Raw genomic sequence first — 57515 nt, forward strand, 5'->3', positions numbered from 1 at the left:
GTCCAGCTGCTCGCCGCGATCGAGGAAGAGTTGCAGCGCCGCGATGCCGAGGCTGAGCATGCTGAAGCCGAAGACATCGAGCTTGGCCAACCGGTCGACCGTCGTCTCCTTGACGAAAACGACAATCCCCATGAAGGCGAGAAGCCCGATCGGTACATTGATGTAGAAGACCCAGCGCCAGCTGATGTGATCGGTCAGCCAGCCGCCGATGACGGGTCCGAGCACCGGCCCGACCATGACCGAGACGCCGAACAAAGCCATAGCCTTGCCCCGCTCCTCGACGGAATACATGTCGAGCAGGATGCCCTGCGAAAGCGGCACGAGCGCCGCTCCGAACAGCCCCTGCATCAGCCGAAAGCCGACGATCTCGACCAGGGACTGGGCAAAGCCGCAAAGCACCGAGGCGACGACGAAGCCTGCAATCGCTGTCAGAAGGACACGCTTGCGACCGAACTTGGACGCGAGGAACCCAGAGGGCGGCGTCATGATGGCGGCGGCGACGATATAGGAGGTGAGCACCCAGTTGATCTGGTCGGCGCTGGCCGAGACGCTCCCCTGGATATAGGGCAGCGCCACGTTGGCGATCGTCGTGTCCAGCGCCTGCATGATGACGGCAAGGATGACGCAGGCGGTGATGGCGCCGCGATTGGCAACGGCCGCCGTGCTGCCGCTGGCGGCTGCGACGTTACTCATGATCCCCGCCGTCCGACCGGCCAAGCAGCGACGAGACGAAATCGGGCAAGCCGCGGGCATGCCCGGTCTCGACCCCGACCTCGGTGCTCATGCCGACACGCAACGGCGGCTTGCCGGCTAGATCGTCAATGTTGACGCGCATCGGAATACGCTGGACCACCTTCACCCAGTTGCCGGTGGTATTTTGAGCCGGAAGAAGCGAGAAACTCGAGCCGGACGCAGGGCTGATGCTGGCGACGGTCCCGCTCCAGGTTACGCCCGGATAGGCGTCGACCGAGACGGAGACCTTCTGTCCGGGCTTCACATAGGTGAGCTCCGTCTCCTTCGGGCTCGCGGCGACCCACATATTGTTGGAAGACACGAGCGAAAATCCCTGCTGGGCTGCGGCAAGATAGGCGCCGACCTGCAGGCTGTTGACGTTGGTGACGACACCGTCGAAGGAGGCGCGCACCACGCTGTCGTCGAGCTGCCGCTGCGCATCGTCGACAGCAGCTTTGGCCTGCAAATAAGTGGGGTTCTGCTCGAGCGGCTGGCTTATGTCCCCGCCGATCTGCGCCAGCGTGCTGGCCGCCTGCGCCTTGGCGACGGCGACCTTCTGACGCGCCGCGTCAAGGTCGTGCTTTGCCGAATCGAAGGCCGCCTTCGAGCCAGCCGAACTGTTGATCAGGCTCTGCTGGCGATCATAGGACGTCTGGAAGAACGGCAGGTCGGCCTCGGCCTGGGCAATCTCGGCCAGCGACTGCTGGTAGCTGGCCTGCAGATTGAGGATCTGGTTGCGCGCGACGCCAAGCTGCGCCTTCGCGCCGGCCAAGGCGATCTGGAAGGTGTCCGGCTTCAGGCGAAACAGCACCTGCCCCTTCTTCACCAGCTCGTTTTCGTGCACGTCGATCGAGGCCACGAGGCCGCTGACATCCGTCGATACCCCCACCATGTCGGCGCCGACATAGGCATTGTCGGTCGACATCGTCTGTCCACCGGTCACATAGTAATAGCCTCCGACGATGAGGACGATCGGAAGGGCAGCAAAAAGGATGGGGCGCGTCAGGCTACGGCGTTTACGAGGTGCATCGGGGGCGGCATTCTGTGGCACCGGCGCCGCATTCGCCTTACCCGGCGTGCCGGGCGCTTCCGCATATTCCTCCTTCGGCACGACGCTGATAGCGTCCTTTGGACTTGCGGATCTGCGGGTATGCAGTGAATCAGCCATGATCGGTCTCTTGGTCGGCCGCTGAAGTGCGGCAGCTCTTGGCGAGGTTGGGTTTTATCAACGGAAGGGTATGCAGGCGGCTGGCGAACTCTTGCGGGAACCCGAGATGGTCGCCGCTCGTGGTATCGCTAGGCATCCAATATCGGTTGAGATGGCCACCTGTAAGAAGCCTACTATTAATTAGCAACCTTTCTATACCTTTGGATGCAATCTGTCAATTTCGCGAACGCGCCGAAACGCATCCAATCGGACAAAACAAAAAGGCCGCCGGGTCGCCCCGACGGCCTCTCAAATCTTTGAATTTTAACTTCGGATCAGCGGCGGCTGAGAAGGCCGACCACGTAGGCGACGCCCGCAGTCACGGCGAGCGCGAAAAGCGGCTCTTCGCGCACCTTGTCACGGACGCGTGCCGTCACAAGTGCGGCTTCTTCCGTCACGACTGTCTTTGCGCCCTGGCTGATCGCCACGACACTGTCCGACAACTTGCTGAGATCGTCTCTGAGCGCTGCAATCTGCGCGGAAAGGTCCTGTGCTGCAGCCTCGGTTTCGGCACGTGCTGCTGTGGATTGGATAGACGCGGATTTCAGTTCAGCCATAGGTTCAGCTCCTTTTGTTCGTGCCCCAAAAACGCAGTGTTTCGGCAAAAGTTCCGTCTGCCAAGCGATTTCAGCCGGTGGTCTTCAATTCCTGTTCGGTTTGCTCTAAGGAACAGCCAATGCTTCGCCTTTGCTGCGAAGCCGTGTTCGTATTGAGGTTTGCATTCAAATGTTTGAACAGCTGAGAAGATTGGCCCGCACCTGGGTCGCCAAGGGCCTGATGCTGTTGCTTGTGGCATCCTTCGGGATCTGGGGCGTGTCGCGCTCGTTGATTGGCGGCGGCAATGCCTCGACGATCATTACCGTCGGCGACCAGCAGATCGGGGCGGCGGAATACCGCCTCGCCTATCGCCGTCAGCTGTCCGCCCTTAGCCAGCAGTTCGGCACACAGCTTTCGCCCGAACAGGCGCGCGCCTTCGGGCTCGAACAGCAGACCAATTCACAGCTGGTCGCCGGCGCATCGCTCGACCAGCTTGCCGCTGACATGAACCTCGGCCTTTCCCAGGATCGCCTTGCAAAACTGATCGGCGAAGACCCTGCCTTCAAGTCGAACACCGGGCAGTTTGATCGCGGGCTTTTCACCAGCCGTCTCGCCAATGCCGGTATCAGCCAGGACGATTATATCAACGAGCGCAGCAAGGTCGCCATTCGCGGCCAGATCGTCGATTCCATCTCGAACGGATTTACCGCGCCGAAGACATTGATCGATGGGCTGAAGCAGTTCCACGATGAAAGCCGGACCATCGACTACCTGATCCTAACCAACGCCAATATCGATCCGGTCAAGGCACCTGCCGAGGACGTGCTGGCCAAATGGTTCGAGGGTGTAAAATCCCGCTACCGGGCGCCGGAATACCGCAAGATCGCCTATGTCAAGCTGCAGTCGGCCGATATAGCCGACCCGACGGCGATTACCGAGGAAGCCGTTCGCGCCGAATTCGAGAAGCGCAAGGAAAGCTTCACGATCCCGGCGACCCGGACGATCGAACAACTGAGCTTCGCCAACAAGGATCTCGCCAACGCCGCTTCCCTGGCGCTGAAAACCGGCACGACCTTCGACCAGCTGGTCGCCGACCAGGGCAAGAAGCCGAGCGACGTGATGCTTGGAACCTTCAACAAGACAACCGTTCCGGACGCGGCGATCGCCGAGCCGGCTTTCGCGGTGACCAAGGATGGCGGCACAACGGGTGTCATCGAAGGCTCGTTCGGGCCTGTTATCCTGCGCGTGACCAACGTGAAGCTGGAAAGCGCCAAGAGCTTCGACGACGTCAAGGAAGACCTGCGCAAGCAGATAGCCATCGCCGCCGCCTCGTCCCAGATCGCCGACCTCCACGACCGCTTCGAGGATGCGCGCGGTTCTGGCGCCACGCTAGCCGAAGCTGCCCAGCAGATGAAGCTGAAGGCCGTCACCATCGATTCCGTCGACGCCACCGGGCTCGACAAGTCCGCCAACGAGGTCAAGGATATTCCGGAACGTCAGAAGCTGCTGACCGAGGCCTTCAAGACCGAAGTGGGCATTCAGGCCCTTCCGATCACCATCGGCAGCGACGGCTACGTCTGGTTCGATGTCCTCGAAGTGACACCGGAGCGCGACCGGCCGCTGGCCGAAGTGCACGACAAGGCCGTGGCCGACTGGACTGCAGAGCAGCAGAAGGTCGCTCTGGCAGCCAAGGCGTCTGCCCTCAAGGAAGAGGCCGCGAAGGGCAAGTCGCTCGCCGACATCGCCGCTCCGCTCGGCATCGCCGTCGAGAACAAGACGAACGTGACCCGCAGCATGGATGATGCCGTTCTCGGACGCTCCGGCGTTTCCGCAGCCTTTACCGGCCCGGTCGACACTGTCGCCAATGCGGTTGGCGGTGACGACACGACGCAGATCCTGCTGAAGGTCACCGAGGTCAACACCACGCCGCCGGCAACCGACATCCTGGCCAACCAGGATCAGCAGATCACGACGATCGCCAACGCTGCCGGCGACGATATCCTTGACCAGATGGTCGCGGAGCTGCAGACGAAATACGGCGTCACCGTCAATCGCGAGGCCGCGGCCCAGGCCGTGCAGCGCTAGGAATAGGGAACCGACATCGATGGCCGATCTGAAGCCACTGCTTGCCAAGGTCGCCGGACACGAAAGCCTGACGCGCGATGAAGCGTGTGAGGCCTTCGACATCCTGATGTCGGGAGAGGCCACGCCATCCCAGATCGGCGGTTTCCTGATGGCGCTTCGCATGCGCGGGGAAACGGTCGATGAGATCGTCGGCGCAGTCACGACCATGCGGGCAAAGATGTTGCCGGTCGATGCGCCCGCCGATGCCATCGACATCGTCGGCACGGGTGGCGACGGAACCGGCACCTACAATATTTCGACCCTCGCCGCGCTGATCGTCGCAGGCTGCGGCGTCCCCGTCGCCAAACACGGCAATCGGGCGCTGAGCTCGAAATCGGGCGCTGCCGACAGCCTTTCCGCGCTCGGCGTCAAGCTGGACATTTCCCCCGAGCATATCGGCCGCTGCATCCGCGAGGCCGGCATCGGCTTCATGTTCGCGCAGATGCACCATTCGGCAATGCGCCATGTCGGCCCCTCCAGGGTCGAGCTTGGGACGCGGACGATCTTCAACCTGCTGGGCCCGCTCTCCAACCCCGCCGGAGCCCGTCGCCAGCTACTGGGCGTCTATGCGCCTCAGTGGGTCGTGCCTCTGGCAGAGGTATTGCGGGATCTTAATGCCGAAAGCGTCTGGGTGGTGCACGGCAACGGCCTCGACGAGATCACAACGACAGGCACGACGCAGGTTGCAGCGCTGGAGAACGGCCAGATCCGGACGTTCGAACTGACCCCCAGCGATTTCGGCGTGCAGCACGCAGCGCTCGCCGACCTTAAGGGCGGCGACGGCGTCGTTAACGCGGCGGCCCTGCGCGCGGTCCTTTCCGGCGCCCAAAATGCCTATCGCGATATTTCCCTGGTGAACGCCGCTGCCTCGCTGGTCATTGCGGGCAAGGCGGAAACGGTGCTGGACGGAATGCGTCTGGCGAAAACTTCGCTCGACAGCGGCGCGACTGCCGCCGCCCTCGACAGGCTTATTGCTGTCTCGAACGACGGCGACTAAAGGAAAGGCTTTTGCCATGACCAATATTTTGAGGAAGATCGAGGCCTACAAGCGCCAGGAAATCGAGGCCGCCAAGGCAACCGTCTCGCTTGCTGACCTCAAGGCGATGCAGGGCGATCAATCGGCGCCACGCGGTTTTCACAGAGCTTTGGTTGAAAAGAAGCAGGCAGCTAAGTTTGGCCTGATCGCCGAGATCAAGAAGGCAAGCCCGTCCAAGGGTCTGATCCGTCCCGACTTCGATCCCCCAGCTCTTGCCAAGGCCTATGAGGCTGGCGGCGCAGCCTGCCTTTCGGTACTCACCGACGCGCCGAGCTTCCAGGGCGCCCCTGCCTTCCTGACTGCCGCCCGCGCCGCATGCTCGTTGCCGGCATTGCGCAAGGATTTCATGTTTGAGACCTATCAGGTTCAGGAAGCCCGGGCCTGGGGCGCCGACTGCATCTTGCTGATTATGGCCTCGCTCTCCGATGACGATGCCGAGCGTCTGCAGGACGAAGCCTTCGGGCTCGGCATGGATGTGCTTGTCGAGGTACACGATGCGCCGGAGATGGAGCGGGCGCTGAAGCTGTCGTCGCCGTTGATCGGCATCAACAATCGCAACCTGCGGACCTTCGAGGTCAGCCTCACCAACAGCGAACAGTTGGCGCCGATGGTTCCGGCCGATCGGTTGATCATTGGCGAGAGCGGTATCTTCACCCATGCGGATTGCCTGAGAATGCAGGCTTGCGGCATCAGCACGTTCCTGGTGGGCGAAAGCCTGATGCGCAAGGACGATGTCGAGGCAGCAGCGCGAGCGCTGCTCACCGGCGAAGGCGCCACTCTGGCTGCCGAATAGATGGCCGGCGCTCAAGGCGGCCTCACCCATATCGACGCCTCAGGCGAGGCGCACATGGTCGATGTCGGCGACAAGGCCGAGACGACGCGGATCGCCACAGCCTCTGGATACGTAAGGATGCAGCCCGAGACGCTCTCGCTGATCCGTGAAGGCAATGCCAAGAAGGGCGACGTCATCGGCACGGCGCGCCTTGCCGGCATCATGGCGGCAAAGCAGACCGCCAACCTCATCCCGCTCTGCCATCCCCTGATGCTGACGAAGATTGCGGTCGAGATCGTGCCGGACGATGCTTTGCCGGGTCTGCGGGTTTCCGCGACGGCGAAGCTGACCGGACGAACCGGCGTCGAGATGGAGGCGCTGACGGCCGTTTCCGTCGCCTGCCTCACGATCTACGACATGGCCAAGGCCGCCGACCGGCTGATGGAAATAGGTGGTATCAGGCTCGAGGAGAAGTCGGGCGGAAAGTCCGGCGATTTCCGTCTCGCGGAGAATGCGAAATGAGCCTGCTGCCAGTTGTCGAAGCGCAGGAGCGATTGCTCCGGAACGCGGTGCCGATCACTGAAAGCCAGAGCTTGCCATTGAGCGAAGCCTCCGGACGCGTGCTTGGCGCCGATCTCGCGGCCCGGCTGACGCAGCCCCCCTTCAACGCATCGGCGATGGACGGATATGCCCTCCGCCAGGCCGACCTGGCGTCGCCTGACGCACGATTGAAGGTCATCGGCGTCTCCGCCGCGGGCCACGCTTTCGAGGGAAAGGTCGGCGCGGGAGAAGCGGTGCGCATCTTCACCGGCGCCCCTGTGCCCGAAGGTGCCGACAGTGTCCTGCTGCAGGAAGATGCCCGGAACGAAGATGGTCATATCCACACGACCTACGCCCTTCGTCCGTCACAGCATGTGCGACCGCGCGGCCAGGATTTCGCCGAGGGTGAAGTGGTGCTCGGCACAGGCACCGTGCTCGATTTCACGCGTCTGACCGTGGCAGCGGCGATGAACCATGCAACGGTCGCCGTGCGCCGCCGTCCCCTGGTGGCGATCCTTGCTACCGGTGACGAACTGGTCGCACCTGGCGCCGTCCCCGGCCCTGCCCAGATTCTCGCCTCCAGCACCTTCGGGATAGCCGCGCTCGCGCGACAGGCCGGCGCCGAGGTCCTCGATCTCGGAATTGCGCCTGATGACAGCGCGGCCATTAGCGCTGCGGTCGCCAGGGCGCGCAATGCGGGCGCCGACGTCATCGTCACGCTCGGTGGCGCCTCGGTCGGCGATCATGACCTCGTTCAGGCAACGCTCATTGCGGCGGGCATGCAATTGGACTTCTGGCGGATCGCCATGCGGCCGGGCAAACCGCTGATGGTCGGCAGTCTGGGCAAGACGCATGTGCTCGGCCTGCCCGGCAATCCCGTTTCAAGCCTTGTCTGCGGCCTCCTGTTCCTGGAGCCACTGATCCGCAAGCTGGCCTCGCTCCCAACGGTGAAGCGCGCGGCGATGGCAGAAGTCGCCACGCCCTTCCCGGCCAACGACCAGCGCCAGGACTACGTCCGAGCAACGCTTGCCAGATCCACCAATGAGCACTGGATTGCTACGCCCTTCGGCAAGCAGGACTCGTCGATGATGAAAATCTTCGCCCAGGCGGACTGCCTGATCGTCCGGCCGCCCCATGCGCCTGCCCTGCCCGCAGGCGCCCTCACGCAGGTCCTGCTGCTGCGGCCGGATCTTTTGGACTGACAAGTTCAGACCTTCAAATTCCCGCAAGCCGGAATCAATTCGGGCGGCTTTCGCCGCCCGAGGAATATGATTGGCTTGCGCCGATTACTTGACCGGCGGCTTTTCGTGGTGGCCACCGAAGCCGGCGCGCATGGCCGACAGGACCTGATTGGCGAAGCCGTCATTGCCGCGCGACGAGAAGCGGCTGAACAGGGCAGCGCTCAACACCGGGGTCGGGACGCCTTCGTCGATGGCAGCCGAGATCGTCCAGCGGCCTTCGCCGGAATCGGACACGCGGCCTGCATATTGCGACAGCGCCGGGTCGGCATGGAGCGCGTCGGCGGTCAGATCGAGCAGCCAGGAGGTGATGACGCTGCCACGACGCCAGACTTCGGCGATTTCCGGGATGTCGAGATTGTACTGGTAGAATTCGGGGTTCGACATCGGTGCCGTTTCGGCGTCCGCCTCGGCCTGCTGCATGCCGATATTGGCGTGACGCAGGATGTTGAAGCCTTCGGCATAGGCGGCCATCAGGCCATATTCGATGCCGTTATGGACCATCTTGACGAAGTGGCCGGCGCCGTGCGGGCCGCAATGCAGGAAGCCCTGCTCGGCCGTGCTCTTGGCGGCGGCGACTTCGCTGCGCTGTGTCGAGGCCTTCACGTCGCCCATGCCCGGTGCCAGCGTCGCGAAGATCGGCGACAGATGCTGGACGGTCGGGGTCTCGCCGCCGATCATCAGGCAATAACCGCGCTGCAGGCCGAAAACTCCGCCGCTGGTGCCGACGTCGACGTAGTGAATGCCCTTCTGCTTCAGCATCGCGGCGCGACGGATGTCGTCGTGGTAATAGGAGTTACCGCCGTCGATGATGATATCGCCGTCCTCGAGAAGCGGCACAAGCTTGGTCAACTCGTTGTCGACAATGGCAGCCGGCAGCATCATCCAGATGGCGCGCGGCTTTTCGAGCTTGGAGACGAAATCTTCGAGGCTGGAGCTGCCGGTTGCACCCATGCCCTGCAGGTCTTCAACACTCTGCGCACGCGCGTCGAAGACGACGGCCGTGTGGCCATTGTTCATCAGCCGCTGCACCATGTTGCTGCCCATGCGGCCGAGGCCGATCATACCAATCTGCATAGTCACGTCTCCTTGGGACGGTTTTGGAGCGGTCGCTCCAGTCGGGTTATAGGTTGATTTTGCGACAGCCCTTAGTGCCCGCAAATTATGGTGCCGAGGATTAGCAGGCAACCATAGCCGCGAAACATCAAGAATATGTGAGCAAACCTAATCGTTTGAATTTCCCTTCCTACCGCCATTGCCGCTGTGGCTCAAGTCTCCAATCCAGGGCCGATATAACGGGCCCGCGGGCGGATCAACCGGCCGCTCACCGCCTGCTCCATGGCATGCGCCAGCCATCCGACAGTACGAGCCAAGGCGAAAATCGTCATCGGCGCATCCCGTGGCAGATCGAAGGCGGCGGCAAGCGCGGACAGGGCGAAGTCGGCATTGGCGCGCTCGCCGACCAACGCTTCCGCCGCCGCCCGCAGATCGGCAAAGACGGGCGGTATCTCGAAATGCGCCAGCAACGCGCAGGCACGCGCATCGCCGTCAGGATAGAGGCGATGCCCGAAAGCCGGGAGCATCCGGTCCTTCTCAAGGCGAAGGCGCACCGCTTCGCGGGCTCCCTTAGTTTGCGCTTGATCGACGAGAAGGTCCACCTGGCGCCAGGCGCCACCGTGCAGCGGACCTGTAAGGGCTGCCAGCCCGGAGAGCGTTGCTGCCGAAAGCGATGCGCCGGAGGAGGTGGTGACCCGGGCGGCAAAGGTCGAGGCATTGAGTTCATGATCGGCAAAGAGAACGAGCGCGCGGCGAATGATGGGTGCGGCCTCCGGCCGGTGCCAACCATCTGCCAGCCGCTGGTGCAATGGAAGGTCGGCCCTCCCCGGTGCCAACGCGGCCGCGACAGTGGCAAAGACCGAGTGCGCCTCTACCTGCAGGTCCGGCAGGCATCGGCCGAGCGACGGCGGATCGCCTGCGATCCGGCAAGCCAGAGCCAAGAGCGCGGCTTGCACCGACCCATCGGAGCCTAGACCTGCGGGCGAAGGCAAGGGCCGGAGCGGGCCGTCGGTGTTCCAGAGGATGGCCGCCGCAGCCTCCAGGCTGGCATGCTCGGCCAAACCGATCGCGTTCACGCCCCTGTAGAACAGGCAGCCGTCCGACACTGTCGAGACTGCCGAAGGCAGCAGAGGATCGCCCCACCGAATCGTCTCGGCGGCCACCGCTTCGCTTTTGCGACGACCGGTCTGCCGCGTCGCCAGACGCCTCACGTCGTCCTGCAGATAGAGGCTGCGGCGCGTATCGGTGGGATCGGCCTTGGCGCGGATGCGACCACGGCTGACATTGGCATAGAGTGTCTGCTGCTTGGTGCCCAGCAGATCCAGAGCCTCTTCCGCCGTCATCCAGGACATGGCGCCTCACATTGATCCAAAGCGTCAAGATTGACGCTCCGGCGAATTGTGCCGATCCTCGCTGGATAGTCAAAGGAGAATACGATGAAGAGTGGATTGGATGATGTCATCGCCGCCGAAACCCAGCTGTCCGATGTCGACGGTCTGGCCGGCAGGCTGATCATTCGCGGCGTCTCGCTGGACGACCTGGTGGCCAAGAGCCGATACGAAGACGTTGCCGCCCTGCTGCTTTCCGGCATGTTCGATGAGGAGATCGATGCCGGCCGGCTGATATCACTGATCGGTGACGCAAGGCTATCGCTGTTCGACCACGTCGCGCAGATTGACCCGGCGTTGCTGGCGCTGCCGCCTGTCGAAGCGATGCGGGCCTTGCTGGCGCGTCTGCCCGACGGAACGGATTTCGCAACCGCTGTCCGGCTGATGGCGGCGCCTGCCGTCTTCCTCCCGGCAGTTCTGCGGTTGCGGGCCGGCGAGCCCGCCATCCGCCCGGACCCCCGCCTTTCGCAGGCAAAGGATATTCTGCGGATGACCAACGGTATCCTGCCAACTGCGGAACAGGCAGCCGGTCTCGATGCCTACCTGGTGACGATCGCCGACCATGGGCTCAACGCCTCGACATTTACCGCCCGGGTCATCGCTTCCACGCATGCCGGGCTCACCTCCTCCGTCCTCGGTGCGCTCGGCGCGTTGATGGGGCCACTGCATGGCGGCGCGCCGGGTCCGGTGCTCGACATGCTGGATGCGGTCGGCACGCCCGAGAATGCCCGCGGCTGGCTGAAAGAGGAACTTGATCGGGGCGAGCGGCTGATGGGCTTCGGACATCGAATCTACCGTGTCCGCGATCCACGCGCCGACGCGCTGAAGGCGGCGCTAAGGCCGATCGTTGCCGCCGGCCAGGTGGACGGCCAGAGGATGGCGCTTGCAGAAGCCGTGGAACAGGCGGCCGTGACGCTGTTGCGCGAGCGCAAACCAGACCGGCCGCTCGAGACCAACGTCGAGTTCTACACTGCGATGCTGCTCGATTCGCTTGGCTTTCCGCGGGAGGCCTTTACCGGTGTCTTCGCGATCGGCCGAACGGTGGGCTGGATCGCCCATGCCCGCGAGCAGGTGTTGAACGGGCGGCTGATCCGCCCGCAATCGCGCTATATCGGACTGGTCCCCAAAGCCGCCTGAAACCAAGCGCAATTGCACACCCTGTCAGTCGGGCATCCGACTCGGCAAGATCGCGCTGTTACAGATGAACCTTGCGAATTCAAGCACCGGCGCGGTCGCGCCGGTGTTCTGCAGGTGCAGATCGATCATCTCGACCGAAGTCTGATGGCACCGCTGTTGATCTCGATATCGTCATATCTCCGCGTCTTGTAGACGAGTGTCGAAATCAGCCAGCTGAGCAGGAAGATGCCGACCACGGCATAACCGAAATTGGCGAGGTTGTCGTTGAGCTCGGCGACAGCGCTCCAGACGCCGCCCTCGAGGCCGAGCTTGTCAGCGACCAGGCCCAATGCTTCCATGCCGCCAATGAAGATGGCAACGACGACGGAGGCAGCGGTGATCGTCAGATTGTACCAGAGCTTGCGAACCGGGTTGACGAAGGCCCAGCCATAGGCGCGGGTCATCAGGACGCTGTCCGTGGTATCGAACAGCGACATTCCGGCCGTGAAGAGCGCCGGGAAAACCAGGATCGTCCAGAACGACATTCCCTGTGCCGCCTGGGTCGCCGAGATGCCGAGGAGACCGATTTCCGTCGCCGTATCGAAGCCCAGTCCGAACAGAAAACCGATTGGATACATGTGCCATGAACGGGTCACGACCTTGAACATCGGGCGGAAGATCCGTGCCAGGAAACCGCTTTTGGCAAGCAGCGTATTGAGGTCTTCCTCGACGACGACCTCACCTCTTTTGACACGGTTGAACGCTGCCCAGATGCCGCGCAGCACGAAGAAGTTGGCAAGCCCGATGATGCATAGAAATAACGCGGAAACGGATGTGCCGACAACACCGCCAAGATCATGAAACGTGCCGAGCTCGACCACCGAGGCCGTGGCGGCGATAGCGATCGACGCCAGGACGACAATGCTGGAATGACCAAGCGAGAAGAAAAAACCAACGGAAAACGGAGCCTTGTCTTCCTGGACCAGTTTGCGGACCACGTTGTCGATCGCGGCGATATGATCAGCATCGAAGGCATGGCGCAGACCGAGCATGTAGGCAAGGAAGGCTGTGGCGAGCAGGGCCGGACGTTCGGAAAATGCCATCCATGCCCAGAACCATGCGCCGACATTGAAAGCGACAATCAGGATATAGGTGGTGGTAATTTTCGTCTTGGCCCGGTCTTTCCGGTCGTCAAACGGATTGGGGATCATAAATCGCTTTCCTCAGGCACGGCAGCGCAAAGTGCCATGGAAAGAAAAGCGGGACCAGAGGCAAACGACGTAGTATCGGCTCGTTTTCCGGCATTCAAACAGCGAACCCGGCTTATCGCCGGGTTCGAAGGATCAGCGGTACAGCACGGAAGTGCTAGACCAACCGGCTCTGCTCAAGTGCGGCTTCGATGAAGCTCGCAAACAATGGATGCGGATCGAGCGGGCGTGACTTCAGTTCGGGATGATACTGCACGCCGATGAACCACGGGTGATCGGGATATTCGACCGTCTCCGGCAGGACGCCATCCGGCGACATTCCCGAGAACACCAACCCGCAGCTTTCAAGCCGATCCTTGTAGTCGACATTGACCTCGTAGCGATGGCGGTGGCGCTCGGATATGTCGGAGGAGCCGTAGATCTCAGCGATCTTGGTGCCCTTCTTCAGCGCTGCCTTGTAGGCACCGAGACGCATCGTGCCGCCGAGATCGCCGGACGCAGCACGCTTTTCGAGCTGGTTGCCCTTGATCCACTCGGTCATCAGGCCGACTACAGGCTCCTGGGTGGCGCCGAATTCGGTCGACGATGCATGCTCGATACCAGCCAGATTGCGGGCCGCTTCGATGACCGCCATCTGCATGCCGAAGCAGATGCCGAAATAGGGAACTGCGCGCTCACGTGCGAATCGCGCCGCATGGATCTTGCCTTCCGAGCCGCGCTCGCCGAAACCGCCGGGCACCAGAATGCCGTGGACCTTCTCGAGATAGGGCGCCGGGTCCTCCTTTTCGAAGACCTCCGACTCGATCCATTCGAGCTTGACCTTCACGTGATTGGCGATGCCGCCGTGATGCAGCGCCTCGATCAGCGACTTGTAGGCGTCTTTCAGGCCGGTGTACTTGCCGACGATGGCAATGGTCACCTCGCCCTCGGGCGTATGGATGCGGTGGCAGACTTCTTCCCAGGCTTCGAGACGCGGCTTTGGAGCCGGTTCGATGCCGAAGGCGGCGAGCACCTCGTTGTCGAGGCCTTCCTTGTGGTAGGCGGTTGGCACGTCGTAGATATTGGCAACGTCGAGCGCCTGGATGACGGCCGACTGGCGGACGTTGCAGAACAGCGACAGCTTGCGGCGTTCGGCTTCCGGAATTTCGCGGTCGGCGCGGACAAGCAGAATGTCGGGATGGATGCCCAGAGCCTGCAGCTCCTTGACGGAATGCTGGGTCGGCTTGGTCTTCAATTCGCCGGCAGCGGGGATGTAAGGCATCAGCGTCAGATGGACGTAGACGGCGGTGCCGCGCGGCAGATCGTTGCCGAGCTGGCGGATCGCTTCCATGAACGGCATCGCCTCGATATCGCCGACCGTGCCGCCGATTTCGCAGATGACGAAGTCGTAGTCGTCATTGCCCTCGGTGACGAAATCCTTGATCTCGTTGGTGACGTGCGGAATGACCTGGACCGTTGCGCCGAGGTAATCCCCACGGCGTTCCTTGTCGATGATGTTCTTGTAGATGCGACCCGTGGTGATGTTGTCGGTCTTGGTCGCCGAGCGGCCTGTGAAGCGCTCGTAGTGGCCGAGATCGAGATCGGTCTCCGCGCCGTCGTCCGTCACGAACACTTCGCCGTGCTGGGTCGGGCTCATGGTGCCCGGATCGACGTTGAGATAGGGGTCCAGTTTGCGCAGGCGGCATCTATAACCGCGGGCCTGCAGGAGTGCTCCGAGAGCTGCGGCCGCTATTCCCTTACCAAGTGAGGAAACCACGCCGCCGGTGATGAATACATATCGCGCCATGGGAGCCACCGGTTACCTTTTCACAAATGATTCCGCCAGCCCAAAAATTCTTTTCCAGAACTTTTGAAGGCCAGGCGGATGATACACAAAAGAAAACCGGCAGGTTTGAGACCTGCCGGAGGATTGTTTCGAGGGTCTCTTACTGACCCGTTGGAACACCGGTCTGAGCCGGTGCCGGCGTGGCCGGAGCAGCAGGCGTCGCCGGAGCGGCCTGGCCAGCAGGTGCTGCCGGAGCAGTGCCAGCGGGCGCGGTTCCCGTTGCGGGCGCGGTGCCGGTTGCGGGCTTTGCGCCGCCCAGCGAATCAAGCACGCCGCCGCTCTTGGTCTGGCCGGCCGGGGTGATCCGGTCGAGAATGTCGGTCGGACGACCTTCGTAACGCGACAGAACGCCGAGACCGAGCGAGGTGATGAAGAACAGCGTCGCAAGGATAGCCGTCGTGCGGGTCAGGGCATTGGCAGCACCACGTGCTGACATGAAGCCCGAACCGCCACCGACGCCAAGGCCGCCGCCTTCCGAGCGCTGAATAAGAACGACACCGACCAGTGCGAGCACGATCATGAGGTGAATGACAATCAATACGGTCTGCATAGGTCCAGTCCCGCCCGCGAACGCAGGCATAAGAAGAAAAGCTCGCGGCTCTTTACATGAGGCTTTCGCCTATTCCAAGCCTTTTCGACGCGGTCCGCTGCCGTGGCCGCAAAACGGCCACGAACTCAGTTTGCCCCCAACGAAATCAGGCCGGCTGTTTCAAGCACGCGCCGTACATGGCGATGAAATCGACGGCTTTCAAGCTGGCGCCGCCGACCAGCAGACCGTTGACGTTTTCGATGCCGACAAGAGCAGCCGCATTCGAAGGATTGGCCGACCCTCCGTAGAGAAGGCGCATGCTCTTGCCCGTCCTGCCGAGCCGCGTCACCAGATCGGACCTTAGGAACGAGTGGGCCTCGGCGATCTCAGAGGGTTGCGGGACCATGCCCGTTCCGATCGCCCAGACAGGCTCATAGGCAATGACAGTGTTCTGAGCCGTCGAGCCCTGAGGCACCGATGCTTCGATCTGCTTCTGCAGGACTGCAATGGTCTGCCCCTGCTGGCGCTCCGCGAGCGTCTCGCCAACACAGATGATCGCGGTGAGGTCAGCTGCATGTGCCGCCTCGGCTTTCGCCCTGACAAGCTCGCTTGTCTCCGCGTGGTCACGGCGGCGCTCGGAGTGACCGACGATGACATAGGTGCCGAAGCAGTCGGCGATCATCTCGGCGGAGATATCGCCGGTATGGGCGCCGCTGCGGTGCTGATGGCAATCCTGCGCGCCGACAGCCAACGGGCTATCCTGGCAGAGCGCTGTCGTGACATAGAGCAGCGTTGCCGGTGGGCAAAGCAAGGCTTCGACCTTCAGCGCCTGTGCTGGCGTGATGGCCTCGGCAATCGCCTTGATCTCCGTCAGGCTGTCCCGCGTTCCATTCATCTTCCAGTTGCCCGCCAGAAGCGGACGTATCTTTTCTGTCATGGTGCTCTCCTCCCTCGTCCTGCGGACCTAGCAAAAGAATGGCGAAAAGGAAAGTTTCGCGCCACCGGCTTTCGGCTGTCGCGCCGCCCGGTTGCCGGAGCCCCTTTAATGCGCCTGTGAAAACACCCAGTCGAGCGTCTTTCGCCAGTCGATCATCCGCAACGGCGTTCCGTGCGAGCCGGTGGCGTAGAGGGTGAAGCGTGCCGGATAGCGGGCCTTGATGAGCTTCTCGAACTGACCCTGCTGATCGGCGGCGGCATAGACCTTATCGGCGCTGCCATGGGCGAACCAAATCGGCAGCCGCGCCTTGTAGAAGGCGCTCTTGCTGAAGGCGGGATCGGTGACGGCGCTCATCATCACCATGCCCGCCAGGCGCTTGACACTCTCGGGCTCGCGGCTGATTCCCCAGCAGATGATGCTCCCCATCGATGCGCAGGAAAGGACGACCGGCTTACCGCCGGATTGCTCGTAGACAGCCTTGATCAGCGCCGCCGTATCTGCCACGCCCTGCGCATCGAATGTCTTGATGGTGGGCGAATAGTAACTCCCGCCATTGTCGACGGCGAGGTTCTTCAATCGGTTGAAGTTGCCGCCAAACATGTAGTCGTTGGCGCCGAGGCGCCGATCGCCGGCGCGCCCGTGGATGAAGATGACCGTGAACGCCTGCGACACAGCAGGTCCCACCCTGGTGACATCAAGCTTTCGCGTCCCGATCGCAAGGGTTTCGTCCACCTGGTCGTGGCGAACGCCCAACGCCAGGTAGGACGGCTTTACCCTTCGCTCCGGGACGACGTCGCGGCCGTTGATGTCACGCATTTCCTGGTAATCGATGGTCTCGAAGGCGCCCTTGTCATGGCTCTCCGTGACCGTCTGGTTGGAAAACAGCTCGTCCTTGAAAGGTTTCAGTTCCAGCGCGGCGACTTGCGTCGCGAAAAATGCGACAAACGCAGCAATTGAAGCAATTTTGATGAAATGAACTGTGGACACTGGCATGCCGATCTGACCCTTTGGAGAAGTGTGGCTTGCCATTCGTCGATGGCGGACGCAAATCTTTTTTCCAATTGGTCCCGAAGATGCGTGCGTCGCAGTTTCGAAAGATTTCTGCCAGAATCCGCGTGAGTCGGGCGTGCAGTGGGCTATTCCATGTCCCATCGCTTTGTCACCACATACGGGATATCCCCTCAGTTTAAGATTTGAACACGCTTATGGATGATAGCAACGATCTCTTCTCAGCCGCCGCCACTGTCGCCGCAGCCCCCAAAGTCGAAAAGAAGCCTGAGGCTCAGAAGAAGCCCGAGGGTGTAGCCGCGCCAAGGCCGGCGCCGCCGAGCCAGTCTTCATCCGACAGCTACGACGCATCGGCCATCCGCGTGCTTGAGGGCCTTGAGCCTGTGCGCATGCGTCCCGGCATGTATATCGGCGGCACGGACGAAAAGGCGCTGCACCACCTGTTCGCCGAAGTCATCGACAACTCCATGGACGAGGCCGTCGCCGGCCACGCCAATTTCATCGAGGTTCATCTCGATGTGCAGGGCTACCTGACGGTCAGCGACAATGGTCGCGGCATCCCGGTCGAAAACCATCCACAGGTGCCGGGCAAGTCGACCCTCGAAGTGATCATGACCAAGCTTCATGCCGGCGGAAAATTCGACGGCAAGGCCTACGAAACATCAGGTGGTCTGCACGGCGTCGGCGTCTCCGTCGTCAACGCACTGTCGGACGACATGGAAGTCGAGGTCGCCCGCAACAAGAAGCTCTACCGTCAGCGCTTTTCGCGCGGCATTCCGCAGGGCGGCCTTGAGGAACTCGGGGATATCCACAATCGGCGCGGCACGCGTGTCCGCTTCCATCCCGATCCGCAGATCTTCGGCGACCATGCCAGGTTCGATCCGGCCCGCGTCTTCCGCATGGCCCGCTCCAAGGCCTACCTGTTCGGCGGCGTCGAGATCCGCTGGAGCTGCGATGCCGGCATGCTGCCTGAGGGTTCAGAGATCCCGGACAAGGCGGTCTTCCACTTTCCGGGCGGCCTGAAGGACTACCTGCAGGCAACGATGGGCAAGGAGTTCACCGTTACCCGCGAGATCTTCGCCGGCAAGTCGGAGAAGGCCAGCGGCCACGGCTCGCTGGAATGGGCGATCAGCTGGTATGGCGGCGATCCGCAGGTGCATTCCTACTGCAACACCATCCCGACGGCGGAGGGCGGCACCCACGAAGCCGGCCTGCGCATCGCCCTCTTGAAAGGACTGAAGAACTACGCGGAACTGACCCAGAACAAGCGTGCGGCCGCGATCACCACCGACGACGTGATGATATCAGCCGTCGGCATGCTGTCCGTCTTCATCCGAGAACCTGAATTCGTCGGCCAGACCAAGGATCGCCTGGCCAGCGTCGAGGCCCAGCGCATCGTCGAGAACGCGTTGCGCGATCCCTTCGACCACTATCTCGCCGACAATCCGGGCGAATCCGAGAAGCTGCTCGACTGGGTTATCGAGCGTGCCGAGGAGCGGCTGCGCCGCCGCAAGGAAAAAGAGGTCAACCGCAAGACAGCCGTGCGCAAGTTGCGGCTGCCGGGCAAACTGTCCGACTGCTCGCAGAACACGGCGGCCGGCGCCGAACTCTTCATCGTCGAAGGCGATTCGGCCGGCGGCTCGGCGAAGCAGGCGCGCAACCGTTCCAATCAGGCGATCCTGCCCTTGCGCGGCAAGATCCTCAATGTCGGCAGCGCGACGCGCGAGAAGCTGTCGGCCAACCAGCAGATCTCCGACCTTATCCAAGCGCTCGGCTGCGCGACGCGGGCGAAATACCGCGACGAGGACCTGCGCTACGAGCGCATCATCATCATGACCGACGCAGACGTCGACGGCGCGCATATTGCGTCTCTGCTGATCACCTTCTTCTATCAGGAGATGCCGGACCTCATCCGCGGCGGCCATCTCTACCTGGCCGTGCCGCCGCTCTACAGGCTGACGCAGGGCGCCAAGACCCTCTACGCCCGTGACGATGCCCATCGCGCCGAGATCATGAACACGGTGTTCAAGGGCAAGAAGGTCGAGATCGGCCGCTTCAAGGGGCTGGGCGAGATGATGCCGGCGCAGCTCAAAGAAACGACGATGGACCCGGCGCAGCGTACGCTTTTGAAGGTCGCCATCGACGACGTGGATTTCGAGGGCACACGCGACGCCGTCGACGCCCTTATGGGCACAAAACCCGATGCCCGCTTCCGATTCATCCAGGAACGGGCTGCCTTCGCGGAGAACCTGGACATCTGACCAAGAATCGACCGCAGCTTTGCTGAAACCAACCTGCGGTCGCATCCTTGTCATGACGATGCACTACAGCCCATTATGGGCCTTACCCTTGAATCAGCCTGGTTCATGCCCCATAACCGAATAATCTGAAATGCTGACAAAAGTCCGGGTGGGTATGTTCGAACGTCAAAAGCCGGGGGAGCCGAGCTGGCTGGGGCCAGCCACGCAGGCACGCATGGCGCTTATCCCGTCGATCTCCGCTGCCCGCTGGTTGCTGCTGCTGATCGCGCTGGCTGCGATCTACTTCTTTTATGGATTCATCGTGCCGGTGCTGGCGGCACTGGTGGTCGGTTTCGCCACCTGGCCGATCTACCGCGACATCCTGCGGCGCACCGGCAATCGCCGCACGATCGCCGCTTCGATCGCGATCGTTCTGATCATCGCGTTCCTCGTCCTGCCAATCGTGTTTGCGGTGATCTACACCTCCGGTGAGGTCAAGGAGTGGTTCACCTGGGCGCTGCATGTCAACCGCTTCGGCGCGCCGACACCGCTCTGGATCGTGGACCTGCCGATTGCCGGTCCCTGGCTCAACGAGCAGTGGTCTCATTATGTCGGCGTGCCCGGCGCTATCGGCGAGATGGCGCAGCTCGTCAGCGGCGCCAATATCGGCAACATCTATCGTGCGGTGCTGGCGGCCGGCGGCGGCGCGTTCCACGTTGTCCTGACCCTGCTGTTCATGATGATTGCTCTGTTTTTCGTCTATCGCGACGGCATCGGCTTCGTCAGGCAGCTCGATCTGATCGGCGAACGCATCTTTCCCAATCGCTGGGAGCGCATTTCCAGGGTCGTGCCGATCACCATCAGTTCCACGGTCATGGGCATGACGGTCATCGCCATCGGCGAGGGAATCGTGCTTGGTGTCGCCTATTGGATCGCCGGCGTCCCCTCGCCCGTGACGCTTGGCGTACTCACCGGCATAATGGCCTTGATCCCCGGCGGCGCACCGCTGTCGTTTACGCTCGTCTCGCTCTATCTGCTCGGCAGCGGGGCGCAGATCGCCGGCGTCTCGCTACTGGTCTGGGGAACGGTGGAGCTCTTCATCGTCGATAAGACCTTGCGCCCGCGTCTCGTCGGGGGACCGATCAAGCTGCCTTTCCTGCCGACATTTTTCGGCCTTGTCGGCGGCGTCAAGACGATGGGCTTCCTGGGGCTATTCATTGGACCCGTGCTGATGGCCATCATCGTGGCCATCTGGCGCGAATGGATCCGCGAGGTCGAACTTTCCGAGGAAGAGCCTGAGCTCACCGAACAGGAACTGCCTGTGCGCATCCACCGCGACACCCCGAAGACAGATGTAGACGTCAGCGCCTCGCGCTAATTGTACCCGGTCATCTCGAGGTAACCGCGTCCCTTCTGGCTACCCTCGAAGCTGATCGGTCCTTCCCAATAGGGAAAGCGCGTTGCCATCCAGGCCTGCGCGTTGAGCGGCGTAGTGGTGACGCTGAAATGGCGAGTGGGAATGTCCAGTTGCCATTGCGTCGGTACCTTGTGGCCGGCCACGTCGGTGGTTTTCAGCGGCGAGATCGTCAGGGCACCGGCAGGCAAGGGCGTCGGCGTGCCATCGGCTGCAATCCACGTGGCCGAGGTGAAGCCTGCGCCGCTGTCGCGCAACCGGAATCCCATCAGTTTCTCGCCATTTTCCAGATGCAGGGAAAACCAGTCCCAGCCAGTCTGGTCGGATGACAGCGGCTGCGATGACCATTCGCGGTCGAGCCACGCCTCGCCGGTGACGGCCACTTCGCCGTCGGGGAGCTTCAGGACACCCTCTGCCGCGTAGAACGGCTGCGAATAGTAATTGCTGGCCTGGCCGCCGGCCGACTTCACGGAGTAACCGCCCTCGCCCTGCGCCACGATCGGGCCTCGCGCGCTAAGCCGCAGATCGTAGCGAAAATTGGATCCCGTGGCGCGAAGGTCGATCAGGGAAAGTGCGTCGGCAGCGCTCCCTGCTTTCAACAGGCTCTTCATCTGCCAGTCATCGATCCAGGCCGCGAACGGCGTGGCGTTGACGCCGGCAGCCCCCGCCCCGTCCCGCGACAGGCGCTCCGACACGTAATGGGCGGTCGGCGTGGTGATCGCGGCATTGCCCATCCAGATCTGCGGACTTGACCAATCTGCCTTGGCGCCCGGCGCCAAAGCGGAGCGGAAGAGCGTCCACTGCACGCCATAGGCTTTGCCATCGGCCCCCTTGAGATCGGCGGTCAGGTACCACCACTCGATCCGGTAGTCGGGATGGGGACCATGGTCGGCCGGAAAGCGAAATGGCACGCCGCGCTGCGGAATGGCGAAACCATCGGCGCTGGTGCCCAATCCGGCAAAACCCTGCGCCTGGGCATCCGCAGTGCAGACCGCGGACGAGAGCAGAAGGCACAACAGCAAAGATTTAACGCTCATTGGCAAAGACTCTCAGAAGATCGGAGGGCGACAGGCTTGCCAGACGGCGTAGCGGAATGAGTGCAGACAGCAGAGCGGCGGCAAGAGCGAAGACCGCCAATCGCAGCCAGTCGGAGGGAAAGAGATGCATCGGCAGGCGCCAACCGAAGGCTTCGACATTGACGATGGCCAGCAACACCCATGCGAGGCCGATGCCGACGGGGATCGCCGCCAGCAGCGTCACTGTGGCAAGCACCATCGTGCGCGCCACCTCGAGCACAACGAGATGGCGGCGCGTCAGGCCCATTGCCCATACCGGCGCGATCTGGGACAGGCGCATGCCGGACAGCGTCATCAGGCTGGCGAACATCGCGACGGCCGCAACACCCAGCGTCAGCACGTTCAAAGCACCGGTAACGGCAAAGGTCTTCTCGAAGATCTCCAGCGACTTCGCCTTGATGCTCGCCTGGTCGACGACATTCTGGGACGGCAGATGGAACTGCGCCTGGAGCGCATCGATGAGTGCCGTCGTCCTTGCTGGATCCAGCCGCAACCCATAGCGTAGCCGCGAGACATCGGGATAATGTGACGTCAATGCATCGATGCCGACAATGGCCTGCCCGATCGGATTTCCGTAATCCGAGTAGACCCCGACGATCGTCGTTTTCCAGCCGCCCGGCAGAATGAGCGGCTCGCCAAGTTGGAGCTTCTCACGCCGTGCCATCTGTTCGTTGACGAGCACCGCATTGCCCCCAGCGACTTTATCCCAGACACCGGGCACGGGTTGCAGAAGGGGCCAGTTGTCGCGGTAGGTGCGGTCGTCGGCCACGCCGAACACCTGCGCCGGTGCGCCTGCGACCGTACCTTCGACGCTCCAGATCGGCAGAGTGGCATCGACACGCGGTGCAAGCCACGTCCGCAAAGCAGTCGCCTCGCCTTCGTTGCGGGCGGTGACATAGAGCTCGGCGGCCAGCCGTTGGTCGAGCCAGCCCGTAAAGGTCAGGCGAAAGCTCGCGACCATGGTGCCGACGCCGACATTGGCGGACAGCGCTAGCAGCAGCGCCATCAAAGCGAGGGAGAGCCCCGGCAGTTGCTGGCGCGTGTCGGCCCAGAACCACTGCGTCAAGGGACCCCGCGCAAGCTGCTGCATGAACGCCAACAATGCAGTTATGATCACCGGCAGGATCAGTGCGGCACCCAGCAGCAGGCCGGCGAGAACGGCGAAGCCGGCGATCAGCCCATTGCCCCATATAGCCAGCGCCAGGGCCATTGCAAAAAGGCAGAGGGCAAAGACAGCCTGCACCCGCCGCGCAGCCTCGGAGGCCCGTGCCCAGGCCCTTGGCTGGGCTGGCGCCAGAAGCGGCAAGGTCCAAACCTGCCAAAGGCTTTGCGCCGCCGAAACCAGGGTTCCGCCCACGGCGATGGCAAGACCGGTCGCCCACCATTGGGGGCGCAGGGTCAGTGCTCCCGGCACCGTCGCACCGTAGAGCCCCTGCAGCGTTGCGGCCACGTCAGGCAGCAGGAAGGAGGCAACGAAATAGCCGAGCACCACGCCGCAGAGCCCCGCGATCAGAGCCAGCAGCAGCAATTCCGCCAGCAGCAGACCGATCAAAGCCCTGGCGGAAAGGCCGAGCGAGCGCAGCGTCCGGAAGGTCGCGCGGCGCTGCTCGAAGGCAAGGCCAATCGCCGAGTAGACGATGAACAGGCCGACGGCAAAGGCCAGGAAACCGAAGGCGGTGAGATTGAGATGAAAGCTGTCCGTCAACCTGACCAGGTCGCCCTGCGGATCCGGCGCGCGGACCGAGAGGCCTGGGACAATCGTCTCGATCGGCGCAAGGCCCGCCGGCTGATGCGCATCGACGATCAGGCGGCTGATCAGACCTTTCTTGTCGAGCAGCGATTGGGCGATGCCGATGTCCACGAGCCCGGTTCCGGGCGGCAGGCCTTGGCCGACTTCAAGCGGAGGTGTGGGCTGCCCGGCAAGCTGGCGCGCTGTCGCGGATGCCACATACATGCGTCCTGGCGGCGTGATGAAACCAAGAAGATCGTCGCCGGCGCTGACGTTCACCTGTTGGGCTTCGGCCGGAAGGCTTACCGGATCGAGGCCGATGACGTGCAGTCGAACGGAACCCAGCCGCAGTTGGCCTTCGAGAACCGGAGAGACCAGCCAGCCGGCACGTCGCAGCGCAACAAAGTCCGCCTGCGGTATGAGTTCACCATCATCGGACACGATCTGCCGGAGCCTGTCCTGGCCCAGCATGGCGGCGGCCCGATCGTAGCTGGCCCGCGCCTCGGCATTGATCGCCTGGACGCCCGACCAGAGGGCGGTGGCAAGCGAAAGTCCGAGCAGGAGCATGGCGAGCTGCATGGGACGGCGGCGCCAGTGGGAGAGAAGCGCCGAGAGGGCAACTGTCAGCATCAGGCGATCCGCCCGGATCTCAGATGAATGCGCCCGTCCAGTCGTTCGGCAAGCCGCTGCGAATGGGTGACCATCAAAAGCGCCGCCCCCGTCTCGACGACCAGCGACAACATCAGGTCGAGCACTGCATCGCCGGTTGCCTCGTCGAGATTACCCGTGGGTTCGTCGGCGAGAACCAGTTTCGGCCGCGCCGCCAGCGTGCGGCCTATGGCGACACGCTGCTGCTGCCCGCCCGAGAGCTGCTCAGGATAGCGTTTGCCCAAATCGACCAATCCGAGCCTCTGCGTCAACTCCGTCTGCCAGGCGGGGTCATGGCGGCCGGCGAGCCGGGCGTGGAAAGCGAGATTGGCCGCGACGTCGAGCGAAGGAATGAGATTGAACTGCTGGAACACCAGGCCGACCACGCTCCTGCGCAAGGCTGCGCGCTCGGCATCGTGAAGCTGCGTGACATCCTGTCCATCGATCTCGATCCGCCCGGCGTCGACCCCGTCCAGACCGGCGGCGAGGTGCAGCAAGGTGCTCTTGCCGCTGCCGGATTCTCCCGTCAGCGCCAGGCTGCGGCCAGCCTCGAGCGTGAGATCGATGTCCTGCAGCACCTGCAGAGGCCCCTCGGCCGTCTGATATGCCTTGCTGACACCCTGCATTGCGAGAACCATGACAATCCTTATAAAGTCGCAGATCCGGCAAGAAGCCTGCGTAGGTATCTTGCCGTTTGGCAACTGACTAATATCTAGACGAGTATTCAGTATAGGCGATTCGATGGCGATCCTGTTCAAGACCGCGATAAGCGAAGACAAAGCGTTGGAGAAAGTCGAGGCGACGATTCTCGACGGCAGCGACCGCGACGGGTATCTCAACGTCATGACCGAGGATATGGAGCGGGCGGAAGCTTCGGAAAGAGGCCGTCACACTGGAGAGTTTCGCGATCAGGTGGATGCTGCGCTGACCGACGCCAAGCGCGACGCGCCGTTCTGGCTTGTCTACCGACGAACCGAAGCCGACAAAGGCATCAGCGCCAACGACATCCGGAATGCCGCGATCCGCCTGACGCGCGGCTACGACGGAACCATCGTTATTGCCCTCAGCCTGCTGGGCCATGATCATGACGACGGTGACCTCGAGTTGATCTTCATCTGTTTTCGCGAGGACTTCCATCGCAGGAATTTTCGCGTCAGATACGAAAACAAATACGTTCCGGATTAAGCTCCCAACCGTCTCTCTGCGAAGTGAGCTTGCCTCCCATGCATTCACTCATCCTCCTTCGACAACGTCCGAACCGCCTGAACGCCTGCTGGCCTTGACAGGCGGGAGCACGGGATTAATGCGGACGCCTGTCATTCGGGAGAGTTTTCGTGAAATCACTTGCATCGTTGTCGGGATTCGTCGGCAGGACGTTTGCCGTCTGGGTCATTCTTTTTGCAGTTCTGGGCTTCCTGTTTCCCAACACCTTCAAGCTGATCGCTCCCTATATCGTCATCCTGCTCGGGATCATCATGTTCGGCATGGGTCTCACCCTGTCTCTGGACGATTTCCAGGCCCTGTTCAGGCGGCCGCTGGAAGTCGCGATCGGCGTATTGGCGCATTTCATCATCATGCCGGCGCTGGCCGTACTCTTGACCCGCATCATCCCGATGCCGCCGGAGGTCGCCGCCGGCGTCATTCTCGTCGGTTGCTGCCCGGGCGGAACGTCCAGCAACGTGATGACCTACCTTGCTAGGGGCGATGTCGCGCTCAGCGTCGCTTGCACCAGCGTGACCACGCTCGCGGCACCGATCGTTACACCCTTCCTGGTCTGGATGTTCGCCAGCCAGTATCTCCCGGTCGATCCCGTTTCGATGTTCCTCAGCATCGTCCAGGTCATCCTGCTACCATTGGCGCTCGGCCTGCTGTTCCAGAAATTCGTGCCCGGCCTCGTGCGCGCGGCAATCCCGGTTCTGCCCTTGGTCAGCGTCATCGGCATCGTGTTGATCGTCAGCGCGGTGGTCGGGGCGAGCAAGGGCGCCATCGCCCAGTCCGGCCTGCTGATCTTCGCGGTCGTCGTCTTGCACAACGGCCTCGGATACCTGTTCGGCTTCTTTACGGCGAAGGCCTTCGGTCTCTCGCTGCCCAAGCGCAAGGCTCTGGCCATCGAAGTCGGCATGCAGAACAGCGGCCTCGGGGCGGCACTCGCAAACGCTTACTTCTCTCCGGTCGCCGCCGTTCCGAGTGCGATCTTCAGTGTCTGGCACAATATATCGGGCGCCCTGATCGCCAACTACTTTTCCCGCCGGGACGAGGACAGCGCTCGCTGACTGCCCACCATGCAGCCCGCCGAGCTTTGGAGCGAACTGCAACCGATAAAATTCTTATATTTCAACGGATGTCCCCAAAAATGGGCCACCGTTGAAGTATAGGCGGCAGTTTTACTTGCGCCAGACGATGATATCATACCCCCGACCGCGTCAGGCGGTTTACCAATTTACCATCAGGGGGTTACCATGGGTTACAAAGCTGCACTCGGCATGTCGATCGCACTTTTGCTTTCGGTTCAGGCAAGCACGGCATTCGCGTTCGGCGCTTTTGCCGTCAATGACAGCAAGGGAACATCGGCCAGCGACGTCGGCTACGGCACAGGCTGGGGCTCAACGCGTAAGGAAGCAGAACGCGACGCGATGAAGTCCTGCCGCGATGCCGGCAACGACAGCTGTGAAGTTGCCGTCTGGTTCGAGACCTGCGGCGCCTACGTTGGCGACAAGGTCAACTACGGCATCGGCTACGGCGACACCAAGCGCGAAGCTGAACGCAAGGCTCTGGAAAATTGCCCCCATTGCAAGGTCATCGTTTCAGACTGCCAGAACTAAGGTCTAGGCGCGGCGGCTTGCAACTGGCGAGCCGCCGGCTTCGCCGCGATACGACAGAAGCACCGCAGCGTGCCCTTCTCAAACAGGGAAATTGCGCTATTCTCAGGCCTGCACTCGCGGAGGTCCTTGCATGCGCATTCTTGCTCTCGGTTTTTCTGCCTGCCTGATGACGCTCGCTATGATGCTGCCAGCGTCGGCCGAGGATGCCCGCTCAGCAGCGCAACAGGTGATCGAAAAGCAGATCCAGGCCTTCCTTCACGACGATGCGGACGCGGCCTATTCCTTCGCCGCCCCGGGAATCACAGCAAAATTTCCCGATAAGTCCACTTTTTTTGCCATGGTGAAGAAGAGCTACCAGCCGGTCTACCGTCCCGGCAACTATGCTTTCGGCCGCAGCAAATCCGAGAATGACGACGCCCTCCTCTATCAGGAGGTTCTGATCACGGGAAACGACGGTCAGGACTGGTCCGCCATCTACCAGATCGCCCGCCAGCCCGATGGCAGCTACAAGATCAACGGCGTCCAGATCGTGCCCAACACGACCAGCAAGGGCATCTGATCCTCACTGCGGATCGATGTCACCCCTTGCCCAGTTTTCCTGCGTCTCCGCCATGAAGTCGGCGAAACGCCCCTCTTCGATCGACTTGCGGATCCCCTGCATCAGCTCCTGGTAATAGGCCAGATTGTGCCAGGACAGCAGCATGCCGCCCAGAGCCTCGCCGGTCCGTGTCAGGTGATGCAGATAGGCGCGGGAATAGTCGCGCGACGCCGGGCAATTGGACTGATCGTCCAGCGGACGCATGTCTTCGGCATGGCGGGCATTGCGGATATTGACCTTGCCACGGCGGGTGAAGGCCAAGCCGTGACGGCCGGAGCGGGTCGGCATGACGCAGTCGAACATGTCGATGCCGCGCGCCACAGACTTCAAAATATCGTCGGGCGTGCCGACGCCCATCAGGTAGCGCGGCCGGTCGGTTGGCAGGACAGGCAGCGTCGTTTCGAGCATCTTCAGCATCACGTCCTGCGGTTCGCCGACCGCGAGGCCGCCGATCGCATAGCCTTTCAGGTCCAGCTGCGTCAGACCCTGTGCAGAGCGGATACGCAAATCAGGAATATCGCCGCCCTGGACGATACCGAACATGGCCTTGCCGGGCTGCTCGCCAAACGCCACCCTGCAGCGCTCTGCCCAGCGCAGCGACATTTCCATGGCGCGCTGGATTTCCTTCGGCTCGCATGGCAGTGCCACGCATTCGTCGAGCTGCATCTGGATGTCGCTGTCGAGCATGCCCTGGATCTCGATCGAGCGTTCGGGCGACATGTAATGGGTGCTGCCATCGACGTGCGACTTGAAGGTGACACCCTTTTCGTCGAGCTTGCGCAGACCCGACAGCGACATCACCTGGAAGCCGCCGGAATCGGTGAGGATCGGATGCGGCCAGCGGATCAATTCATGCAGGCCACCGAGCCTCTGGACGCGTTCCGGGCCGGGGCGCAGCATCAGGTGGTAGGTGTTGCCGAGAATGATGTCGGCGCCGGTGTCGCGCACCTGGTCGAGATACATCGCCTTGACCGTGCCGACGGTGCCGACCGGCATGAAGGCGGGTGTGCGGATCGAACCGCGCGGCATGGAGACTTCGCCGAGACGGGCGCCGGCATCGGTCTTCTTCAATTGAAACTGAAAGGTCTGGCTCATCTAGTCTTTCCGGAACAGGAGGCTGGCATCGCCATAGGAATAGAAGCGGTAGCCGGTGCCGATCGCATGGTCGTAGGCGGCCTTCATGGTCTCGTAGCCGGCAAAGGCCGAGACCAGCATGAACAGCGTCGAGCGCGGCAGGTGAAAATTGGTCATGAGAATGTCGACGGCTTTGAAGCGATAGCCGGGCGTGATGAAGATCCCGGTCGGTCCGGACCAGGGATCGATCGTGCCGTCATCGGCCGCTGCACTCTCGATCAGCCGCAACGACGTCGTGCCGACGCAGACGATCCGACCGCCCCGCGCCTTGACGGCATTCAGTGCCGCCGCCGTCTCGGCGCTGACATGGCCGATCTCCTGGTGCATCTTGTGGTCGTCCGTATCGTCGGCCTTGACCGGCAGGAAGGTGCCGGCGCCCACATGCAGCGTCACAAAGTGGCGCTCGACGCCGAGGCGGTCGAGGGCATCGAAGAGTTCGAGTGTGAAATGCAGGCCGGCGGTTGGGGCCGCCACGGCCCCCTTCTCACGGGCATAGATCGTCTGGTAGTCGCTGCTGTCGCGCTCGTCCTCGTGACGCTTGGCGGCAATGTATGGCGGCAGGGGAATATGGCCGACGGCCGCGATGGCGGCATCGAGGTCGGCGCCCGAGATGTCGAAATGCAGGGTGATTTCACCGCCCTCGCCTTTCTCGCCCACTGTCGCCTCCAGCGCGATATCGGCCGTCTCGCTGCCGAACTGGATGCGGTCACCGGTCTTGATCCGTTTGCCGGGCTTGGCAAATGCCTTCCAGCTGCCCGGCGACATCCGCATGTGCAGCGTGGCCGACACTGGCTGGGCGGGCGCACCATCGCGGTGGCGCAAGCCTTCGAGCTGTGCCGGGATAACCTTGGTGTCGTTGAAGATCACTGCGTCGCCAGCCTTCAGGAAGGACGGCAGATCCCGGACGCGACGATCGGACAACTCAGGCGTTGCATGGGGATCGACCAGCAGCAGCCGGGCGCTGTCGCGCGGCTCGGCAGGACGCAGCGCAATGGCTTCATCCGGCAGGTCGAAATCGAAAAGGTCTACGCGCATGGGCAATTCCAGACAAAGCGAAACCCGCCCCCACGCAGGCAGCGTGAAGGGCGGGCTTCAGGACTAATCACGATCAGACGTCGGCGGCAACCCGCATGGAGACGATCGAATCCGGATCCTTGACGGGCTCGCCCTTCTTGATCTTGTCGACATTGTCCATGCCTTCGATGACCTGGCCCCAGACAGAGTACTGCTTGTTGAGCCAGGGTGAGTCGGCCAGGCAGATGAAGAACTGCGAATTGGCGGAGTTCGGGGCCTGCGAACGGGCCATCGAGCAGATGCCGCGAACGTGGCTGGTGGCAGAGAATTCAGCCTTCAGGTCGGGCTTTTCCGAGCCGCCCATGCCGGCGCGGGCCGGATTGAATTCCGCGCCGCCGGTCTTGCCGAACTTGACGTCACCGGTCTGGGCCATGAAGTCGTTGATAACGCGGTGGAAGACGACGCCGTCATAGGCCTTTTCGCGGGCCAGTTCCTTGATGCGCGCAACGTGCTCGGGCGCTACCTGCGGCAGCAGCTCGATGACGACCTTGCCCTTGGTGGTTTCCAGGATGATGGTGTTTTCGGGATCTTTGATCTCAGCCATTGTATTTTCCTCTTTTGAACTTCTTACTTCTTGCCCAGGGTGACCTTGATCATCCGGTCAGGGTTGGTGACGGAACCGCTTTCGCCCTCGCCCTTCTTGATCTTGTCGACGAGATCCATGCCGGAGATGACCTTGCCGACGACCGTGTACTGGCCGTTGAGGAAGGGACCGTCCTTGAACATGATGAAGAACTGCGAATTCGCCGAATTCGGATCCTGCGAGCGGGCCATGCCCACCGTGCCGCGCACGAATGGCGTCTTGGAGAACTCGGCCTTGATGTCGGGCATGTCGGAGCCGCCCATGCCGGCCTGCTGGGCGTTGTAGCCCTTGGTCATGTTGCCGAACTTGACGTCGCCGGTCTGCGCCATGAAGCCGTCGATGACGCGATGGAACGCAACATTGTCATAGGCACCCTTGGCGACGAGCGCCTTGATCTGGGCGACATGCTTCGGGGCCACTTCCGGCATCAGCTGGATGACGACCGGACCGTCCTTCAGCTGGATGGTGATGTCGTTGTCGTCGGCTGCCGAGGCTGCCGAGGCTGCGCCGGCGAAGGATGCCAGGCACATAAGTCCGGCGAAAGCGATGTGGATGAACTTCATGGAATGCTCCGTTTGGAAAATCGTTGGGCTTAGCGTTTCGCTTTGCCCTTCAAGGCGGCAAGAACCGGCGCGGGCACGAAGGCACTGACGTCACCGCCCATGGCCGCAATCTGGCGGACCAATGTGGCCGTTATCGGCCGGAACGCCGTGCCGGCGGGTAGAAAGATTGTCTGCAATTCCGGCGCCATCTGGCGATTCATGCCGGCCATCTGCATTTCGTAGTCGAGATCCGTCCCGTCGCGCAGACCGCGGACCAGCAAGGATGCACCATGACTGCGGGCCGCGTCGATGACGAGATTGTCGAAGGAAACCACGGAAACCGAACCTGCTTTCAGCGGGAAAGCCGACGCCAGCGACTGCTGCACCAGATCGGCGCGCTCCTCAAACGAAAACAGGGGAACCTTGCCGGGATGAACACCGATTGCGACGATCACGGTCGAGGCAACGTTCAACGCCTGGGCGAGAACGTCGAGATGTCCGTTTGTCATCGGATCGAAGGATCCGGGATAGAAAGCTATCGTCATTCTCTACCGGCCGGTTGCTTGGAAGGCCTTTTGTCATGGATGGAACGCCATCGCAAGCTATTTGCGGCCGCCGCCGCCCACGGCTGAACGCCGGATGAATGGGCCGTTCAAGCCTGTTTCAGCCAGTCTGTGATCAACTGGCTTCATCATCGGAGGCGGCCAGAGGGCTTCGCCTTCACGCTCAACTCGAAGGCAAACGGTCATGCTGATCCTGCTCGTCACCGCCACTATCGTCGTTTCGCTGGTCGTTGAAATCTTCGCACACCTGTTTCGCGACAGCTACGAAATCGAGTGGCCGCAGGCAGCCGTCAAGCCGGAGAATGCGCTCGCCCTGGAGGTTGCAGCAAAGCTTCGTCAGGCTGCCATAAAGATGAACGGTAAATGAACAGACTATTCAAGGTGGCTTCAGCCAGCTGAAGTTAAACAGCCCTTAATATCCGGCGGAACCAATTTCCAAAGGACACGTTATAAGATCGGAACACAGACATGAACATCTTGACATCAAGGAAAAAAGCAATGCCAGACAAAGTCATCCTGATCAACGTCGTATGGATGACCGTCATCACCGGCATGCTGGCTTTCACTGTTGCTCTCTACGGTCAGAAGGCCGATCAGTCTCCTGTCTATGGTCCATATGCATCGGCTCAGGCCCACGTGGCGAGCCAATATTGAGGATCTGATCGCACGTAGTTGCGAAGAAGGAAACAACCCCATGTTCACGATATTGACATTGCTCACCGCTGTCATCAGCCTCATGTTTATCGTGTCCGTGGCCTCGACGGTCTCAGCGCTACGGCGCGAAAGCGAAGAGATGAAGCACATCACCAAGCAGCATAAGGTATTCTGAGCGGCCGACTTCGTCGCCCTCGAATGCCACCCACAATAGCCGGACGCTTCACAGCGCCTGGCTATTTTCTTTTGTGCAGTTGGTGATATCGATGCCAGCCGTGCTGCCCTGCCTGTCCTCGCTACGCCCCCGCTGTCCTTGCATCCTAACGGAGTGCGTAGGCCGCCATCCAATGCCCCCGAGATACGCAATGCCTTGCGGCTAATAGCTTTTCGCTGAGGTCGGGGTGCCGACCACGGAGCGTCGCGGTTCACCACGATGCCACACCATTCAATGTTTCGGCCCACCATCTCGCATCCCTTTGCGGCTCACCTTCAGACCCGAAGCATGCGCGAAATCGCCTGGCACACGCTCGCGAAGCCGTTGATGTTCGTCAGGCAGGCTGGGGATTCGTGAACTGTGATACCCGTGACCTGGAGGTCCGCCGCCGTCCCGCAGGCAGCTTCGTCTTGGGGGTATATATCGACGGCAAGGGCCACCGCTTGCCCAACTCACCGGAGGCTATGAGCGTGATCTGGACTTCGCTGCCAATCGGGTCGGCTCCGCCGCCGGGATAGACGAGGCAAAACCTCCAAAGCCAGCCGGTGAGCTGTGCAGTCAAAAAAAACCGGACAGCCCAAGCTGCCCGGTTCATCTTTTCGCTTATCGGTTGCGCGGGTTATTCCGCGCCTTCGCCTTCCGGAGCATCGGTTTCTGGTGCGGCATTGCCGGCTTCACCTTCCACCGCAACCACGCTGCCATCCTCGGCAACCACGTCGGCGATCTCTTCATCGTCTTCCGGCTCATTGATCCGCTCGACCGAGACAACCTTTTCGTTCTTGGCCGTGGAGAAGATCGTCACACCCTTGGTAGCACGGCTGGCGAAGCGGATGCCGCCGACCGGGACGCGGATCAACTGGCCGCCATCGGACACCAGCATGATCTGGTCGCGTTCGTCGACCGGGAAGGCTGCGACGAGTTCGCCGATCTCGCCCGTCTTCGACGTGTCGGTGGCACGGATGCCCTTGCCGCCGCGACCGGAGATGCGGAAATCGTAGGAAGAGGAGCGCTTGCCGAAGCCTTTTTCGGAGACCGTCAGCACGAACTGCTCGCGCGCCTTCAACTCTTCATAGCGCTCGTCGCTGAGCTGTCCTTCCTCGACGACTTCCTCGCCGACCAGGACCACCTCTTCGGCCTCGCCGGTCGCCAGACGCCGCTCGTTGGCAGCGCGCTTCAGGTAGGCAGCGCGTTCCCACGGCTCGGCGTCGACATGGTTGACGATGGTCATCGAGATGATGCGGTCGCCATCGGCCATGGTAATGCCGCGCACGCCGATCGAGTTGCGGCCGGCAAAGACGCGGACGTCGTCGACGGGGAAGCGGATCGCCTGGCCGAGTGCCGTCGTCAGCAGGACGTCGTCGCCCTGCAGGTTGAGATCGGCGTTCGGCGGCTGGCAGGTCTCGACCGAGAGGATTTCGTCGCCCTCTTCCTCGAGCTTCATGGCGATCTTGCCGTTGCGGTTGACCTGGATGAAGTCCGACAGCTTGTTGCGGCGTACCGTGCCGCGCGTCGTCGAGAACATGACGTCGAGGTTTTCCCAGGACTTCTCGTCCTCGGGCAGCGGCATGATGGTGGTGATGCGTTCGCCCTTTTCGAGCGGCAGCATGTTGATCAGCGCCTTGCCGCGCGATTGCGGCGTGCCGATCGGCAGGCGCCAGACCTTTTCCTTGTAGACGATGCCACGCGACGAGAAGAACAGCACCGGCGTATGGGTGTTGGCGACGAACAGGCGATTGACGAAATCCTCGTCGCGCGTTGCCATGCCGGAGCGGCCCTTGCCGCCACGGCGCTGGGCGCGGTAGGTGGTCAGGGGTACGCGCTTGATGTAGCCGAGATGCGAGACGGTGACGACCATGTCCTCGCGGGAGATGAGATCCTCATCGTCCATCTCGAGGCCGCCGTCGATGATCTCGGTGCGGCGCGGCGTGCCGAATTCGTCACGGACCGCGATCATTTCTTCCTTGACGATGGTCTGAACGCGGACGCGCGACGACAGGATGTCAAGGTAATCCTTGATCTCGTCGCCGATCTTGTTGAGTTCGTCGCCGATTTCGTCGCGACCAAGGGCCGTCAGTCGGGCAAGGCGCAATTCGAGGATCGCGCGCGACTGCTCTTCCGACAGATTGTAGGTCAGGTCTTCGTTGATCTTGTGGCGCGGATCGTCGATCAGCCGGATCAGGCTTTCGACATCCGATGCCGGCCAGCGGCGGGTCATCAGCTCTTCGCGGGCCGACTGCGGATCAGGTGCCTGGCGGATAACGCGAATGACTTCATCGATATTGGCAACGGCAATGGCGAGTCCGACCAAGACGTGCGCGCGGTCGCGGGCCTTGCGCAGCAGGTACTTCGTACGCCGACTAACGACTTCTTCGCGGAAGGAAACGAAGGCGCGCAGCATGTCGAGCAGCGTCATCTGCTCCGGCTTGCCACCGTTCAGCGCCACCATGTTACAGCCGAAGGAGGTCTGCAGCGGCGTGTAGCGATAGAGCTGGTTGAGGATGACTTCGGCGTTGGCATCGCGCTTCAATTCGACGACGACGCGGTAGCCCTGGCGGTCCGATTCGTCGCGGAGGTCGGAGATGCCTTCGATGCGCTTCTCGCGCACCAGTTCGGCCATCTTCTCGATCATCGTCGACTTGTTCACCTGGAACGGGATCTCGGTGATGATGATCTGTTCGCGATCGCCGCGCATCGGCTCGATGGCCGCGACGCCGCGCATGATGACCGAGCCACGGCCGGTCTCATAGGCCGAGCGAATGCCGGCCCGACCGAGGATCTTGGCACCGGTCGGAAAGTCCGGGCCGGGAATGATCTGCATCAGATCGGCAAGCTCGATCGCCGGATCGTCGATCAGCGCGATGCAGGCATTGATGACTTCGCCGAGATTATGCGGCGGGATATTGGTCGCCATGCCGACGGCGATGCCGCCGGCGCCGTTGACCAAGAGGTTCGGGAATTTCGCAGGGACGACGACGGGCTCGCTCAGCGTCCCGTCGTAGTTCTCGCGAAAGTCGACCGTGTCCTTGTCGAGGTCGTCGAGCAGCGCGTGGGCGGCCTTCTGCAGCCGGCACTCGGTGTAGCGTTCGGCCGCCGGTGGATCGCCGTCGACAGAGCCGAAGTTGCCCTGACCGTCGATCAGCGGCAGGCGCAGCGACCAGTCCTGCGCCATGCGGGCCAGCGCGTCGTAGATCGCCGAGTTGCCGTGCGGGTGGTACTTACCCATCACGTCCCCGGTGACGCGGGCGCATTTGACGTATTTCTTGTTCCAGTCGATCCCGAGCTCGGACATGCCGAAGAGGATACGCCGATGAACAGGCTTCAGACCGTCGCGGACATCCGGAAGTGCGCGGCTGACGATAACGCTCATGGCGTAATCGAGATAGGACCGCTGCATTTCCTCGATGATGGAAATTGGCTCGATGCCTGGCGGGAGCTTCCCGCCACCGGGTGTGGATTGTTCAGTCAAAACAGATCACGATCTCTTTAAGAATCACTGTGGAATTTATAGCCGAAAGCGGACAAACGCGCCAATTTCGCCAAGGGTTTTGAACAGGCTTTTAGGCTTTGGAAGGGTTAGATAGCACATTTCCGTGACCTGTGCGAAAACCTATTGAAGGCGAAGCGTTGCGTGGTGTCACGCGCCGTGTGACAAGCGCCCTGTCAGTTAAGAGTGCCGATATCGGAGGAATTATGGCGAGCGCGGACAGTCTGATCAACGCCTTCACCACTTTGATGGTGACGATCGATCCACCGGGGCTGGCGCCGCTGTTCCTGGCGCTGACCACGGGCATGAACCGCAGCCAAAGGACCCAGGTTGCCCTGCGCGGTTCCCTGATAGCCTTCGGCATCCTGGCTGCCTTCGCTCTGTTCGGAGCGAGCGTGCTGGGAGTACTCGGCATTTCTATTGGCGCCTTCCGGATTGCCGGTGGCCTGTTGTTGTTCTGGATCGCGTTCGAAATGGTTTTCGAAAAGCGCCAGGATCGCAAGGAGAAGACCGCCGAGGTGGCGATCACCCGCGATCACATCCACAATATCTCGGTCTTCCCACTGGCCCTGCCGCTGATCGCCGGACCGGGTGCCATCTCGGCGACGATCCTGCTCTCCGGATCCATGCAGAGCTCCATCGACCGTTCGCAACTGATCGTCGTCATTGCGGCCTGCCTGGCACTCACATTTGCCGCCCTGTTGATCGCCGAACGGCTGGACCGCTTCCTCGGCATGACGGGGCGAGCCATACTGACACGTCTTTTGGGGGTCATTCTCGCGGCGTTGGCCGCCCAGTTCGTCGTCGACGGGATCCGAGCGGCCTTTGCAATCGGCTAAATCAGACGGCTGCGCGGCTTACGTGCGTGCCTTCAGGATATACTTCCAGATGGTGCCGCCGAAGAAGCGATTGAAGATCACGAAGTAGGCGATCACAAGAGCAAACAGCAGGAGTGCCGGCCAGCCATTGAGCTGGAAGCCATCATCGGTCGTGCCACCGGTGGCTGCAGCAACGATGTAGCCAATAACGAAAAAAGCAGTGATCAAATCAAGGATAAAAGCCAAGACGCGCCGCCAGGTCGACGGGTTTCTAGGTAGAGCAGCTTCTGACATAGGTTAAAGTCCCCCTTGGTGAGCCGGTATCCGGCTCATGCGCCCGACAACCGGGCGCATGGGGAAAATTCTATTTCAGAAAGGAATGTCGTCGTCGAGATCGCGCGAGAAGTTTCCGCCGCCGGAGCTGCTATTATTTGCAGAACCGCCGCGCCCGGAAGAGGAGGACTGGTTATAGTCGTCGCCATAGCCCGAACCGCCGCCGCCGAAGTCGTTGCCGCCACCGCCGCCGCTGCGCTGCATTCCGCGACCGCCGCCTTCGCCGCCGCCTTCACCACGACCGTCGAGCATCGTCAGGGTCGAGTTGAAGCCCTGCAGGACGATTTCGGTCGAGTACTTTTCAATGCCGGCCTGGTCCGTCCACTTGCGGGTCTGCAGCGCGCCTTCGATATAGACCTTGGCGCCCTTCTTCAGATACTGCTCGGCCACCTTGCAGAGACCTTCGTTGAAGATCACGACGCGGTGCCACTCGGTCTTTTCCTTGCGCTCGCCAGACGACTTGTCGCGCCAGGTTTCCGACGTCGCGATATTGAGGTTGGCGATCGGGCGGCCGTCCTGGGTCCGGCGGATTTCCGGATCAGCTCCGAGGTTCCCGATCAGAATTACCTTGTTTACGCTGCCCGCCATTCCGCTCACCCTGCTCGCCGCGCCTGATGGCGGCCTTGAAACCCAATTGGACGCACCATAAACTATCGACGCCGCCCGGTGCGATCTAAGCGGCACTCATCCACAAAGAAATTTGTTCTTTCTTTGTTCTATTGAGCGGCTATGATTTTGTCAACCGAATCGAAAAGCTGCGCGAGAGTGACGTTTCAACCTCGACTCGCCGCCGTGCATCACTAGATAAGGGCTGAACAGGATTGAGCGGAAAACGATGAGCGAACTGAAGACTATTTCCATCCGGGGTGCGCGCGAGCACAACCTCAAGGGTATCGACATCGATCTGCCGCGCAACAAGCTGATCGTCATGACCGGCCTTTCCGGCTCCGGAAAGTCGTCGCTCGCCTTCGATACGATCTATGCCGAAGGCCAGCGACGCTATGTCGAAAGCCTGTCGGCCTATGCGCGCCAGTTTCTCGAGATGATGCAGAAGCCCGATGTCGACCAGATCGAGGGTCTGTCGCCGGCGATCTCCATCGAGCAGAAGACGACCTCGCGCAATCCGCGCTCGACGGTCGGCACTGTCACGGAAATCTACGACTACATGCGCCTGCTGTTTGCGCGCGTCGGCGTCCCCTACTCTCCCGCCACCGGACTGCCGATCGAGAGCCAGACGGTCAGTCAGATGGTGGACCGGGTGCTGGCGTTCGGCGATGGCACGCGGCTCTATATCCTGGCGCCCTTGGTGCGTGGCCGGAAGGGCGAATACAAGAAAGAGCTCGCCGAGCTCATGAAAAAGGGCTTTCAGCGAGTCAAGATCGACGGCCAGTTCTACGAGATCGCCGACGCACCTGCGCTCGACAAGAAGTACAAGCACGACATCGACGTTGTGGTCGACCGCATCGTTGTGCGCGAGGACGTCGCATCGCGTCTGGCAGACAGTTTCGAGACGTCTCTGCGGCTCGCCGATGGCCTTGCCGTCGCGGAATTCGCCGACAAGCCGCTGCCGCCCGAGGAAACTTCTGCCGGCGGTTCAGCCAACAAGTCACTCAACGAAACGCACGAGCGGGTGCTGTTTTCGGAAAAGTTCGCCTGCCCGGTCTCCGGCTTCACCATTCCGGAAATCGAGCCGCGGCTGTTCTCGTTCAACAATCCGGCCGGTGCCTGCCCGTCCTGCGACGGGTTGGGCTCCCTGCAAAAAATCGATCCGGACATGATCGTGCCGGAACACGAGCGCACGTTGCGTGACGGTGCCATCGCTCCCTGGGCAAAATCCACGTCTCCTTATTATAACCAGACGCTGGAAGCGCTCGGCAAGCATTATGGCTTCAAGCTCTCCAGCCGCTGGAACGAGCTGCCGTTGAAGGCCAAGGACGTCATCCTGCATGGCACGGAAGACAAGATCGAGTTTCAATACGCCGATGGCGCCCGCGCCTATACGACCCACAAGAATTTCGAAGGCATCGTTCCGAACCTCGAGCGCCGCTGGAAGGAAACCGACAGCGCCTGGGCCCGCGAGGAGATCGAGCGCTACATGTCGGCAGCACCCTGCCCGGTTTGCCACGGCTATCGCCTGAAGCCGGAAGCGCTGGCGGTGAAGATTGCCACGCTGCACATCAGCCAGGTCTCGGAAATGTCGATCCGCAATGCTCGCGACTGGTTCGAGACGCTGCCGGCGATCTTCACGTCGAAGCAGAACGAGATTGCCGTGCGCATCCTCAAGGAAATCCGCGACCGGTTGCGCTTCCTCAACGACGTCGGTCTGGAATATCTGAGCCTGTCGCGAAACTCCGGCACGCTCTCGGGTGGCGAAAGCCAGCGCATCCGGCTTGCCTCGCAGATCGGCTCCGGCCTGACGGGCGTGCTCTACGTCCTCGACGAACCGTCGATCGGGCTGCACCAGCGCGACAATGCGCGATTGCTGGAGACACTGAAGCATCTGCGCGACATCGGCAATACGGTGATCGTCGTCGAGCACGACGAGGATGCGATCATGCAGGCCGACGATGTCGTCGACATCGGCCCGGCGGCCGGCATCCATGGCGGCGAGGTCATCGCCCATGGAACGCCGCAGCAGATCATGGCGAACCCGAATTCGCTGACCGGTCGCTACCTGTCCGGCGATCTCGGCGTACCCGTGCCTTCCGAGCGGCGCAAGCCGAAGAAAGGCAAGGAGATCAAGGTCGTTGGCGCCCGCGGCAACAACCTGAAGAACGTCACCGCCTCGATCCCGCTTGGCGTCTTCACAGCTGTCAGCGGCGTGTCGGGCGGCGGCAAGTCGACCTTCCTGATCGAGACGCTCTACAAGTCTGCCGCTCGCCGCGTCATGGGCGCGCGCGAAACGCCGGCCGAGCACGACCGCATCGACGGCTTCGAGCATATCGACAAGGTCATCGACATCGACCAGTCGCCGATCGGCCGCACACCACGCTCGAATCCGGCCACCTATACCGGCGCCTTCACGCCGATCCGCGACTGGTTCTCCGGGCTGCCGGAAGCCAAGGCTCGGGGCTATCAGCCGGGACGTTTTTCGTTCAACGTCAAGGGCGGCCGCTGCGAGGCCTGCCAGGGCGACGGCGTCATCAAGATCGAGATGCACTTCCTGCCCGACGTCTACGTCACCTGCGACGTCTGCCACGGCAAGCGCTACAACCGCGAAACGCTGGACGTTACCTTCAAGTCGAAGTCTATCGCCGACGTTCTCGACATGACGGTCGAGGAAGGCGTCGATTTCTTTGCTGCGGTTCCGGCCGTGCGCGACAAGCTGCAGTCGCTGAAGGATGTCGGCCTCGGCTACATCAAGGTCGGACAGCAGGCGAACACGCTGTCGGGCGGCGAGGCGCAGCGCGTCAAGCTCGCCAAGGAACTGTCGAAGCGCTCGACCGGGCGCACGCTCTACATTCTCGACGAACCGACGACCGGCCTGCATTTCCACGATGTCGCCAAGCTGCTGGAGATGCTGCACGAACTCGTCAACCAGGGCAACTCGGTCGTCGTCATCGAGCACAATCTCGAGGTCATCAAGACGGCCGACTGGGTGCTCGATTTCGGCCCCGAGGGCGGCGACGGCGGCGGCGAGATCGTTGCAATCGGCACGCCTGAGACCATCGTCAAGGAAAAGCGCTCCTATACGGGTCAGTTCCTGAAGGAGCTGCTGGAACGTCGGCCGGTGAAGAAAGTCGTAGCGGCGGCGGAGTGAGGCCAGCTGACAGGTTGAGGCTGGGCTCCGCTTGCGCACTACGTCCGTAACAGAAGGTTCGTATACCATGACCAAGTCAGGCATCATTCGTACGGGCATCGGCGGTTGGACGTTCGAGCCCTGGCGCGGGACCTTCTTCCCGGACGACCTGAAGCAGAAGGACGAGCTGCGTTTCGCGAGCCGGCAGTTGCAGGTCATCGAGGTCAACGGCACCTATTACGCCACGCAGAAGCCGGCGACCTTCGCAAAATGGGCCTCGGAAGTGCCGAACGGCTTCATCTTCAGCCTGAAGGCGACGCGATACGTCACCAACCGGAAGATACTGGCGGAGGCCGGTGAATCGATGGCCCGATTTTTGAACTCAGGCATCAGCGAATTGGGCGATCGGCTCGGCCCGCTGCTCTGGCAATTCGCACCGACCAAGAAGTTCGAAGCCGATGACTTCGAGGCCTTTCTGAAACTTCTGCCGGACCAGCAGGATGGGTTGCCGCTTCGCCATGTCGTCGAAGTCCGTCACGATAGCTTCAAGGTACCGGAATTCGTCGCGCTGCTGGCAAAATACAAGGTTGCGCCTGTTTGTGCCGACCATCACGACTATCCGATGATAGCCGATGTGACGGCCGATTTCGTCTACAGCCGCCTGCAGAATGGCTCGGACGAGATCAAGACCTGCTATCCGCCAAAAGAGCTGAAGGCCTGGGCGGCACGGCTGGAAACATGGGCAGAAGGCAAAGTGCCGGAGGACCTGCCCCTGATCGACGCCGAACGCCGCGTCGAGGTCATGCCTCGCGATGTTTTCGCCTTCATGATCCACGAGGGCAAGGTCAATGCGCCCCATGGCGCCATCGCTCTCCAGGGCGCTCTCGCGAAAGCCTAGCCTTCGTCAGAGCGGCCGGACATGGGCGACGAGATCTTCGGCGGTCAGACCCTTGCCCGCCCGCTGGCCCGCCTCACCGTGCAGCCAGACACCGGCTGCCGCTGCCTCGAAAGCCGGTATGCCCTGGGCCAGCAGCGCTCCTATAATGCCTGCCAGCACGTCGCCGGAGCCGGCGGTGGCAAGCCATGGCGGCGCGTTGGTGTTGATGTAGGCGCGACCGTCCGGCGCTGCGATGACCGTGTCGGCACCTTTATAGACGACAGCCGCGTGCGCGCGCTTGGCCGCCGCGGATGTCTTTTCGATCTTGCTGAGTGTTGCATCCGCTGCCAGATCGGGGAACAGCCGGCCGAACTCGCCTTCATGCGGCGTCAGCACCAAGCGGGTCTCGCCGTGCGAAAAAAGGTCGAACAACTCTGACGGCTTGTCCTTGAACGAGGTGATGCCGTCGGCATCGAGCACGAGATGGCGCCCTGCGAGCAGCGAGACGAATTGGCGGGCTTTCTCGCCGGCTCCGAACCCAGGACCGAGTACGAAAGTCGACAGGCGCTTGTCGCCGAGCCATTGTGCAAGGGCTTCTGCATCGTCGACCTCGTGCAGCATGATTGCCGTCAGCGCTCCGGCGTTGACCGGAACCGCAGCCTTGGACGAGGCGATGGTCACCAACCCGGCGCCGGCTCTCAGTCCCGCCATGGCCGACATGCGCGCTGCCCCGGTCGCCGAGGCGTTGCCGGAGAAGACCACGAGATGCCCGCGCTTGTACTTATGGGTCTCGATTGCTGCCGAGGGGATGATGCCCAGCCATTGTGCAGGGGAGTTCTCAGCCACACGCGCGTCGGCATGGGCCCGGACAATCCGGGCGGGGATGCCGATGTCGACGACCTCGAGCTTCCCGCAGAGCTCCCTGCCCGGCATCAGCAGATGACCGGGCTTGCGGGTCATGAATGTCACGGTCAGTGCCGCGCGGAAAGCAGCCCGCAGCAAATGACCGCTGGCGCCGCTCACCCCGGACGGCAGGTCCACGGCAATGACCGGCACGCCGGCCGCCTCGGTTCGTCCGATCACGTCTGCGACGGCATCCGGCACCGCCCTGGCAAGACCGGCGCCGAAGATGGCATCGATGACGAGATCGCCGTTTTCAGGTTGATACTGGTCGAGCGACAATACGGCGATCGGACAAGCTGCGAAGGCCGATGCCGCGTCGCCTTTCAGCGCCGCGGTGTCACCCAGATGAAAAACTGCGACGTCTGCACCGCTATCATGGAGCGCGCGTGCCGCGACATAGCCGTCGCCGCCGTTGTTCCCGGGACCGCAGAGAACGACATGGCGCAGGCTTTCCGGGTAGTCCCGCAAGGCCGCGGCAGCGACGGCCTCGCCGGCCTTCAGCATCAAGCCGAACGAATCGATACCGGAGGTGGCGGCGGACCGATCGACCTCAGCCATGGCCTGCGAAGAAAGCAGGAGTTCGACAAGAGTTTGAGTCATGGTCGATATTGATGCCAAAGACGCTTGAAAAACAATCGTAAAATCCGGCTTCAATTTGAGCGTTTATTGCGCATATGCACATGTTTTACTCATATGCCGCAGCCGATCGCATTGGCGCTTGACGGCGGAAAAGCCAAGGTGATCGAAAAATGCGCTTCCTGCTGAGCAAATCGGAGCTAAGGTGCTGCCGGAATATATGAATGATTGCTGCATCAGCGACAAATCATGCCGAAAACCTTAAAATCGTTGAAACTCTGGTAGATAATCTGGCACGATACGTGCATCAACGAGGACGAGCGGACCATGTCCGCTTTAACGGGAGAAGCGGAGAGACATTTTCTCATGAAAAAGATCGAAGCGATCATAAAGCCATTCAAGCTGGACGAAGTGAAGGAAGCCCTTCAGGAAGTCGGCCTGCAGGGTATCACCGTGACGGAAGCGAAGGGTTTTGGCCGGCAGAAGGGTCACACGGAACTTTACCGTGGGGCTGAATATGTCGTCGACTTCCTGCCGAAGGTGAAGGTCGAAGTAGTGCTGGCAGACGAAAATGCAGAAGCGGTCATTGACGCCATCCGCAAGGCGGCGCAGACCGGACGTATTGGCGACGGAAAGATTTTCGTGTCCAATATCGAGGAGGTGATCCGTATCCGTACGGGAGAGACGGGTATCGACGCCATCTAGCGCCTGGCCGCCGGCAAGGACATAATCGTCATAAAAAACCGAGGAAGCATTCCATGACGACCGCAAACGATATTCTCAAGCAGATCAAGGATAACGACGTCAAGTTCGTCGACCTGCGCTTTACCGACCCAAAGGGCAAGCTGCAGCATGTGACGATGGACGTTTCCTGTGTCGATGAAGACATGTTCGCCGACGGCGTGATGTTCGACGGCTCTTCCATCGGAGGATGGAAGGCCATCAACGAATCCGACATGGTGCTGATGCCCGATACCGATACGGTTCACATGGACCCGTTCTTCGCGCAGTCGACCATGGTCATCCTCTGTGACATTCTCGACCCCGTATCCGGCGAATCCTACAACCGCGATCCGCGCGGCACAGCCAAGAAGGCCGAAGCCTACCTGAAGGCCTCCGGTATCGGCGACACGATCTTCGTCGGCCCGGAGCCGGAATTCTTCGTGTTCGACGACGTCAAGTACAAGGCCGATCCCTACAATACCGGCTTCAAGCTCGACTCCAGCGAACTGCCGTCGAACGACGACACCGACTACGAGACCGGCAATCTCGGCCATCGTCCGCGCGTCAAGGGCGGCTATTTCCCGGTTCCGCCGATCGACAGCTGCCAGGACATGCGCTCCGAAATGCTGACGGTTCTCGGCGAAATGGGTGTCGTCGTCGAAAAGCACCACCATGAAGTCGCCGCCGCCCAGCACGAGCTCGGCGTCAAGTTCGACACCCTGGTTCGCAACGCCGACAAGATCCAGATCTACAAATACGTCGTGCACCAGGTCGCCAACGCCTATGGCAAGACGGCGACCTTCATGCCGAAGCCGATCTTCGGCGACAACGGCTCGGGCATGCACGTCCACCAGTCGATCTGGAAGGGCGGCAAGCCGACCTTCGCCGGTGACGAATATGCCGGCCTGTCGGAATCCTGCCTCTACTACATCGGCGGCATCATCAAGCATGCCAAGGCCATCAACGCCTTCACCAACCCGTCGACGAACTCCTACAAGCGTCTCGTCCCAGGCTACGAAGCACCGGTGCTGCTCGCCTACTCGGCCCGCAACCGCTCCGCCTCGTGCCGCATTCCCTTCGGCTCCAACCCGAAGGCCAAGCGCGTCGAAGTTCGCTTCCCCGACCCGACGGCGAACCCTTACCTGGCGTTTGCCGCCATGCTGATGGCCGGCCTCGACGGCATCAAGAACAAGATCCATCCCGGCAAGCCGATGGACAAGGATCTCTACGACCTGCCGCCGAAGGAACTGAAGAAGATCCCGACCGTCTGCGCCTCGCTGCGTGAGGCGCTCGAAAATCTCGATCGGGACCGCAAGTTCCTGACTGCCGGCGGCGTTTTCGATGACGACCAGATCGACTCGTTCATCGAACTGAAGATGGTGGAAGTCATGCGCTACGAAATGACACCCCATCCGGTCGAATTCGACATGTACTATTCGGCCTGATAAACTACGCAAAGCCCCGGTCCAGCGCCGGGGCTTTTCTCTTTCCAAAGACGATCCGTTGGAAGCATCGACCGAGCAGGACGCAACCAAACTGTGACGCTGATGTGAAGCAAGAGCGTCAAAAGCTTGAAAAACGCCTTCGACCGACCCACATATTATTGTGAAAGGAAGTCGTGCCATGAAACAAAGAGATGCGAAATTCAATATTGGCGAAGTGGTCCGGCACCGGGTTTTCCCGTTCCGTGGGGTAATTTTCGACGTTGACCCCGAATTCGCCAATACGGACGAATGGTGGAACGCCATTCCGACCGAAGTCCGCCCCAGCAAGGATCAGCCGTTCTATCACCTGCTGGCTGAAAACGAGGAGACCGAATACGTCGCCTACGTGTCGGAACAGAACCTCGTCAGCGACGAAAGTGGTGAGCCCTTGCGCAATCCGCAAGTCTACCAGATCTTCGACCAGAACACGACGGGAGAGCTCAAGCCCAAGATGAGCTTCGCCCACTAACCCAATCCGAAGTCTTCACGATCTATGCAGGAAGCCGCATTGCGGCTTCCTTTCTATTTGGCCTGTCAGCAGCGCACAAAAAAGCCCGGCAGGCCGGGCTTTCTCTCATTCTTAATGCCACTGATTACTGCGACTTGGCTGCCTTCTGGGCGTCCTCAAGCTTCTTGCGGGCTTCTTCAGCCTTCTTCTGCATGCTGTCCTGCAGGCTGCGCTGGCTTTCGGCAAGCTTCGTGTCGGAGATGGCCGGGCCGTCATAGGCTGCACCGAAGCCGCTCAGCGATACCTTGATCGGGTTTGGTGCGCGACGGAAATTGATCGACGTGAAGGTAACGTCCGTTCCCTTCTTGAGGGCGGTAATCGTCGCGTCGGTCAGCGGAATTTCAGCGGTGCACTTGTCCGGCAGGCACACGGCGTAATCGACCTTCTGGCCCTTGCCGCCGTCGATCTGCATGGTGATGCCCGGCGCGATCAGGCGCGCGGTCGGCACCGAAATCTGCAGGATCTTGCGGTTGACCTTGCCGTCGATCGAGATCAGGCCAATCGCCGTGACCAGCTGGCCGCTGTTCGCCATGATCAGGTTCTGGACGATGCAGATGTCATTGTCGTCCTGCTTGGCGCAGGTCTTGTACCAGCCGAGGCGTGGGGTCTGGGCGCCGTCTGCAGGGGCGGCAGGCGCATCCTGTGCGAATGCAGGCGCAGCCGCGCCGATTACCAGGGCCAGAGCAGACAGGGCTGCCCGCATTGTGTTGTCAGTCTTGAACATCATAGCGAAACCGCCTCCTGAAATCCGATGCAAAGCAGCCTTCTGCCACCTCATGCCTTTCGGGTCAAACTGCCGTCCACCTCACGAAAAATTAAGGCAAATGCATGACCCCGAACTGTTGATCACCTGTTACATGGCGCAGCCTCGGATATCCAGCACTTCTTTGGGTTTTTTGGCCCTGCTCTCGACAAATCCGTTGCCTATGTGTTCGAGCGGGACGGCCATGATAAGGTCGCCCGAGAATCATCCCCTTGTCGGAAAGGATGCCATGCGAGTGCTCCGGGTCGCGATTTTTCTAGCTGCTGCGATAGCCTGCGGCGCCGCAAGGGCGGAGCCGTTGCATGGCATCGCCATGCACGGCGGGCCGGCGCTTCGTGCCGACTACAAGGCGTTTCCCTATGTCAATCCGAGCGTCAAGAAGGGTGGACACATCACCTATGGCGTCGTCGGCACCTTCGACAACCTGAACCCGTTCATCCTCAAGAGCATGCGCACCACGGCGCGCGGCATGTGGGACCCTGACTTTGGCAATCTCGTCTACGAGACGCTGATGCTGCGCTCGCGCGACGAGGCCTTCACGCTCTATGGGTTGCTGGCACAATCGGTCGAATGGGACGACAAGCGCAGCTTCATCCAGTTCAACCTCAATCCTGCGGCAAAATGGTCCGACGGCCAGCCGGTGACGCCAGATGACGTGATCTTCAGCTTCAACCTTTTGCGCGACAAGGGACGTGTGCCCTTTGCCAACCGGCTGAACGCGGTCGCCAGCATGGAGAAGGTCGGCGAGCACAGCGTGCGCTTCACCTTCAACGACAAGGCGGACCGCGAGACACCGATGATCATCGCCAGCTCGACGCCGATCCTGCCGAAGCATGCCATTAATCCCGATAAATTCGACCAGACGTCGCTGGCTGCGCCTGTCGGTTCCGGCCCCTACCGGATCAAGTCGCTCAACCCAGGCGAAAGCATTTCCTTCGCCAGGAACCCCGACTATTGGGGAAAGGATATTCCCGCGAAGGTCGGCTTCGACAATTACGACGAGATCACCGTCCATTACTTTCTCCAAGAAACGACTGCCTTCGAGGCCTTCAAGAAAGGCGACGTCGATATCTATGCGGATGGCAGTCCCGGACATTGGGCAAGTGCCTATGACTTCCCGGCTGCACGGTCAGGCGAGGTGGTGAAGGAGGTTTTCAAGCCGAAGCTGCCAAGCGGCATGTTCGGCTTCGTGTTCAACACCAGGCGGCCGCTCTTTGCCAACGCCAAGGTGCGGGCAGGCCTCTCACTGGCCTTCGATTTCGAATGGGTGAACAGGAACCTCTGGTCCGACGCCTATATCCGCACCGAAAGCTACTGGCAGAACTCCGAGCTTTCCTCGCTTGGGGTCCCGGCAGACGCCCGGGAGCTCCAGCTGCTTGGGCCACTCAGCAAACGCATCGACCCCGAGGTCCTCAACGGAACCTACCGATTGCCGGTCGGAGACGGCTCCGGCCGCGACCGGCCCATTCTGCGCCAGGCCGTCGATCTGCTGAAGCAGGGCGGCTACACGATCAAGGACGGCCGGATGGTCGACAGCGCCGGCCACCAGCTCGCCTTCGAGATCATGACGCAGAATATCGACCAGGAGCGGATCGCCATCGCCTACCGGCGCAGCCTGAACCTGCTCGGGATATCCGTCGCCATCCGCACGGTGGACGATTCGCAATATCAGCGCCGAACGATCGGCTTCGACTATGACATGGTCATCAAGTCTTTCACCTCGTCGCTGTCGCCGGGAATAGAGCAGGTCGGCCGCTGGGGGTCCATTGCCCGCGATCGCCAGGGCAGCGAAAACTATGCCGGGCTTGCCGATCCCGATGCGGATACCTTGATCGCCCACATTCTTTCCGCTCGCGGCGCGGAAGATTTCCGTGATGCCGTTCGGTCGTTCGACCGGTTCCTGATCTCGGGCCATTATTTCGTGCCGCTCTATCACATCGATGAGCAATGGGTCGCCCGCCACAAGCGGATCGGCCATCCCGACGCCCTGCCCCTCTACGGCTATCAACTCCCTGCCTGGTGGGACGCCTCAGCGCAGTGAGGGCGGTTCCTTTTTTGTGCCTGGTTGAAGCCTTGGATCAAAGGGCCTATTTCGGTCTGAACAACAGGAAAGGGCCACGACCATGGAACGCATAACAATCGATATCGTCTCTGATGTCGTCTGCCCCTGGTGCTATCTCGGCAAGGCGCGGCTGGAGCTGGCGATCGCCGAAGTGCAAGACGAGGTCGGCGTCGATATCAACTGGCGCCCCTATCGCCTCAACCCGGACTATCCGCCCGAGGGCGTCGACCAGAAGAAGATGCTGGCCGAAAAGCTTGGTGGTGCCGACAAGGTCGCGAGCGCCCATGCCATGTTGACTGGCCTCGGCCGCGAGGTCGGCATCGCCTTCAACTTCGACGCCATTACCATCGGCCCGAACACGCTCGATGCCCACAGGCTGATCCACTGGGCGGTGACCGAAGATCGCGAATTGCAGAACAGAGTGGTCGATGGACTGTTCAAGGCGAACTTTGAGGAAGGCCGGAATGTCGGCGACCCCGCCGTGCTCCTCGATATCGCTGTAAAAGCCGGGCTCGACAGCTCCGTCATCTCCGCCTTGCTCGCCTCCGATGCGGACAGTGACCTGATCGTCGCCGAAATCGAATCGGCCCGACAGATGGGCGTCAACGGCGTTCCCTTCTTCATCTTCGACCAGCAATATGCCGTCAGTGGCGCCCAGACACCGGATGTGCTGGCCAACGCCCTGCGCGACATCGCGAAAAGCAAGGCCGAGGCTCGGACGGCGATGAACTGAGCGCCCGTAGCGGCGCAGAAAGCCGCTGACGCACCGATCATTAATCGAAAAGCCCACACTCTCCTCGTCATCCTCGGGCTTGTCCCGAGGATCTGCTAGCGCTCGTTATCGCTCGCAGATTGGATCCTCGGGACAAGCCCGAGGATGACGGAGTTTCGTTTGTACATTTGTCTGGGCACGGGCAGCGCTCAAGCAAGCGCCGCTCCCTCTTATGCCTTCGCCAGCTCCGCCAGTTGCGTCATGACCACGGCCGCTCCGGCCAAGCGCTTGGCGGGCGTTGGCAGGTCGCGGGTCAGGAAGACGCTGTGGTCCTGGCGGATCTTGGCCATCGAGCCCTGCTTGGCGATGAAGCCGACCAGCGCTGCGGGGTTCGGGAACTCCCTGTGGCGGAACTGGACGACGACGCCCTTCGGGCCGGCATCCAGCTTTTCGACATGGGCGATCCGGCAGAGCGACTTGATGTAGACGATCTTCAGCAGATGTTGCACCTCGATCGGCATCGGCCCGAAGCGGTCGATCATCTCGGCGCCGAAGCCGTCGATCTCCTTGAGGTCGGTGATCTCGCCGAGGCGGCGGTAGAGGGCCATGCGCAGATGCAGATCGGGCACGTAGTCGTCCGGGATCATCACCGGCGTACCGACCGAAATCTGCGGCGACCAGCCGGTGTCCTGGATCTCGTCGACACCCTTCACCTCGGCCACGGCCTCCTCCAGCATCTGCTGGTAGAGTTCGAAGCCGACTTCCTTGATGTGACCGGACTGCTCCTCGCCAAGCAGATTGCCAGCGCCGCGGATGTCGAGGTCGTGGCTGGCGAGCTGGAAGCCGGCGCCGAGCGTGTCGAGCGACTGCAGCACCTTCAGGCGCCGCTCGGCCGTGGCCGTCAGCACCTTGTTGACCGGCAGCGTAAACAGCGCGAAGGCGCGCACCTTGGAGCGGCCGACGCGACCGCGCAGCTGATAGAGCTGCGCGAGACCGAACATGTCGGCGCGGTGGACGATCAGCGTGTTGGCGGTCGGCACGTCGAGGCCCGATTCGACAATGGTCGTCGAAAGCAGGACATCGTAGCGGCCCTCATAGAAGGCGTTCATGATGTCTTCGAGCTCGCTGGCCGGCATCTGGCCATGGGCGACGGCGACTTTCAGCTCGGGCACATCGGATTGCAGGAAGGCGTGGATATCGGCAAGGTCGGCGAGCCGCGGGCAGACATAAAAACTCTGGCCGCCGCGATAATGCTCGCGCATCAGGGTTTCGCGGATGACCAGCGAATCGAAGGGTGAGATGAAGGTGCGCACCGCCATGCGGTCGACGGGCGGCGTCTTGATCAGCGACAGTTCCCGCACGCCGGTCATGGCCAGCTGCAGGGTACGCGGGATGGGCGTCGCCGATAGGGTGAGCACGTGGACGTCGCTCTTCAGCTCCTTCAGCCGCTCCTTGTGCTTGACGCCGAAGTGCTGTTCCTCGTCGATGACCAGCAGGCCGAGATTGGCGAACTTGATGCCGTTGCCGAGCAGCGCATGGGTACCGACGACGATATCCGTCTTGCCTTCGGCGACTTCCTTCTTGGTCAGCGCCAGCTCCTTGGCACCAACCAGGCGCGAGGCCTGCTGAACGCGGATCGGCAAGCCGCGGAAGCGCTCGGAAAAGCTTTTGAAGTGCTGGCGCGCGAGCAATGTCGTCGGCACGACGATCGCCACCTGGGCGCCGTTCATCGCCGCCACGAAGGCGGCGCGCAGGGCGACTTCCGTCTTGCCGAAGCCGACGTCGCCGCACACCAGGCGATCCATCGGCCGGCCGGCGGCCAGATCGTCGCGCACCGCATCGATGGCACTGGCCTGGTCCTCGGTCTCGTCGTAGGGGAAGCGAGCCGCGAACTCGTCATAGATGCCGTCAGGGGCGATCAGCGCCGGGGCGTGGCGGGTCAGCCGTTCGGCGGCGATGCGGATCAGGCCGTCGGCCATATCCAGCAGGCGCTTCTTGAGCTTGGCCTTGCGCATTTGCCAGGCGCCGCCACCCAGCTTGTCGAGCTGCGCGTCGCTGGTCTCCGAGCCGTAGCGCGACAAGAGGTCGATATTTTCGACCGGCAGGAAAAGTTTGGCGTCGTCTGCGTAGAGCAACTCGAGGCAGGCATGCGGCGCGCCGGCGGCCTCGATGGTTCTGAGACCGATGAAGCGGCCGATGCCGTGTTCGGCGTGGACAACGATGGCGCCCTCGTCGAGGCCGGCGACCTCGGAAATGAAATTCGCGCCGCGTTTGCTGCGCTTCGAGCGGCGAACCATGCGGTCGCCGAGAATGTCCTGCTCGCCGATGACGACGAGGTTGCCGGTCTCGAAGCCGCTCTCCAGATTGAGCACGGCCGCCGCCGCCTCGCCCTTGGCCAGCGCATCGACGTCCTTCATGGCGCCGATGGTCTTGACCCGCTGCAAGCCATGCTCTGCCAGAACCTGCAGCAGGCGGTCCAGAGAACCCTCGGTCCAGGCCGTGACGAGAACCTTCCCGCCGGCCGCGCGACGATCGGCGATGTGCTTGACGACGGCATCGAAGACGTTGACGCGCTCGGCGTCGACCTGCTCGGTGGCGGTTCGGGCCCAACGCGGCCCCTGGCGGGCCTCGACGTTGACGACCCGCCTCGCCTCACCCTCGTGCTCGTTGAAGGGCGACAGGCGGATGGCGTTGAAGGCGTCGAGCGTGCCGGCGAAGATCGTGCCGTCGAGATAGAGCTGACCGGGCGCCACCGGCTTATAGGGCGTCCCCTGCGTCATCGCGCCCTTGCGCTGCTCGCCGGACTGGAGACGCGCCTCATAGTAGTCCTTGACCAGCTTCGAGCGCTCCTCCGCAGCCTCGCGCACCGTGTGATCGGTGATGAAGCGGAAGCCTTTCAGATAGTCGAAAATGGTGTCGAGCTTTTCATAGAACAGCGGTAGCCAGTGTTCCATGCCCGGATAGCGCCGACCTTCTGAGACGGCGACATAGAGCGCGTCGTCACGGGTCGCGGCACCGAAGGTGGCGAGATAATTGGTGCGGAAGCGACTGATCGTGTCCGGCGTCAGCGTCACTTCGCTCATCGGATTGAGATCGAGGGAGCGGACCTGGCCGGTGGTGCGCTGGCTTGCCGGGTCGAAGCTGCGGATGCTCTCCAGCGTATCGCCGAAGAAGTCGAGACGGACCGGCTCCTCGCTGCCGGGCACGAAGACATCGAGGATGCCGCCGCGCACGGCGTATTCACCGACTTCGCGCACGGTCGCGACCCGGTCGAAGCCGTTGCGCTCCAGGCGACCGGCAATGTCGTCCATGCGTACCTGATTGCCTGGCTTGGCCGAGAAGGCCAGGCTCTCGATGACGTCCTGTGGTGCCACCTTCTGCAGAAGGGCGTTGACGGTCACCAACACGATCGCAGCATGCGGCTTCTTGTGGTAGGCGATCAACCCGCCGAGCGCAGCCAATCGGCGCGCCGAGGTATCGGAGCTCGGAGACACGCGGTCGTAGGGCAGGCAATCCCAGGCCGGCAAAGTCAGCACCGGTATTTCCGGCGCGATGAAGCCGAGCATCTGCTCGATATCGGCCATGCGCTGACCGTCCGACAGCACATAGGCGACGGGCTCGCCGGCCCGCGCCAATTCGGCAATGATGAAGGGATCAAGGCCTGAGGGGACATTGCCGATCGTCAGCGGCACGGGCGCCGCAGCGAGCTTCTTGACGTCGAGGCCTGGAATCATTCCGCAGCCCTGCGCATGTCGGCGGTCATCTGTTCGAAGTCGGGCGCATAGGCGGCGATGCGCTCGAACAGCGGCGTCTTGAACCGCTCCGGCACGGGCAGCGTTCCGAGGATCCAACGGGCGAGATCATTGTCTTCCTCGTCCATGATGACCTCAAACTCAGCGAGTTCGACCTCCGACAAGGTCGGTAGCTCGGCGTCCGCGAACTGGCCGAACACCAGATCCATTTCCCGCAGACCGCGATGCCAGCATCGGAACAGAATTCGCTTGCGGCGTGGATCGAGGAGCGCGCTGCTCAGTGTTACGCCTGTCATCTCACACACCTTCTTGTTGCTGCGTCTCTATAAAGCATCGTTCCGAAATGTGGGAACCAGTTTTTCGGAAAAAAGGCGCCCTTCCCGATTTTTCCGGGCGCATCCGTCGATCTGTGGAAAGAACTCTTCTTGCGGCCTTGCCAAACCAGTCTCCGCCGTCGCATTTTGCCGCCATCATGCGCCCCGCCATTCTCGATCCGCTGTTTGCTTCCATCAACTCCCTGCCGGGCGTCGGGCCAAAAGTCGCCGACCTGCTCGTGAAGCTGCTTGGCCGCGAAAACCTCGACGACACGCGCGTCATCGACCTGCTGTTCCATGCGCCCTCGTCGATCGTCGACCGGCGCGAACAGCCGGGCATTGCGCGGGCACCGCAGGGGACCATCGTCACCATCACCGGTAGGGTCGACCGCCACCAACCGCCGCCGCCGCGCACGAGCCAGCCCTATCGCGTCTTCCTGCACGACGAGACCGGCGAACTCGGCCTCGTCTTCTTCCGGGGCAAGGCGCAATGGCTGGAAAAGCAGCTTCCGCTCGGAGACAACGTAACAGTCAGCGGCAAGGTCGACTGGTTCAACGGCCGCCCCTCGATGGTGCACCCCGACTATATCGTCCGCGAGAGCGAGGGCGAGACGCTGCCGTTGGTCGAGCCGGTTTACCCCCTGACGGCGGGTCTCTCCCTTCGTCTCGTACGCCGGGCGATCGAGGCGGCGCTGCCCCGCATACCGGAACTGCCGGAGTGGATCGATGCCGCCCTGGTGCCGAAACAGGGCTTTCCCGATGTCGCCACCAGCTTCCGGATGCTGCACGACCCGCGCGATGCGATGGACATCGATCCGCAAGCCCCCGCCCGTCGCCGCCTCGCCTATGACGAATTCCTTGCCGGGCAACTCTCTCTGGCGCTGGTGCGTCAGCGTCTGCGGCGGGTTCCGGGCCAGCCGGTGCGACCGACCGGTGAGATCAGCAGCAAGATCACCGCCGCCTTGCCGTTTTCGCTGACAGGCAGCCAGACGGCGGCCATCGCCGACGTCTTGAAGGACATGGCCGGCGAAGACCGCATGCTGCGCCTGCTGCAGGGCGACGTGGGTGCCGGCAAGACGATGGTGGCACTGATGGCGATCGCCGCCGTCATCGAGAATGGCGGCCAGGCGGTGCTGATGGCACCCACCGAGATCCTGGCCCGTCAGCATCACAACACGATTTCAAAATATGCCGAGATTGCAGGTATTTCTGTCGATGTCCTCACAGGGCGCACTAAGGGAAAAGAGCGCGAGGCCATCCTCGAGCGGATCGCTTCCGGCGAAGCCCAGATCGTCATCGGCACGCACGCGCTGTTTCAGGACAGCGTCGCCTACGCCAATCTCATGCTGGCCGTCGTCGATGAGCAGCACCGCTTCGGCGTCCATCAGCGGCTGCGGCTGACGGCCAAGGGCATCTCGCCGCATATGCTCGTGATGACCGCCACGCCGATCCCGAGGACGCTGGTGCTTGCCGCCTTCGGCGATATGGACGTCTCGAAGTTGACGGAAAAGCCGGCCGGCCGCAAGCCGATCCAGACCGTCACCGTCCCCACCGAGAGGGTCGGCGATATCGTCCAGCGGCTGCGGGCAGCAATTGCCGATGGCAAGAAAGCCTACTGGATCTGCCCGCTGGTCGAGGAATCGGAAGAGTCGGACCTGATGTCGGTCGAGGAGCGCTTCGAGACGCTGACGCATTTCTTCGGACCGAATGTCGGCCTGATCCACGGCCGGATGAGCGGACCGGAAAAGGATGCCGCTATGCTCGCCTTCAAGAACGGCGATACAAGGCTGCTGGTTGCCACCACGGTCGTAGAAGTCGGCGTTGACGTCCCGGATGCAACGATCATGGTGATCGAGCATGCCGAGCGCTTCGGTCTCGCGCAGCTGCACCAGCTGCGCGGCCGCGTTGGCCGCGGCGACGAGGCATCGAGCTGCATCCTTCTCTACAAGGGACCGCTCAGCGAGACCGGCCACGCGCGCCTGTCGATCATGCGTGACACGGAAGACGGCTTTCGAATTGCCGAGGAAGATCTGAAGCTGCGCGGAGAAGGCGAGCTGCTGGGCACACGGCAATCGGGTACGCCCGGTTTCCGCATCGCCAGCATAGAGGCCCATGCGGACCTTCTGGAGATCGCCCGCAAGGATGCCGCCTACCTCATCGAACGCGACGCGGATCTCACCAGCGAGCGTGGCCAGGCGGTGAGGACCCTGCTCTACCTATTCCGGCGCGATGAGGCGATCCGCTTTCTGCGCGCCGGATAGGCGCTTGCGACCGGCCGGCGCGGAGACGTCCTGAGACGGAACCGCGACCGGATATTCCGGTGTGACCAGGCCGCCGGAGATCAGCAGACGGGCGCCATCCTCGGGGCTCATGTCCAGGATGACAATTTTCTCGCGCGGCACGAAGATCAGGAAGCCGGCGGTCGGCACCGGCGTCGGCGGCAGGAAGACGCAGACCATGTCCTTGCCCATCGCATCGAACTTCGAGGCGATCTCGCCCTTGGCATCGGTCGCCACGAACACCAGCGACCAGAGACCGGGGCTTGGATATTCGATCAGGCCAACCTGCTTGAAAGAATTGCTCTTTTCCTTCAACACCGTCTCGAAGATCTGCTTCAGGCTCTTGTAGATGGTACGCACCAGCGGCACCCGGCGCACGAGCGACTCGCCGAAGTTGACGATGCTCTGCCCGATCAGGTTCTTGCCGAGAAAGCCGATGATGGTGATGAAGATCATCGCGATCAGGAGGCCGGTGCCTGGGACCGCGAAGTCCAGGTAGCTCTCGGGATCGTATCGGGTGGGAATATAGGGCTGGACCCAGCTGTCGGCCCAGTGCACGACCGACCATGTCAGCCACAGCGTGATCGCAATCGGCGCGCAGATGATCAGCCCGGTCAGGAAATTGTTGCGGATCCGCGCCGCCACCGACAATCTCATGGTCGCTTTCTGGGGAATTTCCGCCATTCGTCGTTCACGAACTCCGTTCAGCCTGCCGTCCTGTCCAGCAAAATCCCCCATTGCGGACAGGCGCAAAATTGACAGAATTCGCTGCGCCGCACAACCGGAGACTTGCTACCGAATGAGGCAGACATAGCGTTCAGGCGCGGCGAGAAAAGCCGCGCCAACGCCGATCACTCAACCGTGACCGACTTGGCCAGATTGCGTGGCTGGTCGACGTCGGTGCCCATGAAGACAGCGGTGTGGTAGGCCAGCAGCTGGATCGGCAGGGCGAAGATCATCGGTGAGATCAGTTCGTCGACGACCGGCAGCACGATGGTCGCCATCGTCGGCAGCGTCGATGCCGCCGCGCCGGCCTCATCGGTAATGAAGATGATGCGGCCGCCACGCGCTGCCACTTCCTGCATGTTGGAGATCGTCTTGTCGAAGAAGCGGTCATAGGGAGCGATGACAATGACCGGCATGTTTTCGTCGATCAGCGCGATCGGTCCATGCTTCAGTTCGCCGGCCGCATAGCCTTCGGCGTGGATGTAGGAGATTTCCTTGAGCTTCAGGGCACCTTCCATCGCCAGCGGATAGCTGGTGCCGCGACCGAGATAGAGCACATCCTTGAACTTGGAGATTTCGCGAGCCAGGCTCTCCATCTGCGGCTGGATCAGGTTGAGCACGCGGCTCATGATGCGGGGCATCTCGGCCAGATGGCGCACCAACGCGGTCTCCACATCGGCACTGATCGTGCCGCGCGCGCGCCCGGCGCCGATGGCCAGGGCCGCAAGCACGGCGAGCTGGCAGGCAAAGGCCTTGGTCGAGGCGACGCCGATCTCGGGGCCGGCCATGATCGGGAAGACGGCGTCGGATTCGCGCGCGATCGTCGATTCACGAACGTTAACAACCGCGCCGATCCTAAGTCCGTTCTCCTTGCAATAGCGGAGCGAAGCGAGCGTGTCGGCGGTCTCGCCGGATTGC

51 protein-coding genes (2 of these 51 running past the window's edge) are annotated in these 57515 nt (G+C 61.9%); 24 read left to right on the plus strand and 27 right to left on the minus strand.

Annotation, left to right across the window (positions count from 1 at the left end; translation table 11 throughout):
* The 3 genes from VH564_RS19015 to VH564_RS19025 all read right to left on the minus strand — a co-directional run.
* On the minus strand, positions 1-693 hold the 5' end (the start) of the coding sequence (locus tag VH564_RS19015; protein WP_423341433.1) for a DHA2 family efflux MFS transporter permease subunit. 855 nt of this gene lie to the left of the window's left edge; only the first 693 of its 1548 coding nucleotides appear in the window; the start codon lies at positions 691-693; its stop codon lies beyond the left edge, outside the window.
* The gene (locus VH564_RS19020; protein WP_423341434.1) at positions 686-1900 is read right to left on the minus strand and encodes an HlyD family secretion protein; all 1215 of its coding nucleotides are present in this window, start codon (positions 1898-1900) and stop codon (positions 686-688) included. Before VH564_RS19020 ends, VH564_RS19015 begins: the two co-directional genes overlap by 8 nt.
* A 314-nt stretch (positions 1901-2214) precedes the next feature.
* Positions 2215-2496 (minus strand): hypothetical protein, encoded by a 282-nt coding sequence (locus VH564_RS19025; protein WP_423341435.1) that lies wholly within the window; start codon positions 2494-2496, stop codon positions 2215-2217.
* A gap of 169 nt (positions 2497-2665) precedes the next feature.
* Here VH564_RS19025 and VH564_RS19030 point away from each other — a divergent pair, with 169 nt between their 5' ends.
* The 5 genes from VH564_RS19030 to glp are packed head-to-tail and all read left to right on the plus strand — an operon-like array spanning position 2666 to position 8150.
* Positions 2666-4561, plus strand: a complete 1896-nt coding sequence (locus VH564_RS19030) for a SurA N-terminal domain-containing protein (RefSeq protein WP_423341436.1) — start codon at positions 2666-2668, stop codon at positions 4559-4561.
* A gap of 19 nt (positions 4562-4580) precedes the next feature.
* On the plus strand, positions 4581-5597 hold the full coding sequence (gene trpD / locus VH564_RS19035) for an anthranilate phosphoribosyltransferase (protein ID WP_423341437.1): 1017 nt from the start codon (positions 4581-4583) through the stop codon (positions 5595-5597).
* A 16-nt stretch (positions 5598-5613) separates the two neighbouring features.
* Positions 5614-6429, plus strand: coding sequence for an indole-3-glycerol phosphate synthase TrpC (gene trpC / locus VH564_RS19040; protein ID WP_423341438.1), 816 nt, complete (start codon positions 5614-5616; stop codon positions 6427-6429).
* The gene (moaC, locus tag VH564_RS19045; RefSeq protein ID WP_423341439.1) at positions 6430-6930 is read left to right on the plus strand and encodes a cyclic pyranopterin monophosphate synthase MoaC; all 501 of its coding nucleotides are present in this window, start codon (positions 6430-6432) and stop codon (positions 6928-6930) included.
* The gene (gene glp / locus VH564_RS19050) at positions 6927-8150 is read left to right on the plus strand and encodes a gephyrin-like molybdotransferase Glp (protein ID WP_423341440.1); all 1224 of its coding nucleotides are present in this window, start codon (positions 6927-6929) and stop codon (positions 8148-8150) included. The genes moaC and glp overlap by 4 nt, the downstream gene beginning before the upstream one ends.
* Before the next feature lie 84 nt (positions 8151-8234).
* Here glp and gnd read toward each other — a convergent pair whose 3' ends face one another.
* On the minus strand, positions 8235-9263 hold the full coding sequence (gene gnd, locus VH564_RS19055; protein WP_423341441.1) for a phosphogluconate dehydrogenase (NAD(+)-dependent, decarboxylating): 1029 nt from the start codon (positions 9261-9263) through the stop codon (positions 8235-8237).
* A 191-nt stretch (positions 9264-9454) separates the two neighbouring features.
* A complete protein-coding gene (locus tag VH564_RS19060) occupies positions 9455-10594 on the minus strand; it encodes a citrate synthase (RefSeq protein WP_423341442.1) in 1140 nt (379 codons plus the stop codon).
* A gap of 84 nt (positions 10595-10678) precedes the next feature.
* On the opposite strand from VH564_RS19060, the gene VH564_RS19065 reads away from it, so the two are divergent.
* A complete protein-coding gene (locus VH564_RS19065) occupies positions 10679-11767 on the plus strand; it encodes a citrate synthase/methylcitrate synthase (protein WP_423341443.1) in 1089 nt (362 codons plus the stop codon).
* Positions 11768-11892: 125 nt separating this feature from the next.
* Here VH564_RS19065 and VH564_RS19070 read toward each other — a convergent pair whose 3' ends face one another.
* The 5 genes from VH564_RS19070 to VH564_RS19090 all read right to left on the minus strand — a co-directional run bounded on the left by VH564_RS19070 (position 11893) and on the right by VH564_RS19090 (position 17238).
* Positions 11893-12957, minus strand: coding sequence for a HoxN/HupN/NixA family nickel/cobalt transporter (locus VH564_RS19070; protein WP_423341444.1), 1065 nt, complete (start codon positions 12955-12957; stop codon positions 11893-11895).
* 154 nt (positions 12958-13111) lie between these two features.
* A complete protein-coding gene (locus VH564_RS19075) occupies positions 13112-14740 on the minus strand; it encodes a CTP synthase (RefSeq protein WP_423341445.1) in 1629 nt (542 codons plus the stop codon).
* A gap of 139 nt (positions 14741-14879) precedes the next feature.
* A complete protein-coding gene (gene secG / locus VH564_RS19080) occupies positions 14880-15329 on the minus strand; it encodes a preprotein translocase subunit SecG (protein WP_423341446.1) in 450 nt (149 codons plus the stop codon).
* A 145-nt stretch (positions 15330-15474) separates the two neighbouring features.
* Positions 15475-16245 carry a triose-phosphate isomerase gene (gene tpiA / locus VH564_RS19085; RefSeq protein WP_423341447.1) on the minus strand — a complete coding sequence of 257 codons (771 nt, stop codon included), beginning with the start codon at positions 16243-16245 and terminating at the stop codon, positions 15475-15477.
* 105 nt (positions 16246-16350) lie between these two features.
* On the minus strand, positions 16351-17238 hold the full coding sequence (locus VH564_RS19090) for an alpha/beta hydrolase (RefSeq protein ID WP_423341448.1): 888 nt from the start codon (positions 17236-17238) through the stop codon (positions 16351-16353).
* Between the two features lie 212 nt (positions 17239-17450).
* Between VH564_RS19090 and parE the strand changes: the two genes are divergently transcribed.
* Entirely contained in the window at positions 17451-19514 is a 2064-nt protein-coding gene (gene parE, locus VH564_RS19095; protein ID WP_423341449.1) for a DNA topoisomerase IV subunit B, read from the plus strand.
* A 148-nt stretch (positions 19515-19662) separates the two neighbouring features.
* The gene (locus VH564_RS19100; RefSeq protein WP_423341604.1) at positions 19663-20871 is read left to right on the plus strand and encodes an AI-2E family transporter; all 1209 of its coding nucleotides are present in this window, start codon (positions 19663-19665) and stop codon (positions 20869-20871) included.
* Here VH564_RS19100 and VH564_RS19105 read toward each other — a convergent pair.
* Genes VH564_RS19105 through VH564_RS19115 form a run of 3 tightly spaced genes read right to left on the minus strand, consistent with a single transcriptional unit; the run spans position 20868 to position 24998 of the window.
* Complete coding sequence (locus VH564_RS19105) at positions 20868-21944, minus strand: lipocalin-like domain-containing protein (RefSeq protein ID WP_423341450.1); 1077 nt, start codon at positions 21942-21944, stop codon at positions 20868-20870. The genes VH564_RS19100 and VH564_RS19105 overlap by 4 nt on opposite strands.
* The gene (locus VH564_RS19110) at positions 21934-24342 is read right to left on the minus strand and encodes an FtsX-like permease family protein (RefSeq protein ID WP_423341451.1); all 2409 of its coding nucleotides are present in this window, start codon (positions 24340-24342) and stop codon (positions 21934-21936) included. The genes VH564_RS19105 and VH564_RS19110 overlap by 11 nt, the downstream gene beginning before the upstream one ends.
* Complete coding sequence (locus VH564_RS19115) at positions 24342-24998, minus strand: ABC transporter ATP-binding protein (RefSeq protein ID WP_423341452.1); 657 nt, start codon at positions 24996-24998, stop codon at positions 24342-24344. The genes VH564_RS19110 and VH564_RS19115 overlap by 1 nt, the downstream gene beginning before the upstream one ends.
* Positions 24999-25101: 103 nt before the next feature.
* Between VH564_RS19115 and VH564_RS19120 the strand changes: the two genes are divergently transcribed.
* The 4 genes from VH564_RS19120 (at position 25102) to VH564_RS19135 (ending at position 27741) form a co-directional block, all read left to right on the plus strand.
* Positions 25102-25545, plus strand: a complete 444-nt coding sequence (locus VH564_RS19120; protein WP_423341453.1) for a hypothetical protein — start codon at positions 25102-25104, stop codon at positions 25543-25545.
* A gap of 149 nt (positions 25546-25694) precedes the next feature.
* The gene (locus VH564_RS19125) at positions 25695-26633 is read left to right on the plus strand and encodes a bile acid:sodium symporter family protein (RefSeq protein ID WP_423341454.1); all 939 of its coding nucleotides are present in this window, start codon (positions 25695-25697) and stop codon (positions 26631-26633) included.
* A gap of 186 nt (positions 26634-26819) precedes the next feature.
* Entirely contained in the window at positions 26820-27182 is a 363-nt protein-coding gene (locus tag VH564_RS19130) for a DUF4189 domain-containing protein (RefSeq protein WP_423341455.1), read from the plus strand.
* A 130-nt stretch (positions 27183-27312) separates the two neighbouring features.
* Positions 27313-27741 carry a DUF4864 domain-containing protein gene (locus tag VH564_RS19135; RefSeq protein ID WP_423341456.1) on the plus strand — a complete coding sequence of 143 codons (429 nt, stop codon included), beginning with the start codon at positions 27313-27315 and terminating at the stop codon, positions 27739-27741.
* Between the two features lie 3 nt (positions 27742-27744).
* Here the strand turns inward: VH564_RS19135 and tgt are convergent, their stop codons facing one another.
* The 5 genes from tgt to coaD all read right to left on the minus strand — a co-directional run bounded on the left by tgt (position 27745) and on the right by coaD (position 31658).
* A complete protein-coding gene (gene tgt / locus VH564_RS19140; protein WP_423341457.1) occupies positions 27745-28875 on the minus strand; it encodes a tRNA guanosine(34) transglycosylase Tgt in 1131 nt (376 codons plus the stop codon).
* Positions 28876-29949: a tRNA preQ1(34) S-adenosylmethionine ribosyltransferase-isomerase QueA gene (gene queA / locus VH564_RS19145; RefSeq protein WP_423341458.1), complete on the minus strand. Its 1074-nt coding sequence runs from the start codon at positions 29947-29949 to the stop codon at positions 28876-28878.
* 73 nt (positions 29950-30022) lie between these two features.
* Complete coding sequence (locus VH564_RS19150; RefSeq protein WP_423341459.1) at positions 30023-30532, minus strand: peptidylprolyl isomerase; 510 nt, start codon at positions 30530-30532, stop codon at positions 30023-30025.
* Positions 30533-30555: 23 nt separating this feature from the next.
* Positions 30556-31134 (minus strand): peptidylprolyl isomerase, encoded by a 579-nt coding sequence (locus tag VH564_RS19155; RefSeq protein ID WP_423341460.1) that lies wholly within the window; start codon positions 31132-31134, stop codon positions 30556-30558.
* A gap of 29 nt (positions 31135-31163) precedes the next feature.
* Positions 31164-31658, minus strand: coding sequence for a pantetheine-phosphate adenylyltransferase (gene coaD, locus VH564_RS19160; protein WP_423341461.1), 495 nt, complete (start codon positions 31656-31658; stop codon positions 31164-31166).
* A 202-nt stretch (positions 31659-31860) separates the two neighbouring features.
* Here coaD and VH564_RS19165 point away from each other — a divergent pair, with 202 nt between their 5' ends.
* The 3 genes from VH564_RS19165 (at position 31861) to VH564_RS19175 (ending at position 32505) form a co-directional block, all read left to right on the plus strand.
* Positions 31861-32043 (plus strand): hypothetical protein, encoded by a 183-nt coding sequence (locus tag VH564_RS19165; RefSeq protein WP_423341462.1) that lies wholly within the window; start codon positions 31861-31863, stop codon positions 32041-32043.
* Between the two features lie 131 nt (positions 32044-32174).
* Positions 32175-32330, plus strand: a complete 156-nt coding sequence (locus tag VH564_RS19170) for a hypothetical protein (protein ID WP_423341463.1) — start codon at positions 32175-32177, stop codon at positions 32328-32330.
* Positions 32331-32370: 40 nt separating this feature from the next.
* Positions 32371-32505, plus strand: coding sequence for a hypothetical protein (locus VH564_RS19175; protein ID WP_423341464.1), 135 nt, complete (start codon positions 32371-32373; stop codon positions 32503-32505).
* Between the two features lie 658 nt (positions 32506-33163).
* Here VH564_RS19175 and gyrA read toward each other — a convergent pair.
* Positions 33164-36010 carry a DNA gyrase subunit A gene (gene gyrA, locus VH564_RS19180; protein ID WP_423341465.1) on the minus strand — a complete coding sequence of 949 codons (2847 nt, stop codon included), beginning with the start codon at positions 36008-36010 and terminating at the stop codon, positions 33164-33166.
* 224 nt (positions 36011-36234) lie between these two features.
* Between gyrA and VH564_RS19185 the strand changes: the two genes are divergently transcribed.
* Positions 36235-36867, plus strand: a complete 633-nt coding sequence (locus VH564_RS19185; RefSeq protein ID WP_423341466.1) for a MarC family protein — start codon at positions 36235-36237, stop codon at positions 36865-36867.
* Between the two features lie 18 nt (positions 36868-36885).
* On the opposite strand, the gene VH564_RS19190 is transcribed toward VH564_RS19185, so the two are convergent.
* Entirely contained in the window at positions 36886-37140 is a 255-nt protein-coding gene (locus VH564_RS19190; RefSeq protein WP_423341467.1) for an RDD family protein, read from the minus strand.
* Positions 37141-37215: 75 nt separating this feature from the next.
* Positions 37216-37767, minus strand: a complete 552-nt coding sequence (locus tag VH564_RS19195; protein ID WP_423341468.1) for a single-stranded DNA-binding protein — start codon at positions 37765-37767, stop codon at positions 37216-37218.
* Between the two features lie 247 nt (positions 37768-38014).
* Here VH564_RS19195 and uvrA point away from each other — a divergent pair, with 247 nt between their 5' ends.
* Entirely contained in the window at positions 38015-40939 is a 2925-nt protein-coding gene (gene uvrA, locus VH564_RS19200; RefSeq protein WP_423341469.1) for an excinuclease ABC subunit UvrA, read from the plus strand.
* A 67-nt stretch (positions 40940-41006) separates the two neighbouring features.
* Positions 41007-41816: a DUF72 domain-containing protein gene (locus VH564_RS19205; RefSeq protein ID WP_423341470.1), complete on the plus strand. Its 810-nt coding sequence runs from the start codon at positions 41007-41009 to the stop codon at positions 41814-41816.
* Between the two features lie 6 nt (positions 41817-41822).
* On the opposite strand, the gene VH564_RS19210 is transcribed toward VH564_RS19205, so the two are convergent.
* Positions 41823-43298 carry an NAD(P)H-hydrate dehydratase gene (locus VH564_RS19210; protein WP_423341471.1) on the minus strand — a complete coding sequence of 492 codons (1476 nt, stop codon included), beginning with the start codon at positions 43296-43298 and terminating at the stop codon, positions 41823-41825.
* A 342-nt stretch (positions 43299-43640) separates the two neighbouring features.
* Between VH564_RS19210 and VH564_RS19215 the strand changes: the two genes are divergently transcribed.
* The 3 genes from VH564_RS19215 to hspQ all read left to right on the plus strand — a co-directional run bounded on the left by VH564_RS19215 (position 43641) and on the right by hspQ (position 45950).
* Positions 43641-43979: a P-II family nitrogen regulator gene (locus VH564_RS19215; RefSeq protein WP_003579240.1), complete on the plus strand. Its 339-nt coding sequence runs from the start codon at positions 43641-43643 to the stop codon at positions 43977-43979.
* A gap of 53 nt (positions 43980-44032) precedes the next feature.
* Entirely contained in the window at positions 44033-45442 is a 1410-nt protein-coding gene (gene glnA, locus VH564_RS19220; protein ID WP_423341472.1) for a type I glutamate--ammonia ligase, read from the plus strand.
* A gap of 178 nt (positions 45443-45620) precedes the next feature.
* Positions 45621-45950, plus strand: coding sequence for a heat shock protein HspQ (gene hspQ / locus VH564_RS19225; RefSeq protein WP_423341473.1), 330 nt, complete (start codon positions 45621-45623; stop codon positions 45948-45950).
* A 124-nt stretch (positions 45951-46074) separates the two neighbouring features.
* On the opposite strand, the gene VH564_RS19230 is transcribed toward hspQ, so the two are convergent.
* Positions 46075-46716, minus strand: a complete 642-nt coding sequence (locus tag VH564_RS19230; RefSeq protein ID WP_423341474.1) for an invasion associated locus B family protein — start codon at positions 46714-46716, stop codon at positions 46075-46077.
* A gap of 265 nt (positions 46717-46981) precedes the next feature.
* Here VH564_RS19230 and VH564_RS19235 point away from each other — a divergent pair, with 265 nt between their 5' ends.
* Together VH564_RS19235 and VH564_RS19240 are read left to right on the plus strand one after the other, a co-directional pair.
* On the plus strand, positions 46982-48793 hold the full coding sequence (locus VH564_RS19235) for an extracellular solute-binding protein (protein ID WP_423341475.1): 1812 nt from the start codon (positions 46982-46984) through the stop codon (positions 48791-48793).
* A gap of 82 nt (positions 48794-48875) precedes the next feature.
* The gene (locus VH564_RS19240; protein WP_423341476.1) at positions 48876-49547 is read left to right on the plus strand and encodes a DsbA family oxidoreductase; all 672 of its coding nucleotides are present in this window, start codon (positions 48876-48878) and stop codon (positions 49545-49547) included.
* A gap of 209 nt (positions 49548-49756) precedes the next feature.
* Here the strand turns inward: VH564_RS19240 and mfd are convergent, their stop codons facing one another.
* A complete protein-coding gene (mfd, locus tag VH564_RS19245) occupies positions 49757-53260 on the minus strand; it encodes a transcription-repair coupling factor (protein ID WP_423341477.1) in 3504 nt (1167 codons plus the stop codon).
* The gene (locus VH564_RS19250; protein ID WP_423341478.1) at positions 53257-53574 is read right to left on the minus strand and encodes a succinate dehydrogenase assembly factor 2; all 318 of its coding nucleotides are present in this window, start codon (positions 53572-53574) and stop codon (positions 53257-53259) included. Before VH564_RS19250 ends, mfd begins: the two co-directional genes overlap by 4 nt.
* Before the next feature lie 176 nt (positions 53575-53750).
* On the opposite strand from VH564_RS19250, the gene recG reads away from it, so the two are divergent.
* A complete protein-coding gene (gene recG, locus VH564_RS19255; RefSeq protein WP_423341605.1) occupies positions 53751-55853 on the plus strand; it encodes an ATP-dependent DNA helicase RecG in 2103 nt (700 codons plus the stop codon).
* Here recG and VH564_RS19260 read toward each other — a convergent pair.
* Positions 55809-56528, minus strand: a complete 720-nt coding sequence (locus VH564_RS19260; protein ID WP_423341479.1) for a DUF502 domain-containing protein — start codon at positions 56526-56528, stop codon at positions 55809-55811. The genes recG and VH564_RS19260 overlap by 45 nt on opposite strands.
* Before the next feature lie 194 nt (positions 56529-56722).
* Positions 56723-57515, minus strand: partial view of a glutamine--fructose-6-phosphate transaminase (isomerizing) gene (gene glmS / locus VH564_RS19265; protein WP_423341480.1) — the end only. Its footprint extends 1034 nt past the window's final position; 793 of the gene's 1827 nt are visible here — the last part of the coding sequence; its start codon lies off the right edge, out of view; its stop codon occupies positions 56723-56725.

Origin of the sequence: Rhizobium sp. HT1-10 (assembly GCF_049472505.1) — a bacterium.
GTDB lineage: Bacteria > Pseudomonadota > Alphaproteobacteria > Rhizobiales > Rhizobiaceae > Rhizobium.

Bases quoted from the DNA above. Each gene is read 5' to 3' on its own strand.
- tpiA (WP_423341447.1), bottom strand. From the start codon at position 16,245: ATGACAGAAAAGATACGTCCGCTTCTGGCGGGCAACTGGAAGATGAAT.
- glp (WP_423341440.1), top strand. From the start codon at position 6,927: ATGAGCCTGCTGCCAGTTGTCGAAGCGCAGGAGCGATTGCTCCGGAAC.
- VH564_RS19135 (WP_423341456.1), top strand. From the start codon at position 27,313: ATGCGCATTCTTGCTCTCGGTTTTTCTGCCTGCCTGATGACGCTCGCT.
- VH564_RS19205 (WP_423341470.1), top strand. From the start codon at position 41,007: ATGACCAAGTCAGGCATCATTCGTACGGGCATCGGCGGTTGGACGTTC.
- VH564_RS19195 (WP_423341468.1), bottom strand. From the start codon at position 37,767: ATGGCGGGCAGCGTAAACAAGGTAATTCTGATCGGGAACCTCGGAGCT.
- VH564_RS19065 (WP_423341443.1), top strand. From the start codon at position 10,679: ATGAAGAGTGGATTGGATGATGTCATCGCCGCCGAAACCCAGCTGTCC.
- tgt (WP_423341457.1), bottom strand. From the start codon at position 28,875: ATGAGCCAGACCTTTCAGTTTCAATTGAAGAAGACCGATGCCGGCGCC.
- VH564_RS19260 (WP_423341479.1), bottom strand. From the start codon at position 56,528: ATGAGATTGTCGGTGGCGGCGCGGATCCGCAACAATTTCCTGACCGGG.
- VH564_RS19170 (WP_423341463.1), top strand. From the start codon at position 32,175: ATGCCAGACAAAGTCATCCTGATCAACGTCGTATGGATGACCGTCATC.
- VH564_RS19110 (WP_423341451.1), bottom strand. From the start codon at position 24,342: ATGCTGACAGTTGCCCTCTCGGCGCTTCTCTCCCACTGGCGCCGCCGT.
- VH564_RS19185 (WP_423341466.1), top strand. From the start codon at position 36,235: ATGGCGAGCGCGGACAGTCTGATCAACGCCTTCACCACTTTGATGGTG.
- queA (WP_423341458.1), bottom strand. From the start codon at position 29,949: ATGCGCGTAGACCTTTTCGATTTCGACCTGCCGGATGAAGCCATTGCG.
- VH564_RS19155 (WP_423341460.1), bottom strand. From the start codon at position 31,134: ATGAAGTTCATCCACATCGCTTTCGCCGGACTTATGTGCCTGGCATCC.
- VH564_RS19210 (WP_423341471.1), bottom strand. From the start codon at position 43,298: ATGACTCAAACTCTTGTCGAACTCCTGCTTTCTTCGCAGGCCATGGCT.
- VH564_RS19130 (WP_423341455.1), top strand. From the start codon at position 26,820: ATGGGTTACAAAGCTGCACTCGGCATGTCGATCGCACTTTTGCTTTCG.
- VH564_RS19240 (WP_423341476.1), top strand. From the start codon at position 48,876: ATGGAACGCATAACAATCGATATCGTCTCTGATGTCGTCTGCCCCTGG.
- uvrA (WP_423341469.1), top strand. From the start codon at position 38,015: ATGAGCGAACTGAAGACTATTTCCATCCGGGGTGCGCGCGAGCACAAC.
- VH564_RS19150 (WP_423341459.1), bottom strand. From the start codon at position 30,532: ATGGCTGAGATCAAAGATCCCGAAAACACCATCATCCTGGAAACCACC.
- VH564_RS19235 (WP_423341475.1), top strand. From the start codon at position 46,982: ATGCGAGTGCTCCGGGTCGCGATTTTTCTAGCTGCTGCGATAGCCTGC.
- recG (WP_423341605.1), top strand. From the start codon at position 53,751: ATGCGCCCCGCCATTCTCGATCCGCTGTTTGCTTCCATCAACTCCCTG.
- VH564_RS19165 (WP_423341462.1), top strand. From the start codon at position 31,861: ATGCTGATCCTGCTCGTCACCGCCACTATCGTCGTTTCGCTGGTCGTT.
- VH564_RS19250 (WP_423341478.1), bottom strand. From the start codon at position 53,574: ATGACAGGCGTAACACTGAGCAGCGCGCTCCTCGATCCACGCCGCAAG.
- moaC (WP_423341439.1), top strand. From the start codon at position 6,430: ATGGCCGGCGCTCAAGGCGGCCTCACCCATATCGACGCCTCAGGCGAG.
- VH564_RS19190 (WP_423341467.1), bottom strand. From the start codon at position 37,140: ATGTCAGAAGCTGCTCTACCTAGAAACCCGTCGACCTGGCGGCGCGTC.
- VH564_RS19070 (WP_423341444.1), bottom strand. From the start codon at position 12,957: ATGATCCCCAATCCGTTTGACGACCGGAAAGACCGGGCCAAGACGAAA.
- VH564_RS19175 (WP_423341464.1), top strand. From the start codon at position 32,371: ATGTTCACGATATTGACATTGCTCACCGCTGTCATCAGCCTCATGTTT.
- mfd (WP_423341477.1), bottom strand. From the start codon at position 53,260: ATGATTCCAGGCCTCGACGTCAAGAAGCTCGCTGCGGCGCCCGTGCCG.
- glnA (WP_423341472.1), top strand. From the start codon at position 44,033: ATGACGACCGCAAACGATATTCTCAAGCAGATCAAGGATAACGACGTC.
- trpD (WP_423341437.1), top strand. From the start codon at position 4,581: ATGGCCGATCTGAAGCCACTGCTTGCCAAGGTCGCCGGACACGAAAGC.
- parE (WP_423341449.1), top strand. From the start codon at position 17,451: ATGGATGATAGCAACGATCTCTTCTCAGCCGCCGCCACTGTCGCCGCA.
- VH564_RS19020 (WP_423341434.1), bottom strand. From the start codon at position 1,900: ATGGCTGATTCACTGCATACCCGCAGATCCGCAAGTCCAAAGGACGCT.
- coaD (WP_423341461.1), bottom strand. From the start codon at position 31,658: ATGACGATAGCTTTCTATCCCGGATCCTTCGATCCGATGACAAACGGA.
- VH564_RS19075 (WP_423341445.1), bottom strand. From the start codon at position 14,740: ATGGCGCGATATGTATTCATCACCGGCGGCGTGGTTTCCTCACTTGGT.
- VH564_RS19120 (WP_423341453.1), top strand. From the start codon at position 25,102: ATGGCGATCCTGTTCAAGACCGCGATAAGCGAAGACAAAGCGTTGGAG.
- VH564_RS19230 (WP_423341474.1), bottom strand. From the start codon at position 46,716: ATGATGTTCAAGACTGACAACACAATGCGGGCAGCCCTGTCTGCTCTG.
- VH564_RS19115 (WP_423341452.1), bottom strand. From the start codon at position 24,998: ATGGTTCTCGCAATGCAGGGTGTCAGCAAGGCATATCAGACGGCCGAG.
- trpC (WP_423341438.1), top strand. From the start codon at position 5,614: ATGACCAATATTTTGAGGAAGATCGAGGCCTACAAGCGCCAGGAAATC.
- VH564_RS19105 (WP_423341450.1), bottom strand. From the start codon at position 21,944: ATGAGCGTTAAATCTTTGCTGTTGTGCCTTCTGCTCTCGTCCGCGGTC.
- hspQ (WP_423341473.1), top strand. From the start codon at position 45,621: ATGAAACAAAGAGATGCGAAATTCAATATTGGCGAAGTGGTCCGGCAC.
- VH564_RS19025 (WP_423341435.1), bottom strand. From the start codon at position 2,496: ATGGCTGAACTGAAATCCGCGTCTATCCAATCCACAGCAGCACGTGCC.
- gnd (WP_423341441.1), bottom strand. From the start codon at position 9,263: ATGCAGATTGGTATGATCGGCCTCGGCCGCATGGGCAGCAACATGGTG.
- VH564_RS19215 (WP_003579240.1), top strand. From the start codon at position 43,641: ATGAAAAAGATCGAAGCGATCATAAAGCCATTCAAGCTGGACGAAGTG.
- VH564_RS19030 (WP_423341436.1), top strand. From the start codon at position 2,666: ATGTTTGAACAGCTGAGAAGATTGGCCCGCACCTGGGTCGCCAAGGGC.
- VH564_RS19090 (WP_423341448.1), bottom strand. From the start codon at position 17,238: ATGCCAGTGTCCACAGTTCATTTCATCAAAATTGCTTCAATTGCTGCG.
- secG (WP_423341446.1), bottom strand. From the start codon at position 15,329: ATGCAGACCGTATTGATTGTCATTCACCTCATGATCGTGCTCGCACTG.
- VH564_RS19060 (WP_423341442.1), bottom strand. From the start codon at position 10,594: ATGTCCTGGATGACGGCGGAAGAGGCTCTGGATCTGCTGGGCACCAAG.